The 56,875-nt window shown below is 68.5% G+C and carries 51 protein-coding genes (1 of these 51 cut by a window edge); 29 read left to right on the top strand and 22 right to left on the bottom strand.

Translation table 11 applies throughout. The annotated features are described in order from the left end of the window. The 3 genes from CA951_RS24250 to CA951_RS24240 form a co-directional block, all read left to right on the top strand. Window positions 1-2,008, top strand: the 3' portion of a protein-coding gene (locus CA951_RS24250; RefSeq protein ID WP_087559259.1) for a molybdopterin-dependent oxidoreductase. 134 nt of this gene lie to the left of the window's left edge; only the last 2,008 of its 2,142 coding nucleotides appear in the window; its start codon lies off the left edge, out of view; the stop codon is at window positions 2,006-2,008. Window positions 2,009-2,174: 166 nt separating this feature from the next. Next, on the top strand, window positions 2,175-3,698 hold the full coding sequence (locus tag CA951_RS24245) for a class I adenylate-forming enzyme family protein (protein ID WP_087559258.1): 1,524 nt from the start codon (window positions 2,175-2,177) through the stop codon (window positions 3,696-3,698). After that, the gene (locus CA951_RS24240; RefSeq protein ID WP_087559257.1) at window positions 3,699-4,448 is read left to right on the top strand and encodes an SDR family NAD(P)-dependent oxidoreductase; all 750 of its coding nucleotides are present in this window, start codon (window positions 3,699-3,701) and stop codon (window positions 4,446-4,448) included. Between the two features lie 53 nt (window positions 4,449-4,501). On the opposite strand, the gene CA951_RS24235 is transcribed toward CA951_RS24240, so the two are convergent. Further along, window positions 4,502-5,338, bottom strand: coding sequence for a glucose 1-dehydrogenase (locus CA951_RS24235; protein ID WP_087559256.1), 837 nt, complete (start codon window positions 5,336-5,338; stop codon window positions 4,502-4,504). A gap of 176 nt (window positions 5,339-5,514) precedes the next feature. Between CA951_RS24235 and CA951_RS24230 the strand changes: the two genes are divergently transcribed. From CA951_RS24230 to CA951_RS24190, 9 genes are all read left to right on the top strand, one after another. Continuing rightward, window positions 5,515-6,324, top strand: a complete 810-nt coding sequence (locus CA951_RS24230) for an enoyl-CoA hydratase/isomerase family protein (protein WP_087559255.1) — start codon at window positions 5,515-5,517, stop codon at window positions 6,322-6,324. 89 nt (window positions 6,325-6,413) lie between these two features. Next, the gene (locus tag CA951_RS24225; RefSeq protein ID WP_087559254.1) at window positions 6,414-7,451 is read left to right on the top strand and encodes an LLM class F420-dependent oxidoreductase; all 1,038 of its coding nucleotides are present in this window, start codon (window positions 6,414-6,416) and stop codon (window positions 7,449-7,451) included. Beyond that, window positions 7,448-8,935 (top strand): acetyl-CoA acetyltransferase, encoded by a 1,488-nt coding sequence (locus CA951_RS24220; protein WP_087559253.1) that lies wholly within the window; start codon window positions 7,448-7,450, stop codon window positions 8,933-8,935. Before CA951_RS24225 ends, CA951_RS24220 begins: the two co-directional genes overlap by 4 nt. 86 nt (window positions 8,936-9,021) lie before the next feature. Next, window positions 9,022-9,339 (top strand): hypothetical protein, encoded by a 318-nt coding sequence (locus CA951_RS24215; protein WP_087559252.1) that lies wholly within the window; start codon window positions 9,022-9,024, stop codon window positions 9,337-9,339. Further along, window positions 9,336-9,767, top strand: coding sequence for a Zn-ribbon domain-containing OB-fold protein (locus tag CA951_RS24210; RefSeq protein WP_087559251.1), 432 nt, complete (start codon window positions 9,336-9,338; stop codon window positions 9,765-9,767). Before CA951_RS24215 ends, CA951_RS24210 begins: the two co-directional genes overlap by 4 nt. Continuing rightward, the gene (locus CA951_RS24205) at window positions 9,764-10,948 is read left to right on the top strand and encodes a transporter (RefSeq protein ID WP_087559250.1); all 1,185 of its coding nucleotides are present in this window, start codon (window positions 9,764-9,766) and stop codon (window positions 10,946-10,948) included. Before CA951_RS24210 ends, CA951_RS24205 begins: the two co-directional genes overlap by 4 nt. 27 nt (window positions 10,949-10,975) lie before the next feature. Then, entirely contained in the window at window positions 10,976-12,427 is a 1,452-nt protein-coding gene (locus tag CA951_RS24200; protein ID WP_087559249.1) for an aldehyde dehydrogenase, read from the top strand. A gap of 49 nt (window positions 12,428-12,476) precedes the next feature. Next, window positions 12,477-14,903 (top strand): CaiB/BaiF CoA-transferase family protein, encoded by a 2,427-nt coding sequence (locus CA951_RS24195; protein WP_087559248.1) that lies wholly within the window; start codon window positions 12,477-12,479, stop codon window positions 14,901-14,903. A 191-nt stretch (window positions 14,904-15,094) separates the two neighbouring features. Then, window positions 15,095-16,468, top strand: a complete 1,374-nt coding sequence (locus tag CA951_RS24190; RefSeq protein WP_087559247.1) for an MFS transporter — start codon at window positions 15,095-15,097, stop codon at window positions 16,466-16,468. A gap of 13 nt (window positions 16,469-16,481) precedes the next feature. Here CA951_RS24190 and CA951_RS24185 read toward each other — a convergent pair whose 3' ends face one another. The 3 genes from CA951_RS24185 to CA951_RS24175 all read right to left on the bottom strand — a co-directional run bounded on the left by CA951_RS24185 (window position 16,482) and on the right by CA951_RS24175 (window position 19,908). Further along, window positions 16,482-17,399, bottom strand: coding sequence for a triacylglycerol lipase (locus CA951_RS24185; protein ID WP_256974050.1), 918 nt, complete (start codon window positions 17,397-17,399; stop codon window positions 16,482-16,484). A gap of 138 nt (window positions 17,400-17,537) precedes the next feature. Beyond that, window positions 17,538-18,689, bottom strand: coding sequence for an acyl-CoA dehydrogenase family protein (locus CA951_RS24180; protein ID WP_087559392.1), 1,152 nt, complete (start codon window positions 18,687-18,689; stop codon window positions 17,538-17,540). 49 nt (window positions 18,690-18,738) lie between these two features. Next, window positions 18,739-19,908: an aromatic ring-hydroxylating dioxygenase subunit alpha gene (locus CA951_RS24175; RefSeq protein WP_087559246.1), complete on the bottom strand. Its 1,170-nt coding sequence runs from the start codon at window positions 19,906-19,908 to the stop codon at window positions 18,739-18,741. A gap of 200 nt (window positions 19,909-20,108) precedes the next feature. Here CA951_RS24175 and CA951_RS24170 point away from each other — a divergent pair, with 200 nt between their 5' ends. From CA951_RS24170 to CA951_RS24160, 3 genes are all read left to right on the top strand, one after another. Further along, window positions 20,109-21,098 carry a GNAT family N-acetyltransferase gene (locus tag CA951_RS24170; RefSeq protein ID WP_087559245.1) on the top strand — a complete coding sequence of 330 codons (990 nt, stop codon included), beginning with the start codon at window positions 20,109-20,111 and terminating at the stop codon, window positions 21,096-21,098. A 221-nt stretch (window positions 21,099-21,319) separates the two neighbouring features. Further along, window positions 21,320-22,144, top strand: coding sequence for a mycofactocin-coupled SDR family oxidoreductase (locus tag CA951_RS24165; protein WP_087559244.1), 825 nt, complete (start codon window positions 21,320-21,322; stop codon window positions 22,142-22,144). A 19-nt stretch (window positions 22,145-22,163) separates the two neighbouring features. Next, the gene (locus CA951_RS24160; protein WP_087559243.1) at window positions 22,164-23,657 is read left to right on the top strand and encodes an aldehyde dehydrogenase; all 1,494 of its coding nucleotides are present in this window, start codon (window positions 22,164-22,166) and stop codon (window positions 23,655-23,657) included. A 41-nt stretch (window positions 23,658-23,698) separates the two neighbouring features. Here CA951_RS24160 and CA951_RS24155 read toward each other — a convergent pair whose 3' ends face one another. Genes CA951_RS24155 through CA951_RS24145 form a run of 3 tightly spaced genes read right to left on the bottom strand, consistent with a single transcriptional unit; the run spans window position 23,699 to window position 26,143 of the window. Beyond that, on the bottom strand, window positions 23,699-24,400 hold the full coding sequence (locus CA951_RS24155; RefSeq protein WP_087559242.1) for a TetR family transcriptional regulator: 702 nt from the start codon (window positions 24,398-24,400) through the stop codon (window positions 23,699-23,701). A gap of 38 nt (window positions 24,401-24,438) precedes the next feature. Continuing rightward, window positions 24,439-25,341 carry an alpha/beta fold hydrolase gene (locus CA951_RS24150; RefSeq protein WP_087559241.1) on the bottom strand — a complete coding sequence of 301 codons (903 nt, stop codon included), beginning with the start codon at window positions 25,339-25,341 and terminating at the stop codon, window positions 24,439-24,441. A 22-nt stretch (window positions 25,342-25,363) separates the two neighbouring features. Then, on the bottom strand, window positions 25,364-26,143 hold the full coding sequence (locus tag CA951_RS24145) for an SDR family NAD(P)-dependent oxidoreductase (RefSeq protein ID WP_087559240.1): 780 nt from the start codon (window positions 26,141-26,143) through the stop codon (window positions 25,364-25,366). Between the two features lie 150 nt (window positions 26,144-26,293). Here CA951_RS24145 and CA951_RS24140 point away from each other — a divergent pair, with 150 nt between their 5' ends. From CA951_RS24140 to CA951_RS24125, 3 genes are all read left to right on the top strand, one after another. Next, entirely contained in the window at window positions 26,294-27,253 is a 960-nt protein-coding gene (locus CA951_RS24140) for a PDR/VanB family oxidoreductase (RefSeq protein ID WP_087559239.1), read from the top strand. Window positions 27,254-27,619: 366 nt separating this feature from the next. After that, complete coding sequence (locus tag CA951_RS24130) at window positions 27,620-29,137, top strand: class I adenylate-forming enzyme family protein (RefSeq protein WP_087559391.1); 1,518 nt, start codon at window positions 27,620-27,622, stop codon at window positions 29,135-29,137. A 44-nt stretch (window positions 29,138-29,181) separates the two neighbouring features. After that, window positions 29,182-30,024, top strand: a complete 843-nt coding sequence (locus tag CA951_RS24125; protein WP_087559237.1) for an enoyl-CoA hydratase-related protein — start codon at window positions 29,182-29,184, stop codon at window positions 30,022-30,024. 68 nt (window positions 30,025-30,092) lie between these two features. On the opposite strand, the gene CA951_RS24120 is transcribed toward CA951_RS24125, so the two are convergent. From CA951_RS24120 to CA951_RS24110, 3 genes are read right to left on the bottom strand one after another with little or no spacing between them, the layout of a single operon-like run. After that, a complete protein-coding gene (locus CA951_RS24120) occupies window positions 30,093-30,893 on the bottom strand; it encodes a carbon-nitrogen hydrolase family protein (RefSeq protein ID WP_087559236.1) in 801 nt (266 codons plus the stop codon). Window positions 30,894-30,949: 56 nt separating this feature from the next. Further along, window positions 30,950-31,834, bottom strand: a complete 885-nt coding sequence (purU, locus tag CA951_RS24115) for a formyltetrahydrofolate deformylase (RefSeq protein ID WP_087559235.1) — start codon at window positions 31,832-31,834, stop codon at window positions 30,950-30,952. Between the two features lie 13 nt (window positions 31,835-31,847). Beyond that, a complete protein-coding gene (locus tag CA951_RS24110; RefSeq protein ID WP_087559234.1) occupies window positions 31,848-32,681 on the bottom strand; it encodes a class I SAM-dependent methyltransferase in 834 nt (277 codons plus the stop codon). Window positions 32,682-32,738: 57 nt separating this feature from the next. On the opposite strand from CA951_RS24110, the gene deoC reads away from it, so the two are divergent. Beyond that, window positions 32,739-33,404, top strand: a complete 666-nt coding sequence (gene deoC / locus CA951_RS24105; RefSeq protein WP_087559233.1) for a deoxyribose-phosphate aldolase — start codon at window positions 32,739-32,741, stop codon at window positions 33,402-33,404. A gap of 9 nt (window positions 33,405-33,413) precedes the next feature. On the opposite strand, the gene CA951_RS24100 is transcribed toward deoC, so the two are convergent. Further along, on the bottom strand, window positions 33,414-34,181 hold the full coding sequence (locus tag CA951_RS24100; protein ID WP_087559232.1) for a DUF2993 domain-containing protein: 768 nt from the start codon (window positions 34,179-34,181) through the stop codon (window positions 33,414-33,416). 113 nt (window positions 34,182-34,294) lie between these two features. Between CA951_RS24100 and CA951_RS24095 the strand changes: the two genes are divergently transcribed. After that, the gene (locus CA951_RS24095; protein WP_072939789.1) at window positions 34,295-34,912 is read left to right on the top strand and encodes a hypothetical protein; all 618 of its coding nucleotides are present in this window, start codon (window positions 34,295-34,297) and stop codon (window positions 34,910-34,912) included. 16 nt (window positions 34,913-34,928) lie between these two features. Here the strand turns inward: CA951_RS24095 and CA951_RS24090 are convergent, their stop codons facing one another. From CA951_RS24090 to CA951_RS24075, 4 genes are all read right to left on the bottom strand, one after another. Further along, window positions 34,929-36,476 carry a TROVE domain-containing protein gene (locus tag CA951_RS24090; RefSeq protein WP_087559231.1) on the bottom strand — a complete coding sequence of 516 codons (1,548 nt, stop codon included), beginning with the start codon at window positions 36,474-36,476 and terminating at the stop codon, window positions 34,929-34,931. A gap of 337 nt (window positions 36,477-36,813) precedes the next feature. Next, window positions 36,814-37,611 (bottom strand): SAM-dependent methyltransferase, encoded by a 798-nt coding sequence (locus CA951_RS24085; protein ID WP_087559230.1) that lies wholly within the window; start codon window positions 37,609-37,611, stop codon window positions 36,814-36,816. 21 nt (window positions 37,612-37,632) lie between these two features. Continuing rightward, window positions 37,633-38,133 carry a DUF2505 domain-containing protein gene (locus tag CA951_RS24080; RefSeq protein WP_087559229.1) on the bottom strand — a complete coding sequence of 167 codons (501 nt, stop codon included), beginning with the start codon at window positions 38,131-38,133 and terminating at the stop codon, window positions 37,633-37,635. A gap of 51 nt (window positions 38,134-38,184) precedes the next feature. Further along, the gene (locus CA951_RS24075; protein ID WP_087559228.1) at window positions 38,185-38,682 is read right to left on the bottom strand and encodes a DUF2505 domain-containing protein; all 498 of its coding nucleotides are present in this window, start codon (window positions 38,680-38,682) and stop codon (window positions 38,185-38,187) included. A 26-nt stretch (window positions 38,683-38,708) separates the two neighbouring features. Here CA951_RS24075 and CA951_RS24070 point away from each other — a divergent pair, with 26 nt between their 5' ends. Further along, window positions 38,709-39,800, top strand: a complete 1,092-nt coding sequence (locus CA951_RS24070; protein WP_087559227.1) for a UDP-N-acetylmuramate dehydrogenase — start codon at window positions 38,709-38,711, stop codon at window positions 39,798-39,800. A 32-nt stretch (window positions 39,801-39,832) separates the two neighbouring features. Further along, on the top strand, window positions 39,833-41,014 hold the full coding sequence (locus tag CA951_RS24065) for an Ig-like domain-containing protein (RefSeq protein ID WP_087559226.1): 1,182 nt from the start codon (window positions 39,833-39,835) through the stop codon (window positions 41,012-41,014). A 336-nt stretch (window positions 41,015-41,350) separates the two neighbouring features. Here CA951_RS24065 and CA951_RS24060 read toward each other — a convergent pair whose 3' ends face one another. The 4 genes from CA951_RS24060 to CA951_RS24045 all read right to left on the bottom strand — a co-directional run bounded on the left by CA951_RS24060 (window position 41,351) and on the right by CA951_RS24045 (window position 47,043). After that, a complete protein-coding gene (locus tag CA951_RS24060) occupies window positions 41,351-42,097 on the bottom strand; it encodes an SDR family NAD(P)-dependent oxidoreductase (RefSeq protein WP_087559225.1) in 747 nt (248 codons plus the stop codon). Window positions 42,098-42,106: 9 nt separating this feature from the next. Further along, window positions 42,107-43,054: a TauD/TfdA family dioxygenase gene (locus CA951_RS24055; protein WP_087559224.1), complete on the bottom strand. Its 948-nt coding sequence runs from the start codon at window positions 43,052-43,054 to the stop codon at window positions 42,107-42,109. A 171-nt stretch (window positions 43,055-43,225) separates the two neighbouring features. Continuing rightward, window positions 43,226-44,524, bottom strand: a complete 1,299-nt coding sequence (locus CA951_RS24050; RefSeq protein WP_087559223.1) for an MFS transporter — start codon at window positions 44,522-44,524, stop codon at window positions 43,226-43,228. Window positions 44,525-44,607: 83 nt separating this feature from the next. Next, on the bottom strand, window positions 44,608-47,043 hold the full coding sequence (locus CA951_RS24045; protein WP_087559222.1) for a penicillin acylase family protein: 2,436 nt from the start codon (window positions 47,041-47,043) through the stop codon (window positions 44,608-44,610). Window positions 47,044-47,534: 491 nt separating this feature from the next. Here CA951_RS24045 and CA951_RS24040 point away from each other — a divergent pair, with 491 nt between their 5' ends. Further along, window positions 47,535-48,809, top strand: a complete 1,275-nt coding sequence (locus CA951_RS24040; RefSeq protein ID WP_087559390.1) for an ROK family transcriptional regulator — start codon at window positions 47,535-47,537, stop codon at window positions 48,807-48,809. 83 nt (window positions 48,810-48,892) lie between these two features. On the opposite strand, the gene CA951_RS24035 is transcribed toward CA951_RS24040, so the two are convergent. Beyond that, window positions 48,893-49,477 (bottom strand): DUF742 domain-containing protein, encoded by a 585-nt coding sequence (locus tag CA951_RS24035; protein ID WP_087559221.1) that lies wholly within the window; start codon window positions 49,475-49,477, stop codon window positions 48,893-48,895. 120 nt (window positions 49,478-49,597) lie between these two features. On the opposite strand from CA951_RS24035, the gene CA951_RS24030 reads away from it, so the two are divergent. Beyond that, window positions 49,598-50,263, top strand: coding sequence for a cysteine hydrolase family protein (locus tag CA951_RS24030; protein ID WP_087559220.1), 666 nt, complete (start codon window positions 49,598-49,600; stop codon window positions 50,261-50,263). Here the strand turns inward: CA951_RS24030 and CA951_RS24025 are convergent. Next, window positions 50,256-51,287: a tocopherol cyclase family protein gene (locus CA951_RS24025; protein ID WP_087559219.1), complete on the bottom strand. Its 1,032-nt coding sequence runs from the start codon at window positions 51,285-51,287 to the stop codon at window positions 50,256-50,258. The genes CA951_RS24030 and CA951_RS24025 overlap by 8 nt on opposite strands. 132 nt (window positions 51,288-51,419) lie before the next feature. Further along, complete coding sequence (locus tag CA951_RS24020) at window positions 51,420-52,193, bottom strand: PIG-L family deacetylase (RefSeq protein ID WP_087559218.1); 774 nt, start codon at window positions 52,191-52,193, stop codon at window positions 51,420-51,422. Window positions 52,194-52,249: 56 nt separating this feature from the next. On the opposite strand from CA951_RS24020, the gene CA951_RS24015 reads away from it, so the two are divergent. From CA951_RS24015 to CA951_RS23995, 5 genes are all read left to right on the top strand, one after another. Continuing rightward, a complete protein-coding gene (locus CA951_RS24015; protein WP_087559389.1) occupies window positions 52,250-53,452 on the top strand; it encodes an MFS transporter in 1,203 nt (400 codons plus the stop codon). Beyond that, the gene (locus CA951_RS24010; protein ID WP_087559217.1) at window positions 53,398-54,225 is read left to right on the top strand and encodes an alpha/beta fold hydrolase; all 828 of its coding nucleotides are present in this window, start codon (window positions 53,398-53,400) and stop codon (window positions 54,223-54,225) included. The genes CA951_RS24015 and CA951_RS24010 overlap by 55 nt, the downstream gene beginning before the upstream one ends. Window positions 54,226-54,237: 12 nt before the next feature. Then, complete coding sequence (gene mshA, locus CA951_RS24005; protein WP_179220295.1) at window positions 54,238-55,596, top strand: D-inositol-3-phosphate glycosyltransferase; 1,359 nt, start codon at window positions 54,238-54,240, stop codon at window positions 55,594-55,596. Next, on the top strand, window positions 55,593-56,084 hold the full coding sequence (locus CA951_RS24000) for a YbjN domain-containing protein (RefSeq protein ID WP_087559216.1): 492 nt from the start codon (window positions 55,593-55,595) through the stop codon (window positions 56,082-56,084). The genes mshA and CA951_RS24000 overlap by 4 nt, the downstream gene beginning before the upstream one ends. Window positions 56,085-56,190: 106 nt before the next feature. After that, window positions 56,191-56,875, top strand: a 685-nt coding sequence (locus CA951_RS23995) for an AMP-binding protein (RefSeq protein WP_143543093.1), incomplete at its 3' end; no start/stop codon positions are given.

Below are 56,875 nucleotides of genomic sequence, written 5' to 3'. Positions count from 1 at the left end.
GTTCTCCTGCCACAAGGGTGTGCACTACCTCCAGGTGCACCAGGATCCGGATCGCCTCGACCGGCCGCTGAAGCGGAAAAATCCGCGGAGCGAGGAGCGCGGCGTCTTCGAACCCGTCGAGTGGGATGTGGCGGCGCGCGAGATCGCCGACAGGCTCGCGGAGGTGCGGCACCGATACGGCCGGGGCGCGCTCGCGGTCTATCAGGGCAACCCGTCGGCGTTCAACGGCGCCTACTACGCGAACGCCGCCACGATCGCGCGCGGCTTCGACACCCGGATGCGCTTCAGTGCGGGAACCCAGGACACCTCGGCCAAATATGCTGCGAGTGAAGCGATCTACGGGGCGTCGATGGCGCATCCGATTCCCGACCTACTGCACACCGACTACTTCCTGTGCGTCGGCAGCAACCCGCAGGTCTCGCACATGACGCTGATCCACATCTCGGATCCGATGGCCAAGATCCGTGCCGTAAAGAGTCGCGGCGGGACCGTGCTGTTCGTCAATCCGCGCCGTATCGAGTCGTCGTCGCCGGAGACCGGGGACGTGCTGCTGATCAAGCCGGACACCGACTTCTACTTCCTCGCCGGGATCCTGCACGAGATCGTCTTCCGGATCGGGTATGACAGGGCCGAGGTGGAACGTCACGCGCGCCACGTCGACGAGTTGCTCGACTTCGTCCAGCAGTACCCGGTCGACCGGATCGCCGCGGTCACCGGCATCGAGGCCGACATGATCCGGCAGGTCGCCGACGACTTCTGCGCGGCACCGAGCGCGAGCATCTACATGGCGACCGGAGTGAACCAGGGTCGCCAGGGCACCCTGGCCTACTGGATGCTCACCATGATCAGTCTGTTCTCCGGCAACCTCGGCAGGCGCGGCGGCAACATCTACTCGCGTGGCGTCGCCGATGTGGTGCAGGGCTCGAAGCGTAAACGGGAGGATCCGTTCTACGACGGTCCCTTCGGTGAGATGCGCACCGTCGGAGGGGATCTGCCCGCCGCGCTCCTGCCGGACTTCATCGAGAACCCCGAAGACCCGATTCGCGCGCTGATCGTGGTGTCGGGCAACCCGCTGCTGTCGGTCGGTGGCGACGACCGGCTGCGGCGGGCATTCGAGCAGTTGGACCTGATTGTGACGATCGATCTGTACCGCACGGTCACCGGCGAGATGGCGGACTACGTTCTGCCCGCCACGGACTGGCTGGAACGAGAGGACGTCAACTTCCTCAACACGATGGGCGTGGCGATGGAGCCGTACGTGCAGTACACGCCCGCCGTCGTCCCCGCGAAGGGGGAGCGCCGCGACGACTGGTGGATCCTGTCCCGCCTCCAGCAGGCGATGGGCGTCCCGACCCTGCTCGACGACCCCGACCCCAATCCGTTCGCCGCGGTCGACGCGATGATGCGGGACTCCGGTCTGAGCATCGATCTCCTCGCGACCATGCCCTGCCAGACCGCGGTGCTGCCGGAGGCCGAACCGTCGCACGTGTTCAGTATCGCGGTCCAGCACGACGACGGCCTGATCGACTGCTGTCCCGCGCTGTTCCAGCGCTCCTACCGGACCGCCGAACGCATCTTCGAGGAGCTGGCCGCGGAGCCCGCCGACCAACTCAAACTGATCACCCGGCGCACCCACTACATGGTCAACAGCTGGATGCACAACCTTCCGGTGCTCAAACAGGGCGTCCACCAGAGCAATCCGCTGTGGATGCACCCGGACGACGCGCGGTGCCGGGACCTCGTCGAGGGCGACGACGTCACCGTGCGCAACCGCCACGGCGAGGTCGGCGCGATGCTGGTCTACGACGACACCCTCCGGCCGGGCGTCGTGGCGATGACCCACGGCTGGGGGCAGCGCACCGCACGGGGGCTGGACGTCGCGAGGCGCAACCCGGGTGTGAACGTCAACCGTCTCGCGCCCACCGGGACGGACGGCTACGACCCGCTGAGCAACCAGTCGCAGCTCACCGGCATCAACGTCGAGGTGGTGCGCCTCCGGCACCCGTGAGTACTTATTAACCGCCGGACGTTAATAAGTACTCACGGGCGCGAAGCGCAGACCTTGCCGGATTTAACAACAACCTTTAGATTTAGCAGCTGTGACGGGCGGCACAGTCACGGAGAACTTCGGTTTCGATCCCGCCGGTCGCGGCCGGGCACACAGGAGGCAATGAATGAGCGGAACCGTGATCGACGCGCTGAATTTCTGGGCGCGGATCGTCCCCGACCAACCTGCCATCGATTTCGACGGCGACGTCGTCACGTATGCGGAATTATCGCGGTGGGCCGACGGCGTCGCCCACGACCTCGCGGCGCGCGGCGTCGTGCCGGGCGACCGGGTCAGCTTCGTGGGGACCAACACCCTCGAGTGGTGCGCTGCGGCGCTGGGGGCGATGAAGGTGGGCGCCATCGCCGCGCCGTTCAATCAGCGGATGCTCGTCGGCGAACTGACGGCGCTGGTCGAGGATTGCGAGCCGAAGATCGTCTACTGCGATCAGGCGTACCTTCCGAGGCTCGAAGAGGTCCTGAAGGCGCACGACACGTTCTCGATCGCCGTCCTCGAGCACGACGTGCGGCCCCTGCGCGACGGGAAGCATGCGCAGTTCCCGACGCCCGTGGTCGACGTCTCGACTCCGACCGCGATCGTCTTCACCAGCGGCACCACGGGCAGGCCCAAGGGCGTGGTGTTCACCCACGCCACCATCGCGGGCGAGATGCACGAGTGGTCGCTGATGGAACCCATCCTGCCCAACGGGCTGCGGCCTCTGCTCGTGCTGCCGTTGTTCACCGCGGCAGGCATCATCTGGGGCATCTCCCGCACCGTCATTCACGGCGGCACGCTCTTCCTGCAACCCGGGTTCGACCCGCAGGCGGCCCTGCGTGTTCTCGTCGAGGACAAGGCGACAACGCTGACCGGCCCACCCATCCTGTTCGAGCAGATCGCGAAGGCCCCGGGATTCGCCGACGCCGACCTCCACCACCTCACCACCGCACACGTGGGCGGTGCCCGGGTGCCTGCACACCTGCTGGGGATCTGGCAGGACCGGGGTGTGCAGTTGCGGCAGATCTACGGGCAGACCGAGATCGGCGGTTCCGCCACCGTGATGCCCCGCGACGAGTCGGCCGAGCATCCGGACAAGTGCGGGTGGGGAGGCATCTTCACCAAGATCCGAGTCGTCGATGCATCCGGAAACGACTGTGCGCCCGGTGAAACCGGTCAGATCCTCCTCCGCGGTCCGGGAATGATGCCGGGCTACTGGCGCAACGAGGACGCGACGAAAGCCGCGCTGATCGACGGCTGGTTGCACACGGGAGATCTCGGAAAGCTCGACGAGAACGGCTACCTGACGTACGTGGACCGGCTCAAGGACATGATCATCTCCGGTGGGCTCAACATCTCGCCCGCCGAAATCGAATCGGTGATCAATCAGATCCCGGAGGTCGAGGAAGTCGCGGTGATCAGCGTGCCCGACGCGAAGTTCGGTGAGACGCCGGCCGCCCTCGTGAAGGCGGCGCCGGGTCTGACCGAGGCGGATGTCGTCGAGTTCTGCAATCAGCGTCTCGCCGACTTCAAGGTCCCGCGCTACGTCGTCCTGCTGGACGAGCCGTTGCCGCGGACGGCCAGCGGCAAGATCGCCAAACGGGAACTGCGCGACACCTACGCGGACGTGCCGGACACCCACCGGAAGGTGCGCTGAATGACGAACACGGGTGAACAGAAGGTCGCCGTCGTCACCGGGGGCGGCCGGGGCATCGGCGCGGCGATCGCGCAGCGCCTCGCGTCGGACGGTTTCGCCGTGGCGGTGAACTATTCGCGCAGCGAGACGCATGCGGCCGACGTGGTCGCGAAGATCGTCGCGGGCGGTGGCCGCGCGGTGGCGATCAAGGCGGACATCGGGAACGCGGCCTCCGCCGAGGAGTTGATCTCGCGGACCGCCGACACGCTCGGGGCACCATCGGTGCTGGTCAACAACGCGGGCATGAACCTCGCAGGCTCGGTCCGCAAGCAGGAACCGGAGGACTGGGATCGCGTGATCTCGGTCAACCTCAGCGGGGCGTTCTACTGCACGCACGCCGCGTTGCCTGCGATGTACGAGAACGGCTGGGGGCGGGTCGTCTTCTTCGGAAGCCCGTCCGGCGGACGGCGGCCGTCGCCCGGGATGAGCGCCTACTCGGCGGCGAAAGCCGGCCTGACCGGGATGACCCGGACGTTGGCGCTCGAGGTCGCGCGGCGAGGCATCACCGTCAACACCGTCGTCCCCGGTTTCGTCGAGACCGACATCATCAGTTCCGGGGGCGACGCCGCCGTCGACGCCCTGGCCGCCCATTGGCCGCGGATTCCGGCGGAATCGGTGGCCGCGACCGTGTCGTTCCTCGTCAGTGACGACGCCCGGCACGTGTCGGGTGAAGAGGTGGGCGTCTGGCTCGGTGGTCCGGTCGGCGTCTGACACCTCCGGGCCGGCTTCGCTGTGGGAATGTGCAGCGAAGCCGGCCCGGTCCGTTACGCGGAGGCCGTCCGGTTCGACGCCGCCCTGGCCTCGCGGGCGTAATTCGACGGCCACGACTTTCCGAGGGTGAGTCCGCCGTCGACGACGATGTTCTGTCCGGTCACGAATGCGGAGTCGTCCGAGGCGAGGTGGGCGATGGCCTGCGCGATGTCTTCGGGCTCCCCGGCCCGCGGGATGGGTTGGAACGAGCGCAGGCCCTGCCGCACCGCGTCGACGCTGGCGTCGAGTTCCGCGTCCTCGAGTCCCGCGCCGTGGCCGACGATCCTGGTGGCAACGCCGCCGGGCGTGACCGCGTTGACGCGGACGGTGAATTCGGCGAGTTCCCTGGCGGCGCTCCGCGTCAGTTGCAGGACGGCGGCTTTGGCTGCGCCGTACGGGTGCGGACCGAAGCCGGTGCGGATCCCGGCGACGGAGGACACGTTGACGATGCTGCCGAATCCCTGCTCGCGCATCACGCGGGCAGCGTACTTCGTGCCGAGGAACGCGCTGCGCGCCAGGACCGCGAACGAGGCGTCCCATTCTTCGACCGACGTGTCCTCGAGGTAGGTCCACGCCCCGACCCGGCCTGCGTTGTTGACGATGCAGTCGAGGTGTCCGAACCGGGTGACGGCCTCGGCGACGGCGTCCGCGACGTCCGACTCCTTCGTGACGTCGGTGTGCAGATAGATGGCTCGGCCGCCGAGTGCCGCGGCGACCGCCGTTCCGCGGGTGTCGTCGATGTCGGTGACGAGGACCCGTGCCCCGCGCTCGGCGAGCAGCGCGCAGGTGGCTGCGCCGATCCCGCTCGCACCGCCGGTGACGAGGGCAGTCTTTCCGTCGAGTACGCCCATGAGGGTGCGTCCTTTCTGTCGTGAGCCTACCTAAAGGCTTGAGGTTTTAATCTAAAAGCATTAGTCTGCGGATGTCGAGGGTTCGCCGGATCGAGCCCCGGACGCGCCGGATTCGATCCCGCGCCTGCCGATCGTGGCGGCTCCCCGAGCACGCCGATTGCGAATGGAGAGACTCCATGCCCGACCTGGTCCTGACCGAGCAGCCGCGACCGGGCATCCTGCTCGTGCGACTCAACCGGCCCGAAGCCCTCAACGCGATGAACGCGGAGATGATCGGCGAACTGCACCGGGTGCTGGCCCGGGTGCGGGACGACTCGACGATCCGGGCGATCGTCCTCACCGGCGCGGGCAAGGCGTTCTGCGCCGGCCTGGACCTGCGCGGGTACGGCACCCCGGACGGCGCCGCGGACGGCGAGGGCCGCCCTCAGGCCGGGTTGCGGGTGCAGAAGCACATCGCCGACCTGGTCGAAGCGTTCCGTGGCGCGCGCCCGCCGATCATCGCCGCGATCAACGGCGCCGCGGCAGGTGGCGGGATGGCGCTGGCGCTGATGGCAGACATCCGCATCATCGCCGACTCGGCCGCACTGCACGCGTCGTTCATCAAGCGCGGCCTCTCCAACTGCGACATCGGAGTCAGTTGGCTGCTGCCACGCATGATCGGTTTCTCGCGTGCCGCGCAGATCCTGCTCACCGGCCGGACGATCGACGCCCGGGAGGCGGAACGAATCGGAATCGCTTCGTCCGTCGAATCCGGCGACGCCCTGCTCGGCGCGGCACTGGACACCGCCGAGGAGATCGCGCAGAACACCCCGTTCGGGGTGTGGATGACCAAAGAGGTGATGTGGTCGAACCTGGAGGCGCCGAGTCTCCGGGCGGCGATCGACCTCGAGAACCGCACCCAGATCCTGGCGGCCATGACCAAGGACCACCGCGAGGCGGTGAAGTCCTTCCTCGAGAAGCGCCCGCCCGAGTATCTGAATCACTGACCCGGGGTCGGACCCACGCCACGGCCGGGACGTGACACAGCACTGCAGCAGCACCACCCGCCCTCCGGGGCAGTAAGCGAGGAAGATCAGTGAAAGTCGGTATCGCCGCTGGATATTGGGGATCCGGGCCGCCGCGCAACGTCGACCGGATGCTCGCCGAGGCCGAGGCGCTCGGCGTGGACAGCTTCTGGACGGCGGAGACCTACGGCTCGGACGCGCTGACCCCCCTCGCCTGGTGGGGATCGCGCACGTCCACGATCAAACTCGGCACCGCGGTCTGCCAGATGTCGGCCCGGACGCCGACCGCCCTGGCGATGGCGGCGCAGACGGTCGACCACCTCAGCGGGGGCCGGGTGATCGTCGGCATCGGCGCGTCGGGACCGCAGGTGGTCGAGGGCTGGTACGGGCAACCGTATCCCCGGCCGCTCGAGCGGACCCGTGAGTACGTCGAGATCATGCGTGCGGTGTGGGCCCGGGAGAAGCCGGTGACCTACGAAGGCAGGCACTATCAGCTCCCGCTGGACGGTGGCAGCGGTCTCGGAAAGCCGTTGAAGTCGATCGTTCACCCACTGCGCGAGGACATTCCGGTCTATCTCGGGGCGGAGGGGCCGAAGAACGTCGCGCTCGCCGCGGAGATCGCGGACGGCTGGACGCCGCTGTGGTTCTCGCCCAAGAGCGACGAGTTCTACCGCGCCGCGCTGGCCGAGGGGTTCGGCCGGGACGGGGCCCGCCGGTCGCCGTCGGATTTCGAGATCGCCAACGTGTGCTGGCTGGTCGAGAACGACGACGTGGAAAAGGCGGCGGCCAAGATCAAGCCTGTCGTCGCGCTGTACGCCGGCGGCATGGGCGCGAAGGGCGCCAATTTCCACAACGACGTCTTCGCCCGCATGGGCTGGAGCGAGGTCTGCGCCGAGATCCAGGAGTTGTACCTGCGGGGTCGGCCTGATCTCGCCGCGCAGGCCGTTCCGACCGAGATGGTCGAGGACGTCGCGCTGATCGGGCCTGCCGACAAGATCTGTGAGGACATCGTGAACCGCTGGAAACCCACGTGCTTGACGACGCTGATCCTCGGCGGCTGGCCGAGGCCGGAGAACCGGGAACGCATCCTCGAGGCGGTGATGTCGTGACGCTCGATCCGCGCACCCCGATCCTCGTCGGCGGCGGACAGGTCAACGAGCGGACCGGGGGAGTGGAACCCGTCGACCTGATCGTCGCAGCGGCCCGCGCCGCTGCCGCCGAGGCGGGATCGCCGCGTCTGCTCGAACTCGTCGACTCGGTCCGGTTGATCGGGATGCTGTCGTGGCGGTACCGCGACCCCGGGGCGCTGGTCGGCGAACGCATCGGCGCCGCCGTCCGGCACACCGGGTACACCGGCAGCGGGGGCAGCGGCCCGCAGGTCCTCGTCAACCAGGCGGCCGAGGACATCTCGGCGGGCCGGACCGACGTCGTCCTGGTGGGCGGTGCCGAGTCCTGGCGGACCCGGATGAAGCTGCGGTCCCAGGGTGTTCGCCCGGAGTGGACCGTGCAGGACGACTCGGTTGCGCCCGCAGAGGTCCTCGTCCCCGAGGTGCCGATGGTCTTCGACGGTCAGTCCAGGATCGGACTCGACCGGCCCGCATACGTGTACCCCCTGTTCGAGCAGGCGCTGCGGATCTCGTCGGGGCGATCGGAGGACGAGCACCGCGGCGCGATCGGCGCACTCTGGTCGGGATTCAGCAAGGTGGCGGCGACGAACCCGCACGCGTGGACCGGCCGCAAGTACACGGCCGACGAGATCGTCACGCCGTCCGAGGACAATCGGTGGATCAGCAGGCCGTACACCAAGCTGATGAACTCGAACAACATGGTGGAGCAGGGTGCGGCGCTGCTGCTCTGCTCCGTCGGCGTCGCCGCCCGCCTCGGGATCCCCCGCGACAACTGGGTCTTTCCGCACGCAGGCACCGAGGCGCACGACACGTACGACATCGCCGAACGGGAGGCGCTCGATCGGTCACCCGCCATCCGGCTGGCGGGGGCGCGCGCCCTGGAACTCTCGGGAATCGGGCGGGACGACCTGGCGCACGTGGACGTGTATTCGTGCTTCCCGTCGGCCGTCCAGGTCGCCGCGGCCGAGTTGGGTCTGCCCCTCGACGATCCCGGCCGTCCGCTGACGCTCACCGGCGGCCTCACGTTCGCGGGCGGTCCGTGGAACAACTACAGCACCCACGCGATCGCCACCCTGGCGACCCGGCTGCGCGAGGCGCCGGGAACGTACGGGCTGATCACGGCGAACGGCGGCTACCTCACCAAGCACGCGTTCGGCGTCTACCGGACGGAGCCGCCGCGCAGCGGTTTCCGGCGTCAGGACGTTCAGGCCGACGTCGATGCGCAACCGACCACGCGAGCGCTCACGAGCTATGAGGGGTCCGGCTCGATCGAGTGCTGGACGGTGGTGCACGGTCGCGACGGCGCCCCGGAGCGCGGCTTCGTGGCGGTGCGGACCGGCACCGGCGAACGCACGCTGGCCACCACGACGGAAGCGGGCGCGCTGGCCCGTCTGGTCGGCGTCGACGTCGCGCGGGACCCAGCGGTCGTCGCCGCCGACGGCACGTTCCGATTCGCGGACGATTGACTCCAGTTTACCTAACGACATAAGGTATAGGAATCGAGGGCATCCGCCGTGAGGCGTGAGGTTCTCACGGAGAAAAGGAGTTTCGAATGTCTGTCGAAGACTTCCGCGAACTGTACGAGCGGCACGTCGGATACGTGGTGTCCGGAGACATGAAGTCCGCGCTCGCCGACATGGTTCAGGCGAATCTGCCCGCCGTGTTCGACGGTGTCACCGTTCCCCGCGGCGACGTCGACGGGTTCGAGATCAAGGACGTCCGGGCCGACGGCGACCGCCGAATCGGCGAGACGGTGTACACGACCCCGGGCGGCACGATCGGCCTGCGGTCGATCTGGGAGCGTCACGACGGCCGCTGGCTGGCCGCGGCGCTCGAGAACTTCCCCGCCGAAGGAGGGAGTCCGGCATGACGGGAGAACCGTGGGGACCGTCCGCCGACGGCCTCGACCAACCGTACTGGGACGGGCTCACCCGAGGTGAGCTGCGGCTCCAGCGTTGCGGCAACTGCAAGACCTGGATCTGGGGACCGCAATGGGTCTGCGGATCCTGCCACACCCTCGACCCGAACTGGGAGTCCGTGACGCCCACCGGAACCGTGTACAGCTGGTCGCGCAGTTGGTACCCATTCATCACCGAACTGGCCGACCGCGTCCCGTACGTGACGGTCCTGGTGGAACTTCCCGAGGCCGGGCACCGCCGGGTACTCGGAATCCTGACCGGCGACGACACCGACGCCATCCGCATCGGCGACCCGGTCGTCGGGCACATCGAGCACGACGAAGGCGCGACCTGGCCGCTGCTGCGCTGGCGTCGATCCACCGAAGGAGCGGAGGCATGAGTGCACTCACCATGCGCGGGGCGGCCGCCGTCGTCGGCGTGTCCGAACTGCACTACCGCCGCGGCGAGGCCCCGGCGGGTGAACTGAGGATGACGCTCGAGGCGATCCTCGCCGCATGCTCGGACGCCGGCATCTCGCCGCGCGAACTCGACGGATTCGTGTCGTATGCGGGCGGCGGGCACGACGGTGCGGTCATCGGCGGCGCACTGGGCGTCGACGACGTCCGGTGGTCGAACATGATGTGGGGCGGTGGCGGCGGGACGGTCGCTGCCGCGATCAACAATGCCGCCGTCGCGATCGCTGCCGGGCAGGCCGAGTGCGTCGTCGTCTACCGCTCGATGGCACAGGCGGATACCGGGCGGCTCGGATACGCGAAGTACCACTACGGCCCGCACTTCCTCGCGCACGGCGTCGGATCGCCTGCGCAGGTGTGCGCGCTGCGGACGCAGCGCCTGCTCGAGCACGACGGGGTGCCGCGCGAGACCATGCGCGCCCTGGTGCTCGCCGCGTACCGGCACGCCCAGAACAATCCGACCGCGCAGGGCTACGGCAAGCCGCTCGACGAGGCGACGTACGAATCCTCCCGCCTGATCACCGAACCGTTCCACCTGTACGACTGCTCGCGGGAGAGCGACGGCGCCGTCGCGCTGGTGCTGGTCTCCGCCGACCGCGCGAAGTCGCTGCGACCCGATCCCGCATACGTTCTCGCGGGAGCGCAGGGCGCACCGGGCGGCTACTCCTCGATCATCGACAACGACGACCAGTACGCCACCGCGGGTTTCGCGGGCACTGCGGGTCGGCCCGGGGTCGCGGACCGCCTCTGGGCCGCCGCCGGTCTCGGCCCCGACGACGTGGACGTCGTCCAGGTGTACGAGAACTTCAGCGGGCCCGCCGTCGCCGCGCTCATCGACCACGGCCTGGCGCCGTCCGGCCCCGCCGCAGGCGAGGTTCTCACCGTGGACAACCTCACCGCGGGCGTGGGCAAGCTCCCCGTGAACACCAGTGGCGGCAACATCGCCGACTCGTTCGTCAACGGAATGGGGCTCGCCGTCGAAGCGGTGCGGCAGATCCGGGGCACGTCGACCAATCCCGTGGCGCACGCCAAGACGTCGCTGTTCATCGGCGGCCCGATGGCACCGCTCGTCAGTTCGACGCTGTTCGCCCACGAAGACGTGCTGTAGCACCCCGACTCTGTGAGAAGGATCGACATGGACAACATGACCGTGGACCGCGACGCTCTGTTCATCGGTGGCCGGTGGGTCGCCCCGCAAGAGGGTGCCGCGGCCGACGTCGTAGAGGCTGCCACGGAGAAGGTGCTCGGGCGTTCGGCGCTCGCTTCGGCGGCCGACATCGATGCCGCCGTCGCCGCCGCACGCGACGCACTCCGCGGACCGTGGGGGCAGCTCGACAACCGCGCTCGTGCAGACCTTCTCGACGTGTTCGCGTCCGCGCTGAAGAAGCGTGGTCGCGACACCGCGACGTTGGTGACGCGCGAGAACGGGATGCCGATCTCACTCTCCGCCGGGGTCAACGGTTTCGGGCCCGCCGCCATGATCCGCTACTACGCCGCGCTCGCCCGCGACGCGGCGTCCGAGGACGTCCGTCCCAGCGCGTTCGGCGGCCGCACGGTGGTCCGGCGTGAGCCGGTGGGTGTCGTCGCCGCGATCACGCCCTGGAACTACCCGCAACCCCTCGCCGCGATGAAGATCGCGCCCGCGCTCGCGGCCGGGTGCACCGTGGTGCTCAAGGCCGCCCCCGAAACCGCGCTCGACGCATTCGCGTTCGCGGACGCCGCCGAGGAGGCGGGTCTGCCTCCCGGCGTCCTGAACATCGTGCCCGCCGGCCGCGAGGCGAGCGCGTACCTGGTGCAGCACCCGGGGGTCGACAAGGTCGCGTTCACCGGTTCGACCGCGGCGGGACGAGCGATCGGCGAGGTGTGCGGCAGACTGCTGCGCCCCGTCACGCTCGAACTCGGCGGCAAATCGGCTGCGATCGTGGCGGCCGACGCCGACCTGTCCGTCTTCGCCGCGAACCTCGCCGAGGTCTCCCTGGTGAACAACGGCCAGACGTGCCATGCGAGTACCCGGATCCTCGCCCCCCGTGCCCGATACGACGAGGTCGTCGAGGCGGTCACCGAGACGGTCCGGGGTCTCGTCGTCGGGGATCCCCTCGACAAGACCACCGCGATCGGGCCGCTGGTCAGCGCCGCCCAGCGTGAGCGCGTGCTCGGCTACATCGAGGACGGGCGCAGCGCGGGCTACCGCATCACGACCGGCGGGGGCGTACCGGATTCGCAGCCGCTCGGCTGGTTCGTCGAGCCGACGGTGTTCGTGGACGTGGACAACTCCGCCCGCATCGCCCAGGAGGAGATCTTCGGACCCGTTCTGACGATCACCCCCTACGCGGACGAGGACGAGGCCGTGGCGATCGCCAACGACTCCGAATACGGCCTGGGCGGCACGGTCTGGACCGCCGACGAGGAGCACGGCCTCGCGCTGGCCTCGCGGATCCACAGCGGGACCGTCGGCGTCAACCATTACGCCCTCGACCTCGACGCGCCGTTCGGGGGCGTCAAGTCCTCCGGTCTCGGACGCGAACTCGGTCCGGAAGGCCTGAACCCGTATTTCGCGACGAAGTCCGTCTACTTCGGAACACGCTGAGCCGAAGCGCTTTTCATTCACCATCAGAACTGATCGAACGGAGCAGGCGATGACGCTACCGCTGACCGGTGTCCGCGTACTGGATCTCACCGACGGCCTCGGTGAGTCGTGTGGCCGGTACCTCGCCGACCTCGGCGCGCAGGTGACGAAGGTGGAAGGCCCGGGAGGCGCGCGTTCACGCCGCGCCGAGCCCGTGGTGGACGGGGTCAGCATCCCGTTCGCGCTGCGCAACGCGAACAAGCGGGGGATCGTCGTGGACCTCGACGACCCCGCAGGCCGGGACCGGCTCCGGGAACTCGCCGCGGAATCCGACATCCTGGTGGAATCGCATGCGCCCGGACTGCTGAGTGAGTACGGAGTGAGCGCGGCCGAACTCTCCGCTCTCGCAACGTCACTGGTGTGCGTGTCGGTCACACCGTTCGGGCAGACCGGGCCCTACCGGGACTGGGCGGCCACGGAACAGGTGCTGTACGCACTGAGCGGTGTGCTGTCCCGCTCCGGTGCTCCCGGAGCCGAACCCCTGCTTCCTCCCGCCGGCCTGGTGGAGGAGACGGTGGGGATGCACGCCGCCTGGTCGGCGCTGCTCGCCTACTACGACCGCATCCACACCGGACACGGGCAGGTCGTGGACCTGTCCGCCTTCGAAGCGCTCGTGCACGGCTTCGATCCCGGATTCGGGACGCAGGGTTCCGCGGCCGCGGGGCGCTCCGACGACTTCCCCCGGAACCGGCCGGACGCGTCGAACTTCTATCCGGTGTTCCCCTGCGCCGACGGCTACGTGCGGATCTGCCTGCTGGCCAAACGGCAGTGGCGGGGAATGTTCGAATGGCTCGGCGAGCCGGAAGAATTCGCCGACCCGAAGTACGACACGATTCCGGCCCGGTTCGCTGCCGCCGACACCCTGCACCCCCTCATCGAGGCGCTCTTCGCGACCCGCACCCGCGACCAACTTGTCGCCGAGGGTGCGGCCAGGGGAGTGCCGGTCGGCGGTGTGCTCTCGCTCGGGGAAGTACTGACCACCGAGCACTTCGACGTGGCCGGTGCCCTCGCGGACATGGAGATCGCCACCGGGGTGCACGCCCGGGTTCCGACGGGATACGTGTCGATCGACGGCGCACGCGTCGGAATCAGGACCCCGGCGCCCGAGATCGGGGAGCACGACGCCCAGCCCCAGACGAAGCGGCAGGCGCCGGCCGCCGAGGTGTCCGGGACCCGGCAGCGGGGCACCCGCCCCCTCGACGGTCTTCGCGTCCTCGACCTGGGCGTGATCGTCTTCGGCGCCGAACTCAGCCGCCAGTTCGCCGATTACGGCGCCGATGTCATCAAGGTCGAGAATGCCAAGTTCCCCGACGGTCTCCGCCAGTCGAAACGGGGTGCGGCGCTGGCCGCGTCCGTCGCCTGGGGGCACCGCAACAAGCGCAGCCTCGGTCTGGACCTGCGCAGCCCGGAGGGCGGGGAGTTGTTTCGCCGCCTCGTCGCCGAGGCCGACGTGGTCCTGGCCAATTTCAAGCCCGGCACCCTCGCGTCGATGGGCCTGTCGTACGACGAACTCGCCGCCCTCAACCCGGGCATCATCGTGTCCGAGAGCAGCGCGTTCGGCAGCACCGGGCCGTGGAACAACCGACTCGGCTACGGCCCGCTGGTGCGTGCCGCGTGCGGTGTGTCCGCCCTGTGGCGGTACCCCGGGAACGAGGACCTGCTCTGTGACGGCTCGACCGTCTATCCCGATCACATCGCGGCGCACGTGACGGCGATCGCGGTACTCGCCGCCCTGATCCAGCGAACCCACACGGGTAGGGGCGCGGCGCTGGAGGTGGCGCAGGCCGACACCGCGCTCGTCCAGCTCGGTTCTCAACTCGTCACCGAATCGCTCCGACCGGGCACCGTCTCCGCGCCCGGCAACTCCGACCCGTTCGCCGCACCTGCCGGGGTGTTCGCCTGTGCGGGTGATGACGAATGGTGCGTCGTGTCGGTCCGGGACGACGACGACTGGGTGCGCCTGTGCGCCGCGATCGGCACGCCCGAACTGGCGGACGCTCCAGCGTTCCGCACCCGGGCCGAGCGGATCCGCAACCGTGTGGACGTCGACGCCGTGCTGGGTGAGTGGCTGCAGACGCGTTCTCCCGCAGCGGCGGTCGCGCAGTTGCAGGCGGCAGGAGTGCCCGCCGGAATGATGCTGCGGCTTCCCGAACTGCTCACCGATCCGCACCTGGCGGCCCGCGACGCCTACACGGTCACGCATCACGCGTTGCTCCCGAAGGCGCTGCCCACGGCGGCCCGCGTCGCGCGCTTTTCGGCCATTGCCGATCCGCCGCTGCGGCAGGCCCCGATTGCCGGGCAGCACAGTCGGGAGATCTGCGCGGACGTGCTGAACATGACGACCGCAGAAGTGGATCGACTCGTGGCGGAGGGAATCCTGCAACTGCCCGTCACGGATCCGTCGCCAATCGGGGTGGCCGCCTCCGCCGCGAGGTGACACACGAGTTGATTCGACAGCGGCCCGGGTTACCCTGGGCCGCTGTCGAATCATGCCCATGTCAAGGGTGCTCCGGCGAGGTCGAAAGACCCGAAGGTAATGCGTAGACAAAACTAATGGTTGTTGGTTAACGTGGCATCCGTCACAATCATTCTCGAACTCTTCGAGACCGCACGACACGGAGTGTGTGCATGACAACCAGCTCATCAACCGCCGCAGACGGCGCCACGACGGTGTCCGGTTCCGGGTCCGCCGGCGACTCGAAACGAGCCAGCCGAGCCGCGTTCGTCGGAACCCTGCTCGAGTACTACGATTTCAGCCTCTACGCCTCCGCCGCGTCGGTGGTGTTCGGGAGCGTGTTCTTCTCCGGGGCGAGCCCGTTCCTGGCCACGCTGCAAGCGGTCGGGACGTTCGCAGTCGGTTTCCTCGTCCGGCCGATCGGCGGCGTCGTTCTCGGCAGCCTCGGCGACCGGATCGGACGGAAGAAGATCCTCGTCTTCACCCTCGTGATGATGGGGGCCGCGACGATGCTCGTGGGACTGCTACCCGGCTACTCGCAGATCGGCTGGCTTGCCCCGGCCCTCCTCGTCCTCCTCCGGATCCTCCAGGGGATCGGGGCCAGCGCCGAATACGGCGGCGCCACCCTGGTCGCGGTGGAGTTCGCGCCGCAGCGCCGACGGGGACTGCTCGGATCGCTGCCCGGGGCGGGGGCGTCCATCGGCGGCGTTCTCGGCACCAGCGCCCTGCTGATCGTCTCGGCCGCGCTCCCCGAGGAAGCCTTCATGTCCTGGGGGTGGCGCCTGCCGTTCCTGCTCAGCGGACTGATTCTCCTGTACGGCCTGTCGTTGCGGGCCCGGTTGCCCGAGACTCCGGCGTTCCGCCACATCGAGGAATCGAACGACAAGACCACGTCCCCGGTTCTCGACGTCATCCGCCGGCAGCCACGCGCGATCCTGTCCGTGCTCGTGATGGTGTTCGGGCAGGCCGGTCTCGGCTATTTCTATCTCGTCTTCATGCTGACCTACGGCCGCAACCAGCTGGGCATGGGGCAGACCGACATCCTGATCGGCCTGGTTCTCGCGCAATTGAGTTGTGCGGCATTCATTCCCCTGTTCGGGATGCTGTCGGACCGGGTCGGCCGACGGCCGGTCATCATCTCCGGCTTCTTGTTCTCCGCGCTGCTCGCCTTCCCGGCGTTCTGGCTCGTCGGGCACGGAGGCGGTACCGCCGCGTTCTGGTTGGTCCTGGTCCTCGGGAACGGGGTCGGTGTCGCTGCGATCTTCGGCCCGATGGGGGCGTACGTCACCGAGCTCTTCGAGACCCGGCACGCCTTCAGCGGTCTGGGGCTCGGCCGTGAACTCGGGAACGCGCTCGGTGCCGCGCTCGTACCGGTCCTCGCCGTGCAACTCGCGTTCAACGACGGCGGCAGCACCGCGGCCCTGAGCATCCTGCTGGTGGCGATCTCGGTGGCGGGCGTCGCCGCCGCATGGGTCTCGGTGTCGCGAACACAGCGCGCGCGGGACGGTGCGGAGCGGGCCGCGGCGTCGTCCGAGGCCGCCGTCTAGCGGAGGTCGTGGTTCAGGGCAGCGGCGCCACGGGATGGCAGGCGGGAGCAACGGCCGACGCCGGATCGAGGAGGTTGCGCACGATCCGGAGCGTGATGTCGTCGTACACCATGGTTCCGTGATTGGTCAGATCCTCGGGGCAGAAGTCCTGAACCACGACGTTGGACACGTTCGGCCCAGGCGGCAGTTGCGACTCGCTCAGTTGCACGACGAGGTCGTGCCGCGAACTGACGGTCGCATACTCGACTCCCGGGCGGGTCATGCCGCTCTCCCCGGTCTCTGTGACGAACGCGGAACCCGCCGTCCCGTCGTCGACCGCCGGAATTACATCCCCGACGGCGTCTTTCGCCTGGGAATGCTCGGCGAGAAGATTCAGCATTCCATAGGCGCTGATGCCGTTGGTGGCGGGCGCGACCCCGATCATCGTGCCGACCTTCGACTCTCCCCCGAGGTGGTTGATGTAGTAGAGGGGCACGAGTCCGCCCTGGGAGTGCCCGACGAGGTCGACCCGATCGGCGCCGGTAGCCGCGAGGACCGTCTCCACGAAATCGCCGACCTGCCGGGCGGACACGCGCATGTCGCCGGTCTGATGGAACGGGCCGGTGTCCGGGCCGCCGTAGTCGAGGCCGAAGACGCAGTAGCCGTCGGCTTTCAGTCGCGGTGAGTACATCGCCCAGTTGGCGTAGCTGTTCTCGAACGTTCCGTTGACGAGGACGACGGGCCGCGGATGCGCGGCGTCCGGCTTGCACGAGAAATCGTTCATTCCCTGCGGAATCGCGGCGGGGTGCTCGATGGAATAGGCCCACGCGGCAGGCCACCCCGTTTGTGGCGGCCCCACGGGGGCCGTGTCCGGGGCGGCGTCGGCCACCGCCGGAGTGCCCAGGACTGCCAGGGCTCCGAGAACTGCCACCGTGCGTGCGCGTGCACCCATCGCGTCCGACTCCTCTCCCGCAGAGCGACCGTTTTACCTAAATAGTGTAGTTTCTGACCGGGTATGCGTGGGTGGGAACGGCGCAAAGAAGGGGTGCGGCGAATACATTTTCGCCGCACCCCTTCTTCCCGGAATCGTTCAGGCCTTCATCAGGTCTCGATGGATGATTTCCTTCATGATCTCGTTGGTGCCGCCGTAGATCCGCTGGATCCGGGCGTCGATGTACGCCTTGGCGACGGGATACTCCATCATGTAGCCGTAGCCACCGTGGAACTGCACTCCGGCATCGATGACGCGGCCCTGCAGTTCCGTGGCCCAGAGCTTCGCCTTCGCCGCATCCACGGCGGTGAGGGTGCCCGCATTGTGCTCACGCACGCACCGGTCGATGTACGCGCGGGACACCTCGACGGCCGTCTGCAGTTCGGCGAGGGTGAACCCGAGGCCCTGAAATTCCCCGACCCGCTTGCCGAAGGCCGTCCGCTCCTTGACGTAGTCGAGAGTCCAGCCGAGGACCGCCTCGGCGGACACCTGCGCGGCGATACCGATGCCGAGTCGTTCGAGGGGGAGGCTCTGCATCAGATACGCGAACCCCGAACCGATCTCACCGAGCAGATTCTCCTTGGGGACGCGGACGTCCTCGAAGAACAATTCGGCGGTGTCCTGGGCGTGCAGACCGAGCTTGTCGAGTTTGCGGCCCCGGGCGAATCCCGGCGTCCCGTCCTCGACGACGAAGAGGCTGAAGCCGCGCGAGCCGGCCGAGGGATCGGTCTTCGCGAACACGATCACGAGGTCGGCGAGGATTCCGCTGGTGATGAACGTCTTGGACCCGTTGATCACCCAGCTGTCGCCGTCGGCGACCGCAGTGGTCTGGATGGCGCGCAGGTCACTGCCCGCGGCAGGCTCACTCATGGCGATCGCGCCGATGGTCTCACCGGTGACGAACCCGGACAGCCAGCGCCGGCGCTGCTCGTCGTCGGCGTGACGGAGCAGGTAGTTCAGGACGATGTCGTCGTTCGTGGAGAACCCGGACTGCAGGGCCGACGCGCCGACCCGGGCAATCTCCTGCTGGATCACGAAGCGGAAGCGGTAGTCCAGTTCACCGGGCCCGCCGTACTCCTCGGGGACGGACAGTCCGAGCAGCCCCTGGCGCCCGGCCGCCAGCCAGGTCTCGCGATCGATCAGGCGATCCGCATCCCACTTCTCGAGTTGGGGCACCACGTGCTTGTCGACGAATCCCCGCACGGATTCGCGGAACAACTCGTGGTCCCGGTCGAACAGATCGCTCTGCATGTCTTCCTCCTGATGCGGGACGCCCGTGGGCGCCCCGCACATCATGTTGTCAGTTCGTTGCCAGTAGTTTCTGCGTCTCACGCCGGAACACCTGGTTGGCGACCTCGTTCTGGCCCAATACCATCCGGCCGGCGTTGGCGCTGGTCATGCCGTGCTGCGAGTCCCGCAGGAGGGGGAAGTCCTCCGCGTGGAGAACGGCGAGGAGGATCTCCCAGTTCTTGGTCCACAGGCGGTTCCACCGCTCCTCGGTCATCTCGGTCTCCGCGACCGGCGGCACGATCAGGCGCATCTCCATGCGGCAGCGCTGCGGATCGGTGGGGTGTGGCCGGAAGGTGAGGAGCTGGAAGTGATCCGGCTGCCGCAGCAGGGTGCTGTTGGGGAGCAGGAAATGGGTTTCGGTGATGTCCTTGGCCAGGCTCCGGTCGCCGGGATCCTCTTCGATCCACCGGTCGATCGACTTGCGCGGCGCGATGAATCGGCAGTGCCTGCCGAAGTCCTCGAACGCCAGCACGTTGGTGTGGATGTGCTTGGCCGCGGTGTTCGGGTGGGCGTACTGGATGTGGTATCCGTCGAGAAAGGCGTCCTGCATGATCTTCCAGTTCACCGGCTCGTCGAATCCCTCGGACCGGAAGGCGATCTTGGAACCGAGGTCGTAGCCGGCGACGATCGTATCCATCTCTTCGCCGAGCCAGCTCGCCACGTCGATCTCGGCGTTCGCGTCGTCGACGACCCAGATGAAACCGTGCCGTTCCTCGGTCGGCAATTCGACGAGCCCCATGTTCGTGGTGTCGGTCTCGCCGAACGTGTTGTCGCGGGTGATCGTCCGGAGGCTGCCGTCTGTGTCGTACGACCACCGGTGGTAGGGGCAGGAGAAGAGCCGGCAACGGCCCTTCTCCTGCTTTTCGAGGAGGGCACCGCGGTGCCTGCAGAGGTTGACGAACGTCTTGACACCGCCGTCGCGCTGACGGACCACGATGATGTTGTTCCGCGGCATCTGCAGGGTGAAGAAGTCGCCGGCGCGGGGGATCTCGGAGCCGTGCGCGACGATCGAGGGGACACGTCCGAAGATGAGGTCGCGTTCCCGCTTGGCGACGGCCGGATCGGTGAACTCCTCCGGCTGGAACCAGGTGATGTGCTCGAATTCGTCCGTCGTGTCGTTGCGCAGGTGATCCAGGGCGCGGCGAATGCGTTCCTCGCGGGGGGCTCCGACCTCGGTCATTGCGTTTCCTCCAGTGTCGTGCGGAGTCGATGGGCCGGCGTGGTCGCCGCTACCCGTCACCGGCTCCGAATGCGGTGTGGATCGACGCCTTAAATCTAACTCACATAGATTTATGTGTAAACCCTCGCAGGTCCGGCCGTTGCGGGTGTTATCAATGAACATTAGGTTTAGGTGACACCGTCCGATGAGGAGTGATACGGATGATTTCCTGTCAGTGGTGCGAGGAACTCGCAGACGACGACCGCGACGAAGTTCTCGCCCTGGTGGGCGCGGCCGCGGAATACGACGACGAAGCGGGGTTCTCGCGCATCGAACCGCGTGATGTCACGGCACGTTCGCGGCCGGGGGTGCGGGTATCGCAACTTGCCGTCAAGGCGCGCCGCGGTCTGAGCGCTCTCGACGACGTTCCGCTCGTCGTGGTGGCGTACCTCAACATCGCCGTGGACGACGACGGTCTCGGGACCGTTCAGTTCGTCGTGCACCCCGACTATCGATCGCGGGGGATCGCGACCCTGCTCGTCGAGGAACTGGGCCTCGACGTGGACCGGCCGGACGGCTGGATGGGCACCGGTGCGCGCGCGCTGCGCGTCTGGGCCTTCGGCACGCATCCCGCCGCCGAGCGCCTGACTCGACGGTTCGGGATCTCGTCGGTGAGCCGGCTGTGGACCCTGTTCCGCAGCCTGACCGGGCCGTTCGCGGTTCCGCTCGATCCGGTGCAGCTCCCGGACGGGTCCGTGCTGGAGGCGCCGCGCGCCCTGGACGCCCCTGGGTCGGTGGAGGCTCTCGATGACGTGCTGGGCCGTTCGGGAATTCCGGCCGCTCAGCTCGAGAAACTGTCGGAGAGCCGTGCCCACGGAACCGGGTCCGTCGTTCTCGCGTCCGGCGACGCCGGCAGGGCCCAGGGTTTCGTCTGGCTGGACCCGTCACTGCACACGCACCTCGAACTGCGGGCGTCGTGGATCCGTGCGCTGGTGCTCGAGAAGGAGGCGCGGGGAGGCGGCCTGGGTGCGGCGCTGCTCGTCCGGGCGCTCGAGGTGCTGCGCGACGCGGGGGCCCAGATCGCCTTGATGAGAATCGATCCCGACGACGACGGTGCGGTCCGGCTCTGCCGGTTGCTGTCGTTCGAGCAGGAGGATGCGCATACGTGCTACCAGGTCGGTGAGTGGAACGAGGCTCCCGGCTACCTCTGAGGCATAAGACGGAGAACGATATTTGTTCCACTGTTGACGAGTGGCGAACGTCGCGCTACTGTCCTGTGACACGGCTCACAAACAATGTCCGTTTCGAGGACGTCCGGCCGACGGTCCTCGAACGCAAGGCTCACATCCAGTGCTCACCTCGCGCGCACGCCGCGCGACATTCCGGCGCACATCACCGACATCTCAGACTCGGTTCAACGAGAGGACACGTCATGGCACGACTCGAGGGGAAGGTCGCGTTCGTCACCGGTGCGGCTCGCGGACAGGGGCGTTCGCACGCGGTGCGACTGGCGGAGGAGGGCGCCTCGGTCATCGCGATGGACATCTGCGAGCAGATCGACACCGTGTTCTATCCGATGGCGACCACGGACGACCTCGCCGAGACCGAACGCCTGGTCAAGGAGGCCGGCGGTTCCATCGTGACGTCGGTGGGCGACGTCCGGAACCGCGCCGACGTCCAGCGCGCGTACGACGCCGGGATCGAACAGTTCGGGCACGTAGACATCGTCCTGCCCAACGCCGGCATCATGCCCGTCATCGGACCCGGCGATCAGCCGCAGGCGTGGCACGACGCCATCGACGTGATGCTCACCGGCGTGTGGCACGTACTCGAGGTGACGGTGCCCGGGCTGATCGAGCGGGGCGAGGGCGGGTCGATCGTCATCACCAGTTCCGCCGCGGGCCTCACCAGCATCGGACTCAACACGTTTCCCGGCCAGGCCGGTTACTCCGCGGCCAAGCACGGCGTCGTCGGTCTCATGCGCCTGTACTCGAAGCAGCTTGCCAAGCACAGCATTCGGGTCAACACCGTGCATCCCACCGGGGTGAACACCCCGATGGTGGCCAACGCCGAATACGGCGAGTTCGTGAACTCGCACCCCGAGGTCGCGAACGACGAATCGTACAAGAATCCGATGCCGGTCGAGCTGATCGAGGCCGTCGACATCAGCAACGCCATCGTGTTCCTCGCCTCCGACGAGGCGCGGTACGTCACGGGCGTGACCCTGCCGGTCGATGCCGGCTACAACAACCGCTGAGCGAAGGGAATTTTCGACCATGACGACAACAGAATCGGCGGCCGCAGCGCCTCCGAAGATCGCCGATCGCGAGCAGGTGTTCGTGGGCGGCCGGTGGGTGGAGTCGACGGGAGACGAGTGGATCGACCTCGTCGACCCGTTCACCGAGAAGAAGGCGGCACGAATCCGCAGCGCCACAACCGAAGACGTCGCGCGCGCCGTGCAGGCGGCCCGCACGTCGTTCGATTCCGGTGAGTGGGCGTCACGCACGATGGCCGAGCGCGCCGACGTCCTCGACGAGATCGCGTCGCGAATCGAGAGCCGCGTGGAGGAGTTGACCCCGCTCGGCGTGATCGAGGTCGGCATCCCCGTCGCGGTCAGCGGCCCGACCCAGCAGATGACCGCCGGGTTGTTCCGCGCCGTGGCGGCCGTGGCCCGCGACTACTCGACCCGCGACGACCGGACCCGGGCCGACGGCGGGGTCTCGCGAATCCTGAAGGAACCGACCGGGGTCGTCGCCGCCATCATCCCCTGGAACGGGCCCATCGGGACGATCGCATTCAAGGTGGCCCCCGCACTCGCCGCAGGGTGCTCGGTGATCCTCAAGACGGCACCGGAAGCCCCGCTGTCGCCGTCCGTGTTCGCCGACGTCATCGGGGAACTGACGGCCGAAGGCAAGATTCCGGACGGTGTCGTCAGCGTTCTCTGCGCCGACCGGGAGGTGTCCGAAACCCTCGTCACCAACCCCGACGTCGATCACATCACGTTCACCGGAAGCACTCTCGCCGGGCGGCGCATCATGTCGCTCGCCGGTGAGCGCATCGCCCGGGTGTCGCTCGAACTCGGTGGAAAGTCGGCGGCGATCATCCTCGACGACGCCGACCTGGGGCACGTCATGCAGTCGCTCCCGATGGGTGGCTGCATGCAGAGCGGCCAGGCGTGTATCGCGCTGACGCGGGTGCTCGTGTCACGCAAGCGCCACGACGAGGTGGTCGAGGCGCTGAAGGGTGCGCTGGGCTTCCTCACCATGGGAAACCCGTGGGAGCAGACGACCTTCCTCGGCCCGCTCGCCATGGAGCGGCAGCGTGACCGGGTCGAGAGCTACATCGCCTCGGCCAAGGAGGAGGGCGCGACCATCGTGCTCGGCGGTGGCCGTCCCACCGGCGTCGAGCACGGCTTCTTCGTCGAACCGACCCTGATCGACGGCGTGCGCAACGACATGCGCGTCGCGCAGGAGGAGATCTTCGGTCCCGTCGTCTCCGTCATCACCTACGAGGACGAGGACGAGGCGATCGCCATCGCCAACGACTCGATCTACGGACTGTCCGGCGCGGTGTACACCGCCGACCTCGAGCACGGTTTCGAGGTGGCGCAGCGCATCCGGACCGGAACGGTCAGCGTGAACGCCACCATCATCGACTTCACCGTGCCTTTCGGCGGCTACAAGCAGTCCGGTGTCGGACGCGAAGGCGGCGTCGAGGGCCTCGAGGAGTTCTTCGAGACCAAGACGGTGCACCTGCCCGCCACCGCGTAACAGGTCGCCGGCATCGAGATGACGAAGGGCCCCTGGAACATTTAGTTCCAGGGGCCCTTCGGCTCTTCGGGCGCCGGCGTGTCAGGCGGAGCGTTCCTCCGCTCCGCTCCGTTCCCGGCGGCCGCGTCGTTTCGCATCACGCCGTACAGGAAGCTGCGGATCATTTCCTCGAACAACCGCTTCGACGAGAGTTCGTTGGCGGCAAGCGCTTCGGCGAGGAGCGGCTGAGACTCCGGATCTACGTTCGGGAAGATCGTCGCGCGGGTGCTCGGCTTGCGCATCGCCTCCGTCAGGACCGCGCCGATCGACAACGTCTCCATCCCGTCCAGGATCTGGACGTGGAGATGCGTCGGCACACCGGAGTCCAGCAGGAACCGGGCCGTGTCCTCGTACGTGCCGATCAGGAGGTCCCGCGGCAGATACTGCAGGAGGATCGGCGCCGCGTTCCGGTGCCGCAGGATGGCCTGGCGGAAATTCATGCTCAACGCCACGAAGAACTCGGGCCAGTCGGGGCCGGGTTTGCGGCGGGGACGGACCACGGACGCGCCGGCGATGTGGCGTGCCACCGCGGACAGGATCTCGCTCTTGTCCGCGAAGTGGTGGTACAGCGACGGCGCCTGCACTCCGAGGTGCTTGGCCAGTCGCGGCAGACTGAAAGCCTCGAGTCCTTGGGAATCGATGATCTCGATGGACGCCTGCACCGCGGCCGCGCGGCTGATCAGGGGCTTCGATGGTCGGGGCATGTCAGGCTTTCCGGTCAGGGTGTTCGCTCGGGTGGTTGTCAGTCATGGTGAGGTGAATCGTAGTCGGTCGTGGTCACCTCATGGGTGTAGGCGACGCCGCTGTCGAGGAAGTCGAGCAGGCCGCCGCTGAGCAGGTCGTTGTCGTCGCCGCTGACCATGTGGCCGGCACCTCCGACATCGATGTGGCGGGCCGACGGGATCAGTTCCAGCAGGTCACGGGCACCGTCAGCGCTGACGACGTCGGACTGGGCGCCCCGGATGAGGAGGGTCGGGACGCGCACCGCCCGCGCCGCGGCACGGGCCCGCGCTTCCCGGACCGCGGCGTGGTCGTCGGTGTTCTCCCGGTACGTGATCATCCGCGGATCCCAGTGCCAGTACCAGCGCCCGTCGCGGAGGCGAAGGTTCTTGCGGAGTCCCTCGACGCGCGGGGGACGACGGCGGTGCGGGTTGTAGGCGACGACGTCGTCGAGTGCGTCGTCGAGGGTGTCGAAACCGGCGAGGCCGCTCTCCATGAACGACGTGATCTTGGCGAGGCCGCCGGGCTCGGCGCGGGGGGTGATGTCCACCAGGACCAGCGCGCGGCCGATGCCGTGGTCGCCCTGCGCGAGCAACGACGCCATTCCGCCCATGGACGCGCCCACCAGCACCGGTGGCTCGTCGAGTCCGGCGGCGACGGCCGCGAGGTCCCGCGCGTGGGCATTGCTGCCGTAGTCGCCGTCCTCGGCCCACTCGCTCTCGCCGTGACCGCGAGCGTCGATCGCGAGTGCGCACCAGCCGTTGTCGGCGAGGCGAATTCCGGTGCGCTGCCACGAATGGCGGGTCTGCCCACCGCCGTGCAGCAGCAGGACGATTCCCTTCCGCGCGGACGCCGGCTCCCACCGGTCCGCGACGAGTGTGACTCCGTCGCCGCGCAGTTCGGTGCGAATCGTGGTGATCGGCATGGTCGTTGTCGCCTTTCGTCGGTCAGTGACCGGAGGTTCCGCCGTCGACGGCGAGCGTCGAACCGGTGATGTAGCCCGAGGCCCGGCTGGCGAGGAAGACCACCGCCGCGTCGAGTTCGCGCTGGGTGGCGGTCCGTCCGAGTGAACAGTCGTGGAGGAAGGCCGCGAGTGTCTCCGCCGACATCTCGCCGATCATGTCGGTGTCGACAAATCCCGGTGCGATCGCATTGACCCGGATGCCCTTGCGCCCCGACCACTGGTTCGACAGATCCCTGGTCAAGCCGATGAGCCCTGCCTTGCTCGACGAGTACGCGGCCTGCGGAAGCACGGACTTCACCAGGCCGAGCATGCTGGTGATGTTGACGATGCTGGAACCGGGACCCATCACGCGGGCACAGGCCTGTGCGGCCCAGTAGGCCCCGAAGAGGTTCACGTCGAGCACCGCCCGGTAGTCCTCGGGCCGCTCGCGGGTGGCGGGTGCGGCGTGGGTGACCCCGGCGTTGTTCACCAGGATGTCGAGCTTGCCGAACCGGTCGATCGCCGCCTGTGCGAGCGCGTCGCACTGTTGCGGATCGGTCACGTCGGTGGGGACCACCAGGCAGTCGCGACCGCGTTCGGTGACCGAGCGGGCGACCGCGTCGAGTCGGTCGCGCCGTCGTGCGGCGATCACGACATCCGCGCCCGCCTCGGCGAGCGCGCACGCGAAACCGGCGCCGAGGCCGCTGCCCGCGCCGGTGACGACGGCCACGGAGTCGGTCAGGCGGAACAGGTCGAGCACCGATTCGGTTGCCTGCGGGTTCATGAGCGAGGTCTCCCATCCAAAATTCTAATGAACATAGGTTTATCGCAGGTGTCGCCGCGGGGCAACATCTCCGGCGTGCGTCTTGCGTGACTTTAACCTAATGGCATAAGATTTACGAGCAAGTGGAGTCGAGTGGAACGAGACGGGTACATGACCAGCACCGCGAACCAGGAACGGCTGCAGATGCAGGTGGCCGGTAAGGAAACGCTTGCCGACGGCGTCGTGCGACTCACGCTGGTCGACGAATCCGGAGCCGCGGCCCCGGCCTGGACGCCGGGTTCGCACATCGATCTGGTGCTCGACGACACGACCACCCGTCAGTACTCGCTGTGCGGGGATCCCGGCGACACGACGTCGCTGACCGTGGCCGTGCTCCGTGAGGCCGACGGTCGGGGCGGTTCGATCCGCGTCCACGACAAGCTCGAATCCGGCGACCTCGTCACCGTGGCCGGTCCCCGGAACCACTTCGCACTCGTCGACGCCGACTCGTACCTGTTCGTGGCGGGCGGGATCGGCATCACACCCCTCCTCCCCATGTCGCGGGAAGTGGACTCGAAGGGCACGCCGTGGCGCCTGCTCTACGGCGGGCGGACCCGCGCGAGCATGGCGTTCGCCGACGAACTCGCGGCGGCACACCCGGATCGGGTGCTCCTCCGCCCGCAGGACGAGCACGGACACCTCGATCTCGCCACGGCCCTCGACGAGGCCGAGCCCGGAACCGTCGTGTACTGCTGCGGGCCGGAACCGCTGTTGCAGGCCATCGAATCGGCCTGCCGGGAACGTCCGCACGTCACCCTGCACGTCGAGCGCTTCGCGCCGAAGGCGCTGCCGGAAGGCGACGACGGCGCGTTCGAGGTCGAACTCGGCCGGTCGGGGCGGACGGTGCAGGTCGCCGCGGACGAGACGGTTCTCGACGCCGTTCTCCGGGAGGGCGTCGACGCGGACTTCTCCTGCCGGGAAGGCACCTGCGGAACGTGCGAGGTCGCGGTCCTCGGCGGCACTCCCGATCACCGGGACTCCGTTCTCAGCGAGGACGAGCAGGCGGAGAACGACGCCATGATGATCTGCGTGTCCCGGAGTTGCACACCCAAGCTGATCCTGGATCTCTGACGGATGGTGACGACGGGCGCCGGGTCGGACACGGTCACGGTCCCGGCTCGACGGGTCGCGGTCCGCGCCCGGTGCTGCTGGGGATGCTCGCCCTGGTGTTCGTCGGTTCGGTGCTGTGCGCCGTCACCGCGGATCTGGCGTCCGAGCGGGCGTTCGTGATCGCGTTCTGGGTGGGCGGAGCGGCGGCGGGATCCGCCGGATTGGCAATAGCTCGAGCGGAACGCATTTCGAGAAAACGCGCCGATCGGGGTGTCCGATTCGGTGCCGTATCAGTTAATCTATAGATTATAGGTTTGGAGCGGCGGCGCGAGGCGTCTGCCGTGACATCGATGTCGCCCGGCGGCGACGGCGGAAGGTTGAGTGGAGATGGCTGCGACAATCGGGTCGGCATTGCACTGGTGGGCGGCGACGAAGGGCGACCAGCGGGCGATCGTCGTCGACGACGACGCGCTCACGTACCGGGAACTGCAGGACTGGTCGAGCCGCGTGGCTCGCCGGGTCGTCGAGGCCGGGATCGAGCCGGGTGACCGAGTCGGCGTCCTCGGCCCGAACTCGCTCGAGTGGCCGGCCGTCGCGCTCGGAGTGCTCAAGGCGGGCGCGGTCCTCGTACCGCTGAACCCCCGGCTCAAGCCCGCGGAACTCCGCAAGGTCGTCGACGACGCGGGAGCCCGGCTGGTGCTGGCGCCCGCCGAATTCGGCGACGCGGTCGAGAAGACCCGCGCCCTGGGCGCGACGTTCGATTCGCTGCCCTTCGACGAATTCGCGGCGCTGCGCAGTGGCGGTGTGGACGACTTCCGGATCGACGTCGGACCCGAAGATCCGACGGCGCTGCTGTTCACCAGCGGGTCGACCGGACTCTCCAAGGGCGTGATCTGCACCAATCGCACCCTGCTCAACATCGTCTTCGAGGCGTCGCTGACCGAAGAGGGGCTGCGGCCCGGGGCGACGACGCTGCTGGTCCTGCCGCTCGTCTTCACCCCGGGCCTCGTGTGGGGTCTGCTCATGACCACCGTGCTCGGCGGCACCATCATCATCGAACGCGAGTTGAAGCCGGGACGCGCCGCGGCACTGCTGAGCGAACACAAGGTCCAGGCCCTCTTCGGTGTCCCGTTGATCTTCGAGGCCATCTCCCGTGCCCCGGAATTCGACAACGCGGATCTCGGTTCCCTGCGCACGGCGATCGTCGGCGGCGCCGCCGTCGCACCCGCCCTGCTGCAGCGGTGGGCGGACAAGGGGGTCGCGCTGCGGCAGATCTACGGAATGACCGAGGCCGGGGGAGTCGCGACCGCCACGCTGGTGAGCGAGGCGTTCGACCACCCCGGGACGTGCGGAAACGGCTCCATCTTCACCGAGATGAAAGTAGTCCGCCCGGACGGGACCGAGGCCGACCCCGGCGAGGAAGGCGAAATCCTCCTCAGCGGGCCCGGCGTCACGCCCGGCTACTGGAACGACGAGGAATCCACCGCGGCCGCGCTGCGCGACGGCTGGCTGCACAGCGGCGATCTGGGAACCCGCGACGCCGAAGGGCGCCTGCAGTTCGTCGACCGCCTCAAGGACCTCATCATCACCGGAGGAATCAACATCTCTCCGGTGGAACTCGAACGCGTGATCGGTGAGATCGAGGGAGTCGAGGAAGTGGCGGTGATCGCCGCGAAGGACCCACGCTTCGGTGAGACCCCCGCCGCGATCGTGACGGTGACCGGCGACGTCGACGAGGTCGCCATCGTCGAGCACTGCGACCGGCTCGTCGCGGACTACAAGGTGCCCCGGTACGTCGTGATCCGCAACGAACCCCTGCCGCGTCTGCCCAGCGGAAAGCTGTCGAAGACCGCGATCAGATCCGAGTACCGGGACGTCTCCGAACGGTTCTCGAAGGTGCGCTGACACACCGGGACACGGGACCACACACGACGAAAAGAGAACAGTTCATGACGAGTATCGCCACCGAGAGCGTCGTCCAGCTCGAGCGGGACGGTGAGGTCGCGATCGTGCGGCTGAATCGCCCGGATCGCCTCAACGCCTTCACCCTCGAGGTACGGGACCGCATCATCGAGGTCTTCGACGAGTGCGATGCGGACGACACCATCCGCGCGATCGTCCTCACGGGAACCGGCCGCGCCTTCTGCGCCGGGGCCGATCTCGCGAAGGGCGGCGACACGTTCGTCACGGAGGACGACCCGGACAGCGGCGAGGCACCACCCGATTCGGGCGGTCAGGCGTCGCTGCGGATCTACCGGTCGACAAAGCCGGTGATCGCCGCGATCAATGGTCCCGCAGTGGGGGTCGGTGTGACGATGACACTGCCCGCCGACGTCCGGATCGCCTCCGACACAGCCAAGTTCGGTTTCGTGTTCACCCGTCGCGGGCTGGTGCCCGAGGCCTGTTCCACCTGGTTCCTGCCCCGGATCGTCGGGATCTCGACCGCCGTCGAGTGGACCGTGGGCGGGAAGATGGTGTCGGCGGCGGAGGCGCTCGAACGCGGCCTCGTCCGCGAGGTCGTCCCCGCCGACGATGTGCTGCCGCGAGCGATCGAGGTGGCGCGCGAACTGGCGGCGGGCACCTCGCCGGTCTCCGTCGCGCTGACCCGGCAGTTGATGTGGAGGATGCTCGGCGCCGACAGCCCGGAGGTCGCGCACCGGGCCGAGTCGATCGCCATCCACGTCCGCGGAACGTCGGCGGACGTCCGCGAAGGGGTCGCGGCGTTCCTCGACAAGCGGCAGCCCGACTTCCCGCAGTCGGTGTCCGACGGCCTGCCCGACGTCTTCCGCTGAACGCCGTTGCCCGGGAATTGGTCAGGTTCACACGCTATTGCGTGTGCGCCTGACCAATTCGCCGGAATCTATGGCTTGGCGATCACGCCGAATCGGCGCAGCGACAGCGCCGGGTTCTTCGCGCGGACCTCGGCGATGCGCTCGGCGGAGACGCTCCCGATCGCGGTCCCGGTCCGTTCGCCGAGGGACGCGATCACCACGCCCATCGGATCCACGATCATGGACGCACCCGAACCCACCGGGGCGCACTGATCGGCCGCGGCGACGTAGAGGGTGTTCTCGATGGCCCGGGCGCGGACCAGCGTCCTCCAGTGGTCCTCCTTGAGCGGGCCGGGCATCCATGCGGCAGGCAGGACCAGGACGTCGGCACCCGCATCGACGATGCGCCGGGTCACCTCCGGGAACCGCAGGTCGTAACACGTCTGCATGCCGAACGTGATGCCGTCGACCGTGAACGTCTCGGGATCGCCGATCGTCCCCGCCTGCACGAACTCCGACTCCCGGTAGCCGAATGCGTCGAACAGGTGAAGCTTCCGGTACGTGGCGGCGATGCCGCCGTCGGGGGCGAGCGCGACGAGGGTGTTGAAGATCTGGCGCTCGCCCGGGATCGCCTCGTTGATCCCGGTGACGAGGGTCAGCCCGTGCCGGACGGCGATCTCGCGCAGACCGGTGACGAATTCACCGTCGAGGGATTCGGCGGAGTCCACGAACCGCTCGTCGATCACCGGGAGCGCGAACATCGCGTATTCGGTGGTCGCCAGTACCCGGGCGCCGCCCGCGGCCGCATCCCCGGCGAACTTCGCGATCTGCCCGAGATTGACGTGCTTGTCCGAACCCGATGCGAACTGTGCGATGGCGACGTCGATCATGTCGGTACCTTTCCGCGGTGACGGGTCCGGACGGCTTGCCCGCCTCGGCGACGAAACTAGCTGAACACCACCGTCTTACGGCCGTGCACGAGCACGCGGTCCTCGAGGTGCCAGCGCAGCCCGCGGGACAGCACGAGCTTCTCGATGTCGCGACCCTGCCGGACCATGTCGGCGACCTCGTCGGCGTGGTCGACGCGGATCACGTCCTGCTCGATGATGGGGCCCGCGTCGAGTTCGGCCGTCACGTAGTGGCAGGTCGCGCCGATCAGCTTCACACCGCGGGCGAATGCCTGGTGGTACGGGCGGGCGCCGACGAACGACGGCAGGAAGCTGTGGTGGATGTTGATCGCCCGGCCGGCCCAGTGCTCGCACAGTTCCGACGGCAGCACCTGCATGAACCGCGCCAGCACCACGGCATGGGGGTCGTGGGCGTCGACGAGTTCACGCACTTGCTCGAACGCGGGCCCGCGCTCGGCGGGATCCTTCGCGAACGGCACGTGATGGAAGTCGATGCCGTGCTGGCGCGTGACGGTCTCGAGGTCGCGGTGGTTGCCGATCACCGCGCAGATGTCCGCGGGCAACTCGCCGCCGGCCGCTCGGCCCAGCAGGTCGTGGAGGCAGTGCGCCTCCTTGCTCACCAGCAGCACCACCCGCTTGCGCTCGCCCGTGTCGGACACGGTCCACTCGGTCTCCGGTCCGAGTTCGGCGGCGACGGCGGCGAACCGCTCCCGGAGTTCCCCGATCGACATCCCGACCGACGACGCGCGCACGGCCTGACGGGTGAAGAACCAGCCGGTGTCGGCGTCGGCGTGGTACGCCGCCTCGACGATCCAGCCGCCGACCTCGGCGAGGAACGTCGAGATCCGGGCGACGATGCCGGTGCGGTCGGGGCAGCCGAGAGACAGAACGTACCGGTGGTCCTCGGTCGAAGCAGCGCTCATGGGCAACAGTCTTTCAGGTCGTGCTGCGGCCGTTCACCACGGCGGTGCCGACGAGGGTGCCGGCGTCGACGTCGTGGATCGCGCGTTCGGTGAGCACCTCCAGGAAATCGAGATGGATCTGCTCGACCGTCCGGTCGTCGAACGGGGACAGCGCGCGCCGCAGGTTCCCGCCCATCACGAGATCCCAGGCGAACTCGGGTGTCGCGGGAATGATGTTGGACAGCTCCCGGACCTCGGTCGAGTGCGCGCCCAGCTCGCCCAGCCACTGGTGCAGCCCGTCCGGGGTGTCGATGTGTTCGAGCGCGTCGAACGGCGACCCGCCGGAGTTCGCTTCCGGTTCCCGGTGCCGGGCGACGGCGTCGTGGAGCGCCTCCGCGAAATCCCGTAACGCGCCCCGCCGCCACACCGTGATCCCGACCTTCCCGCCCGGCCGGACGAGGCCCGTGAGCCGGGTGAACGCGGCGTCCATGTGCGGCAGGAAGAACACGCCGTACGAACAGGCGAGCGCGTCGTAGCCTGCCGCCGGGACGGTGCTCGGCGGTTCCCACGTGGTGGCGTCCGCGCGGACGAATTCGATGTTCTGCAGCCCGCGGTCCGACGCCTTCAGCCGCCCCACCTCGAGGAGTTCATCGGACAGGTCGACACCGTGGACGAGACCCGACGGTCCCACCGCGGTGGCCGCGGGAAGCGCCGAAGACCCTGCGCCGCAGCACACGTCGAGGACGGCGTCCCCGGGACGCAACCCGAGCTGGAAGGTGAGGGACTGCCCGGCCGGTCCCCATACGGCCGTCGTCAGCCGGTCGAACTCGAGCCGTGCCTCGTCGAAGACCGATCCCGGATCACTCATACGGCGATGCTAGGCCGTGCAGCGGGCCCGGGAAGGCATTGTGCGAAGCTCACAGGTATGTCCGACGTTGCACTGACCCGCTCCCAGGTGGCCGACCTCGTCGACCACACGCTCCTCAAACCCGAAGCCACCACCGCCGACGTGAAGGCGCTGATCGACGAGGCGCGGTCGCTCGGTGTGCTCGCAGTCTGTGTGTCGCCGTCGATGCTGCCGGTCAAGGCGCCCGGACTGGTGACCGCCGCGGTGGTGGGGTTCCCGTCGGGAAAGCACCACTCACTGGTCAAGGGGGCCGAGGCCAGGCTCGCCGTGGATCAGGGCGCCCAGGAGATCGACATGGTGATCGACATCGGTGCCGCCGTGGCAGGCGACTTCAACGCGGTGCTCGCCGACGTCCTCACCGTCCGCGAGGCCGTCGGCGACCGCACCGTCCTCAAGGTGATCCTCGAGACCGCCGCGCTGAGCGACGAGGCGATCGTGGAAGCGTGCCGGGCCGCCGAGCGGGCAGGCGCGAACTTCGTGAAGACGTCGACCGGGTTCCACCCGGCCGGGGGAGCAACCGTGGAGGCGGTGCGGTTGATGGCGCAGACCGTCGGCGGGCGGATCGGGGTCAAGGCGAGCGGCGGGATCCGCACCGCAGCGGCCGCGCTCGACATGATCGCGGCCGGTGCGACGCGGCTGGGCCTGTCGGGCACCCGTGCCGTTCTGGACGGGCTGCCCGACTGACCCGGCCGATCAGACGAGGAGGCCGCAGCTGCTCTGCTGTTCCTGCTGCTGTTGCTGGGTGGCGGCGGCAGGCATCGTGTAGGCGCCGCCTTCGAGGGTGATCTCGATGGCGTCGTCGGTGACCTTCAGCGACGTCGGCTGCATGCCCAGCGGGTAGGTCTGCAGGCTCGAGGTCAGGATCTGGACCACCCCGTCGACGAGGTCGGTGGGGAGCCCGAAGCCGAGGATCTCGGCGCCCACCGTGTTCACTTTCACGGTCCCGTTCACGATCTCCGGTTTGACGGTCAGATCCGCGAGCCCGGCCGGGCCGACGGAGAACCTCAGGGTTCCCGCGCTCGAATCGGCGGTGACACCGCTGATCAGCGAGCCGAACGCCTGCTGCTGCAGCGTCGCGAGGATGCCGGCGGTCGACCAGGTGACGTCCGCGTCGGAACTGCCGATGGTGCCGCTGCTGTCGGCGGTGTTCTCGATCCGGATGTCGTTGACCTGGGCGTGCACCTGCATTCCCTGCGCGGGGCCGAACTTGGTGTCGTCGCTGTCGATGGTGATGTAGGGGACGTTCTTGTCGATCGACTGCAGTAGGACCGGCTTCCAGCTCAGTCCCACGTCGACCTGTGAGCCGAGTTGGCTCTCGAACTGGTCGGCCATGCAGGTCTTCACTCTGTGGCGGACGAAGAGTTCGCCGCCGACGAGTACCGCCACGAGCGCGGCGATGACGACCAGAGAGATGACGAGCACACGGTTACTTCGGGGTGCGGAGTTCGTTCGGGCTGCCATTACACGGATTCTTCCCGACAACTCTGAACAAATTCTGTGAATGCGTCGGCGGCGCGTCGTCGAGATCCGCAGAAATTGTGATACGTGCCACAATTGCCCAGTAATGTAGGGGAATGTCCGGATGGTTGGCTCCACGTCCCGGTGACCCGGAGCGCGAAGGTGTCGGTGAAGAGCTGACACGCGTCGCGACGGCTCAGGCGGGTTTCTTCACCACTGCGCAGGTGCTGCGCCTCGGTTTCGCTGCCGACGAGATCGGCGAGCGACTCGCCGACGGCTCGTGGGTCAAGATAGAGCGAGACCTGTTCCGCTTGAAGGATTGTCCGCATTCCGATCTCGAGGAGTTCGCGAAGTGGTGCACCTGGTTCGGTGCCGCCGCCGCGGTTTCCCACCAGAGCGCCGCCGAACTTCACGGTCTCGGACACCTGTACCCGCGGTTCATCCACCTCTCGACGGTGCTGTCGCCGCCCTCGCCGACTCAGCAGTTGGCGCTGCACCGGCGGTCACTCCGCCCGGAGGACTGCGAGCAGGTCGGCCCGCTGCGGATCACCACGCCGCTGTGCACGGCACTCGACCTCGCCGCCAGCGGAATCTCGCAGGAACTGCTCGACGAGGTGGTCGCCGACGGCGTCGCGATCGGGCGACTGAACGCGCGCGCTCTGCACGGCGAATGCGGATCCCTGCCGGCGCAGGTGGCGCAGCGCGTCGAACACGCACTGGCCACCTGCACCTGACGGACCGCGCCGGCAGTCAGAACGGCCACTCGCCGTCCAGGCTGCCCTCCAGCAGCGGGATCATCGAGAACCCCGCGTCCGACAGTCCGCCGAACGTGTGACGATTCGCGGACCCCGCCGGTCCGTGACCATGCCGGTAGCCCGCCACGTTCCACGTGTACACGGGGACGTCGGCCGGGACGTGCCGGGTCGGATCACCCCACGCGGCCTGCTCGTCGGTGACGATGACGACGCGATCGTGGCCCCGGTAGTGCTTCTGCACCGCCGCCGCCGTGTCGGTGCCGCCGAGGTCGCCGAAGCTGTCGACCACGCGCAGCACCGCCTGATGCTCGAACGGAACGATCCGGCTGTCCGTGCCGAACTCGACGAGGTCCGCGCGCGCGGCGCGTGCCGCCAGCACGGTGCCGAACACGGCGGCCGCGTCCGCCCTCGTTAGTTCCGACCGCGCCGAGACGCGGCTGTAGAACATCGATCCGGACCGGTCGACGAGAACCAGGGTGCGCCCGGGCAGCGACGGGACCGCGGACAGCGACGCTCCGAGCGCACGCTCGAGCGCATGTCCCCACCGCAGGCTCGGCGCGTTCCGGTACGCCGCGAGAAATCGCATCGGCAGCTGCCGCGACTGCGCGACCTCCGCCGGATCGGCGATCCGGGCCGCCACCTGCTCCGCGACGTGGTCGGGGATCCCGGCCTCGTCGAAGTTCCGCAGGTTACGGAGAAGCCCCATGAATCCCATGGACGGGATCACCGCCTGCCAGGCCGCGGCATCCATCGGTCCCTGCAGCCAGCCGGCGAGCGACTCCCACGTCATGCCGGCCGCCGACAGCCGCTCCGGGGTCCGGAAGACGGCACGCCGGTCCTCCGGCGGGAGTGCCGACAGCGCCGCCCGTTCCGTGAGCATGCGCAGACCGGCAGGCACGGCGTTCCCGCGTCCCTGCCGCCGGTCGATCGCGTGCCGGAACAGCTCGCCCTGCCACGCCGCCGACGGCGACGCGTGGGTGAGCTCGAGAACGTCACCGAAGCGGATGTCCCGGGCCTCGGAATCCCACTTCAGCAGAGAGCGTTCCGAATACAGCCGGGCGGCGGCGTCGGCGACACCGCGCTTGACCGGCTTCGGGACCGAACGACCGTGCCGGGACATCCAGTACGCGAGGATCTCGCCCGGCTCGTCGGCCCGCTCCAGCGCCGAGGAGATGACGGCACGGTTGCCGCCGTGCAGTCCGGCACCCAGCCGGGCCCGGACGAACTCGGCTGCGGCCATCACCGACGCCGAACGCAGATGCGCATCGCGGCGCAGCCACCCGATCAGGCGGGCGGTCCACTCCGGATCCGACAGCGTGACCTCGTGGATCAGCGCGACGAACCGTCCGTCGCGGTCCGACGCCGACTCGTAGAAGGTGTGCTCACCGACCATGCTCGTGACCGCGAGGAGGAACAGCTCGCTCTTCGCGTCGCGGGCATAGCCGCTGCCGCCCTCGAAGGTGCGGCCCGACGGTTGCGTCTCCGACGTGATCGGACTCCGTACCTTGTTGCGGCGCAGCATCGTCGGGTTGAACTTGCTCATGGTTGTTCCTCCTTCCGGGGAGGTGTCGGTGCTCGTGGGTGCGCGCCACCCGAGGTCGAGGCGACGACGGGGTGCGGAGTCGAACCGCGTGCTTACGCACTTCGCCAGAGAAGTATCCGTCGTCTGCGCACCGGGTGGCGCGCACACATGTCGTGCCGAGTTCGGAGTCGGCGGAGGCACGGACGCGCTCTACCGCTGAGCTACAGGGACCTGCGTCCCTGACCGGATTCGAACCGGCGACCACGCGATTAACAGTCGAAGTAGCCCTCGCCTGCGCACCGGCACAACATGTTTCGTGAACAGACTCTACGGGGCGCTTCGGGAGATGTCGCGTGAATTAATTCGTGCCGGAACCGGGCGCGACCAGATTCCACGGAACGGTGAGAATGTTGTCGCGGATCCGGCGGCGCTGCGGCTGCACGGGAAGTCCCTGCGCGCGCAGCAGTTCGAGCGCGGCCCGCCACCGCACCCGCGGTCCGAACGAGCCGTGGGGCGCCGCGGTGGCCCACGCGCGATCCGCCGCGGCGAGGAGGGCGTGGACCGGCTCACCCGGGACGTTGCGATGGATCAGCGCCTTGGGCAGTCGTTCGGCGATGTCCGACGGCTTCTCCACGGCGAACGGATCCCACGCCAGCGTCAGCGACAGCGGGCGGGTGGCGTCGAGCAGCACCCACGCGCAACGGCGGCCCAGCTCGTCACACGTGCCGTCGAGGATCAACCCGCCCGGTGCGAGCCCGGACTGCATCCGCGCCCACGCCGGCCCGACCGCATCCTCCGGGTACTGCCGCAACACGTTGAACGCACGGACCAGGACGGGACGCAGTCCGGAGAGCTCGAACCCGCCGCGGGCGAAACTCACTCCGTTCCTGCTCTCGACCACACGCTCGGGGTCGATCTCCAGCCCGACCACGCGGCGGTCGCCGCGCACGGCGGTCAGCCGGTCGGCGAGCTCGAACGTGGTGTGCGGCCGGGCTCCGTACCCGAGGTCGACGACGAGCGGGTCAGCGGACGCGTGCAGCGTCCGGCGCACCAGCGCGTCGTGGACGAGCCAGCGGTCGCTGCGGCGCAGCCTGTTGATGCCTGTCGTACCCCGGGTGATGACACCGTGGGGCCGCCTCAGCGTCGCTGAAGTCATGGGAATTCCGTGCGGTGGGTGCTAGTGCTGCGACAACCACGTTTCGGTGATCTCCGCCTCGGCGCGGAACAGATCGATCAGATTGACGAGCATCAGCTGCTCGAGCTTCCCGCCGATGAACGGCAGGTACACCTTCGCCTCGGACGAGGTGCGGAACGTGCATCCCGTCTCGGTGGCGAACAGCTTCATGGTGCCCGTGAGACTGCCGGGACCCGCCGGGATCGACGCCTCGTACGTGCCCGTGGTCGGCTCACCGAAGGGCGTGTACGACTCCTTGCGCGTGATGACCATGTCCTTCTTCATCACCGTCTGCGCGACCTCGGGGAGTTCCGACCGCGGCAGGATGTGGTGCAGGACGATGTCGATTCCGTCGTCGTTCACGTCGAAGTGCTCGATGTGGTTCTCGGAGTACTTCCGCATCTCCTCGATGCGCGCATCCCAGTAGTCACGGCTGGTGAACGCGTTGTACACCTCTTTGGGGGTGTGCTTGTAACGGGCTGAGTAGTCGATGCGGCGAGCCATGATCGCCTAGGTTACCGGCTGGGACCTGACACAATGGACACCCGCCCCAGGTCAGCCCCCGAGCCACTGCTCGGTGAACTCCTGCTCCTTCACGATCAGGCGGAGGACCTCGTCCGCGATCGCGTTCTCGATCTTGCCGCCGATCAGCGGGATCCGGACCTCGGCCTTGCCTTCGACCTGCACGTTCGCCCGGGAACCGTCGGCCTTCAGCGTCTGGGTTCCGGAGATCGTCGCGGGCGCACCCACCACCTCGGCCGTGAACGTGCCCTCGGCGTGATCGCCGTCGAGCGTGCCCCACGTCTCCGTGCGCTTGATCACGAGGTCACCCGGACGGACCTTCGAGACGATGCTGGGCAGGTGCTCGGCGGGAATCGACTGCGACATGGCCACGGAGATGGTGCTCGGCCCGGTCGTGACCTGGTCCAGGGTGGCCCCCGGTCCTCCGACCCTGTCCAGACGGTCGCGCCAGTACTGCTCGGTGATCAGGCCCGCATGGACCTGGGTGACGGGAAACGCATAGGACGACGAATGCTCGATGCGGCGGCTCACGATCGGCCACGCTACCGTTTGCGGTTGTGTGGGATGTGAGCATTGTCAGTCAACTCGTCGAGTCGGGCGCGTTCGTGTCGGAAAACCTCGAACTGTCGGGGATGACCACGCTGCGGGTCGGCGGGCCGGCGCGGATCGTGGCGGAGTGCCCGACGACGCAGGTCCTCGTCGACGTGGTGCGTCTTCTCGACGCCGCGCACATCCCGACGCTCGTCCTCGCCGGCGGTTCCAATCTCGTCGTCGGGGACGACGGATTCGACGGTGTGGTGGTGCGTGTGTGCAACACCACTGTCGGACTGGAAGAGGGATTCGTCACTGCGGAGGCGGGCGCCGAGTGGGATCAGGTGGTCGCGCAGACCGTCGCCGCCGAACTGGGTGGGCTCGAATGCCTGTCGGGGATCCCCGGGTCGACCGGGGCCACTCCGGTGCAGAACGTCGGTGCGTACGGCGTCGAGATCGGGTCGATGCTGCGGCGGGTGCACCTTCTCGACCGGCGCACCGGTAAGGCGCGCTGGGTCGAACCCGACGCGCTCGGCCTCGGGTATCGCACGAGCGTCCTCAAGCACTCCGACGCGGCACTCGTGCTGGCGGTCGAACTGACCGTGCATCCCGACGGACTGTCCGAGCCGCTGCGCTACCGCGAACTCGCCTCGGCGCTCGACGGTTCCGAGGGTGGCCGGTTGCCGTCGGCGCAGGTCCGGGACGCCGTGCTGGATCTCCGCCGGGGCAAGGGAATGGTGCTGGACCCCGACGACCACGACACCTGGAGCGCGGGCTCGTTCTTCACCAACCCCGTCGTCTCCGACCGGGAGTTGGCGGGCGTCCTCGCCGCGATCGAGACCCGGCTCGGCGACGTCCCCGTTCCGCAGTACCCGGCGGACGGCGGAACGAAGTTGTCTGCCGGTTGGCTGATCGAGCGGTCCGGCTTCTCGAAGGGGTACCCCGGCGACAGCGCCGTCGCGCGGCTGTCGACCAAGCACACGCTCGCGTTGACCAACCGGGGCGCCGCGAAGACCGAAGACCTGCTGGCACTGGCCCGTGACGTGCGGGACGGCGTCCAGTCGGCGTTCGGTGTCCGGCTCGAACCCGAACCCGTGACGGTCGGCTGCGCGATCTGAGACAGGTCCGTAGCGCAGGTAACCTGTTAGCTGTGCATGAACTGGGTTCTCGGACAAGTCGGTCGCGCGTCGCGCTGATCGCGACGGCGCTGATCGCGTTTCTCCTTTTGCTGACCGGATGCACGGTCTCCGAGTCGGGAACCGCCACCGCGCCCCCCGAACCGGCGGTCGAGGTCACCCAGAATCCGGCGTCGGGCACCGAGGACGTCAGCCCGGTGGCGCCGATCTCCGCGACCGCGTCGCAGGGCACGTTCACCGACATCTCCCTCGTCAACGCCGACGGGCGCGCCGTGCAGGGTGTGCTGTCACCCGACCGGACCAGGTTCACTGTCGGGGAAGCGCTGGGCTACGGCGCCACCTACACGTGGAAGGGCACGGCACTCGGCACGGACGGCAAGTCCGTCACCGTCGACGGCAGCTTCACCACGCTCGAACCCGACGAGACGATCGGCGCCACCCTCAACATCGGCGACGGCCAGGAAGTCGGGATCGCCGCCCCGATCATCGTGCAGTTCCACGAGTCCGTCGAGGACAAGGCGGCGGTCGAGAAGGCGATGACCGTCACGACCACCCCGCCCACCCCCGGATCCTGGGCGTGGCTGCCCGACGACAACGGGTCGCGCGCGCACTGGCGTCCCCAGAACTACTGGGCGCCCGGCACCACCGTCGCCCTGGACGCGAAGCTGTACGGCGTGGACTTCGGCGGGGGAGCCTACGGCGAGCAGGACCTGTCGCTGAACTTCACCGTCGGGCGCAGTCAGATCGTGATCGCGAACGCCCCCAGCCACCGCATGCAGGTGGTGCGCGGCGGTGAAACCATCATGGACATCCCCGTCAGCTACGGCGAGGGCAACGAGGCGCGCAACGTCACCCGCAGCGGCATCCACATGGTGACCGAGAAGCACGAGGACTTCCTCATGTCCAACCCGCCGTTCTACGAGAACGTCCGCGAACGGTGGGCGGTCCGCATCTCCAACAACGGCGAGTTCATCCACGCCAACCCGGAGACCATCGGCGTCCAGGGTTCGTCGAACGTCACCAACGGCTGCATCAACCTGTCCCTCGGGGACGCCCAGGAGTACTTCGGCACCGCGCTGTACGGCGACCCCGTCGAGGTGACCGGGACGTCCATCGACCTGTCGGCCGCCGACGGCGACATCTACGACTGGGCCGTCAGCTGGCCCGACTGGCAGTCCCTCTCGGCCCTCGCATAGGTGAGCGGCAAAGCGTGCTCGCGCACACTTTGCCGCTCACCTACGGGTCGGCGAACTTTCTCCACATTCGGTGGAACCGAAAGCGGATCCGGTGCGTCTACCTGAATGAGGACGCGTCAACGACGCCGCGTTCTCGGGTGACACAACTGTGGGGAGTCGTCCGCTGTCGAGGGGTCGACGGACGACCCCGACAGTCCGTTTCGGTCGAAAGTCGTTGATCGGCAGGGGGCTGTGGGATGGGATGGATGTTGCTGGGTTTGGCGTTGATCGTCGCGGGACTGTGGGCGGTGGTCCTGTTCCTCGAACACCAGGACAGGAGGATCGCCGCGAAGTTGCCTACGTCGTACGGTGAAAACGCCCGGACGAAGCCTGATCTCGTGGCTTGACGACGATCTGGTCGATGTTCACGTGGGACGGCCGGGAGGCGACGAACCCGATGACGTCCGCGACGTCTGCGGCCACCAGGGGCGTGATGCCCTGGTAGACCTTGTCGGCGCGATCCTGGTCGCCTTCGAAGCGCACCAGGGAGAACTCGGTTTCCACTGCGCCGGGGGCGATCTCGGTGAGACGGACGGGCTTGCCGAGCAGTTCCCCGCGCAGCGTGCGGTGCAGGACGCCCTCCGCGTGCTTGGCCGTCGTGTACCCGGCGCCGTTGTCGTACGCCTCGAGCGCGGCCACGGACGTGACGGTGACGACCAGACCGTCGCCCGATTCGATCAACTTCGGCAGCAGCGCCTTGGTGATCCGAAGGGTGCCCAGGACATTGGTCTCCCACATCCAGCGCCAGTCGTCGAGGTCGGCCTCGGCGACGGTGGCCAGTCCCTTGGCGCCGCCCGCGTTGTTCACGAGCACGTCGACCCTCGGCAGTACCGCGGCGAACGCGTCCACGGAATCCTGGTCCGTGACGTCGAGTTCGAGCGCGGTACCGCCGATGTCTTCGGCGATCTTCTCCAGACGATCCAGCCGCCGAGCCCCGATCACCACATGAAATCCCTGCTCGGCCAGGGTGCGGGCGGTGGCTTCGCCGATTCCGGAGCTCGCTCCGGTGACGACGGCGATGCGGGTGTCAGGTGAAAAGGTCATGCCGACATGTTAGGGCTCGTCGATGACGGAGTAGTCACTCGCGTCGCCTGCGACGCTGCGGCTGCGCTCGCCCCGGACGTCGACGGGGATGTCGCCGGCCAGGGTGATGCGGTGGAGCCGCCGGTACTGGTCGTCGTAGTCGGCGACGGCGTAATGCTGAGTGGCACGGTTGTCCCAGATCGCGACATCACCCGACTGCCAGTTCCACCGCGTGGTGAACTCGAGCGAGATGGCGTGATCCTGCAGAACCTTGAAGAGCGCCTGCGACTGCGTGCCGCCCAGGCCGACCAGCTTCTTGACGAAGTGGCCGAGCAGCAGTGTGCGCTCGCCGGTCTCGGGATGGACCCGCACCACCGGGTGTTCCGTCTCGAAGTAGGTGGACTGGAACTCGGCGCGATGCTCCTGAGTCTTCTCGTTCTGCGCGCGCTCGGCGCTGGTCGCCGCGTAGTCGTAGACGTTGGTGTGCGTCGCCCACAGGTTGTCGGCGAGGACCTTCAGCGGCTCGGGCAGCGCGTTGTAGGCGGCGACACCCGACGCCCAGGTGGTGGTTCCGCCGTACGTGGGAAGTTCCACGGCGCGCAGGATCGACGCCTTCGGGATGCGGTCGACGAACGTGACGTCGGTGTGCCAGCTGTTGGCCTTGCCGTAGTCGGAGTCGATGGGCAGCACCTTGGTGCCGCGCGAGGTGACGGTCGGGTGCGCCGTGGTGGGGGAGCCGAGAAGCTCCGCGAACTCGTACTGCGAGTCGTCGGTGAGATGTTCCTGGCCGCGGAAGAAGATCACCTTGTGCTCGAGCAGGGCCTGACGGATGAGCGACACGGTGGCGGGATCGAGCTGGCCGCCGAGCCGGACGCCGTCGATCCGGGCGCCGATGTGGGCACCGAGCTTGACGACGCTCGCCGCGTTCGGGGAACCCTCGGCGTCGGTCACGTGCTCGGGTGCGAAATCGATGGACATGGTGGGCCTTTCGGATACCGGAGACGGTGTGGAGTCCTGTAACCGAACCATCGGGGCGTGTGTCGCCGGAAGGATTTGCGTCACCCTGATCGCAACGGGTGGGTGCGCGACGACGTCTCCGCCGCACCGGCGGGCGGTGCGGCGGAGACGGGTGGATGCGTCGTGCCGGCGCTACGCGGCGGCGCGGACCTTCCGGGTGATCGCGACGACGCAGAGCAGGCTGAGCAGCGTGACGGCGGTGAGGTACAGGGAGATCGGTGCCGACGAACCCCAACTCGCGTACAGCGCGGCGGCCACCGTGGGGGCGAGACCACCGCCGAGAACCGAACCGATCTGATAGCCGAGCGACGCACCGCTGTACCGGACCTCGGCGCTGAACAATTCGGTGAACAGTGCGGCGATCGGCCCGTAGACGATGCCCATGAACACGGCCGTGCCGAGAAGGGCGATCATCATCACCGCGGGGTTCCCGAGATCGATCAGCGGGAACAGTGCCGCCGCCCAGACCGTCAGCCCGACCGAGCCGGTGACGAGCAGTCGCCGCCTGCCGTACCGGTCCGACAGCATCGACGCGACGGGGATGACGATCAGCCACACGAACGAGGCGACCAGCGTGAAGACGAGTACGAGCGTCTTGCTCATGCCCAGGACCTTCGTCGAATAGGACAGCAGGTACGCCATGAAGATGTATCCGACGGTGTTGATGCCGATGAACGCGCCCGCGGACAGCATCACCTCGCGGAGGTTCTCCCGCAGGACGGTGACGATCGGCAGTCGCTGATCGCGGTGCGTGTCCTTGACCTTCTCGAAGTCGGGGCTCTCGGTGATGGTGAATCGGATGACGAGCCCCATCAGCACCATCACCGCGCTGGCCAGGAACGGAATCCGCCAGCCCCAGGCCAGGAACGCTTCCTCGGTGAGGCTCGTCGACACCCCGAGGAACACGAGATTCGCCAGGATCAGACCGCCGGGCACACCCATCTGCGGGAAGCTCCCGTAGAAGCCCTTCCGGTTGGCGGGTGCGTGCTCCACCGCCATCAGCACGGCGCCGCCCCACTCTCCGCCGACGCCGATTCCCTGAACGAAACGCAGGGTGACCAGCAGGATCGGCGCCCAGACGCCGATGGTGGCGTAGGTGGGCAGTAGTCCGATGCTGACGGTCGCGCCGCCCATCAGCATCAGCGACAGGACGAGCATGGACTTGCGTCCGATGCGGTCACCGAAGTGGCCCATCACGACGCCGCCGATCGGCCGCGCGACGAAGCCGACGGAGAACGTCGCGAACGCGGCCAGCGTGCCCGCGATCGAGGAGAAGGACGGGAAGAACAGCGGGCCGAACACGATCGCGGCGGCCATGCCGTAGATGAAGTAGTCGTACCACTCGATGGCGGTCCCGATGAGGCTGGCGCCGGCCACCTTCAGCGGCCGGACGGGCGCCTGCGGTGTCACGGAGATCTGCGTGGAGGTCATGTCGATGTCCTTCGAGGGTGCCGGGGCAGCGGAAGTGCCGCCCCGGCAGGGGATGAGGAATGCCTACCGAACTGCCGAACCCGCTAGTTCGACGTCACCTCGCCGGTCGTGTTCGCATCAACCGACTGTTCGGTCAGCGGGTCGGTCTTGCACTGAAAGTTCCGGTACATGTCCATCTGGTCGCTGTAATGCCGTGACCGCGTCCCGTCCGGTGCGATGAAACCGCTCTGGCCGGGCGGCCCGACGGTGCAGAGGTCGGCGATGCCGTCGCCGAGCACGATGCGGTCGTTCTGGGTTCCGCGGTTCATGTACGGCGACAGCGACAGCACCTCGTCGGCACCGGCCTGGGGAACGCCGAGGTAGTTCTTGTAGTCGAACCGGTTCGCGCCGACCGGCAACTTCCAGCCGGCGGGGTCGGGGCCCTGCTCGGCGCGCAGCCGGTCCATCGCCTGGCCGAACGTCGTACGCAGGACGGACATGCGGTCCGCTCCGTTGAAGAAGTCGGTGGTCTGCGGAACGCCGGCCTCGTCGCCGCGCAGGGCGTTGTAGACGAGTTTCGTCGCCTCGGCGGGACGTGCGGTGCCCGCGGCGGGGTACACCTTCGCCGCGTACGACGCGTACACGTCTTCCGGAAGATCGTCCCGGATCACCGCATCGAACAGGATCGGCAGCCACGTGCGCATGATCACCGGTTCCGGTCCGTCGTACACGCCGTCCGCGTTGTCGTCGGTGGCCTGCCCGTCCCAGTCGCGGAGCAGGTTCACGCCTGCGGCGAGAGGGTCGCTGCCCGGCAGTTGCCCGGTGGCCTGCTCCAGGTACGGCAGCAGATAGTCGACGTTGAGGTCCGCGAACGACGTCTGCCGGTTGATGTCCCAGATCTCTCCGGGCGTGAGCTTGTCCTTGGCCTCGAGGCGGGTGGTGATGGCCCGCACGCGGTCGACGGGGGACCAGTTGTAGCCGTCGGCGAGCGCACCTGCCGCGGACTGGTTGTTCCAATTGGCCAGGTAGCCCTGCTCGGGATTGTACGACTGCGGGTTGTCCTCGAACGGCCGGATGCCCTCCCACTCCATGCTGCCGTCACCGATCGCGGGAAGCCGAAGGTCCTGGCCGGCCGGGCGGACGGGCAGTCGGCCGGGGGAGACGTAGCCGATGTTTCCCTTGTTGTCGGCGTAGTACCAGTTGATGGTGATGGCGACCTTCTTCGCCTGCTCGAGAAACTCGTCCCAGGTCGTGGCCTTCATGATGTCGATCCAGGCGACCAGCGACTGGATCTCGTACCCCGCCCAGCTCTCCTTCAGCGAGTACGCGCTTGCATTCGGGGTGTCGAAGCTGGTGACCCGGCCGTGCACCGTCGAGTAGACCGGATACGCGACGTCTGCCCCGCCCCGGACCTTGATCGTCTCGTTCCGGACCTCCATCGGGCGGTACTCGCCGTCGAATCGGTAGGCGTGCTCGTTCGAGGGGTCGAGGACTTCCTGATAGACGTCGTTGACGTCGAGCGGACCGGCGGTCGCACCCCACGAGATCGTCTTGTTGGTGCCGAACAGAACGGTCGGGACGGCATAGGGTGTGTTGCCCGCGACGTCGAGACCGGCTCCGTGCAAACCCACGCCGTACACATAGGACGGGTTGAACCAGCCGAATTGCGGTCCGTTCATGAGGACGGATGTGCCGTCGGTGGTCTTGTCGGCGCCGACCATCCACAGGTTGCTGGCCTCGGGTTTCATGTGCGGCCATTCGCCCCCGCCCGCGTTTTTCATGCGGGTCAGATTCGCGTCGGGGAGCGCCTGCGTCACATCGGAGAGCCCGGCTTCCTGGGACATCGCGTGCGGTTCGTCGTCGGGTGAAGTCGACTGGTCGCGGGGGACGGTGGTCGGGGCGGCGGGGTCTTCCTCGGCCCAGATCAGCTGGTCGAAGAGTTGCCGGCCCCTCTCGTCGCCGTTCTTCGCCTGCAGGCTCTTCAGGACCTGGAGATTCGCGAGTTCACTGCTCGACTGGGAGAACCTGTTGGCCATCGTCTGCACCCAGACCATCGCCACGTCGTACCCGGTCCAGTGCTCCGGCCGGAAATCGCCGTCCAGGAACTGCTTCGGCATCAGGTGTTCCGGGTCTGCGCCGACCTCGTCGATCCGCTTGTTGAACCCCTCGGCGTAGCCGTCGAAGATGTCGCGTTCGTCCTGCGGCAGTCGGGCGAGTTGATCCTTGATCGACTGTGGATCGATGCTGTTGCGTGCCGTCTTGTCGATCTCGACGTAGTCGGGTCCGAGCACCTCGGCGGCCGTGCCGATCGACGACCGCTTGGCCATCTCCATCTGGAACAGGCGATCCTCGGCGACGGAGTAGCCGTAGCCGGAGTACAGCGCGCGCGTGGTGTCGGCGTACACGTGTGGGATTCCGTAGCCGTCCCGTTTGACGGTGATTCCGGCTGCGGTGGAGTCCTGCGTTCCGGCGGCGGTGCAGGCCGTCAGCAGCACGGTGAGTCCCACTCCGAGGGCGAGTGCCGCCCTCGTGGTCTTCATCGACAACTCCGGGCCCGGTCTGCCGACCTGTGACGATCGCATCGATACATTTCGCTCCTATAACCGTACGTTCGGTTGGTATCCCGGCGTATTGTGTCGTGGAACACGGTCGCCCGTCAAGAGTGGCGTCGGTCTCCCGCTGCTGCCGGTCCCGCCTCCCCGCAGCAGCGGGAACTGGGGAAGAGGGATGGCACTCCGGTACACGCAGTCGCGCCTTCGGATTGGTGAAACCGACCGAAGCTGCTAGTTTCGTGACATGTCCTCAGGCCAGTCGACCGCTCCGCGGGTCACCTACGTGACCTCCGCGCTGGGTTCGCGGCTGCCCTTGGCGCGGGAACTGTGTTGTCGCTGTCTCAGCATCTGCAGCTAATTCGCGTAAATCGCGCAATCTTCTCCTGATCGATCGTCCTCGGTCGCCCCCCATCTACACCCGGGGCCGATGCAGCGTTCGGACGAAGGTGCGCACCGCCTCCGCATGCAAGGACTGCCACGTGTCTACCCCCACCCTTTCCAGCCCCACCCGGACCGGATCCGCGCCTCGCTTCCAGCGGCCCGTGTCCCGACCCCGTCTCCACATCGTTCCCCCCGAACTGCGGATCAGCGACGGTCCCGCCGCCGGTGTTCTGCGGGTGGCCCGGTCGCGCGGGCCGCTGTCCCGGGACGTCGCCGCGAAGGCGACCGGACTGAGCATCGCCACCGTCAACCGTCAGGTGTCGGCGCTCCTCGACCTCGGGTTGCTGCGTGAGCGCGGCGATCTCACGCCGTCCGGCGCGATCGGCCGCCCGCGGGTTCCGTTCGAGGTCAACCACGAGCCGTACCTGACCGTGGGCATCCACATCGGCGCGGTCGTGACCAGCATCATCGCGAGCGACCTCCGCGGGAAGGTCCTCGGCGCGGTCGAGGTGCCCACCCCGCAGGGGGCATCCGCCGACGCGCTGACCGGCATCGCCCGCAGCGCAAGGGCTTTCGCGTCCCGCTGGCACCGGCGCCGCCCGCTGTGGGCGGGTGTCGCGCTCGGCGGGCGCGTCGATGCGCAGACCGGTGTCGTCGACCACCCCCGCCTGGGGTGGAAGTCCGCTCAGGTCGGCGCCATCATCGCGACCGGGCTCGGGTTGCCCGTCTCCGTCGCGGCGCACGTCGAGGCGATGGCCGCGTCCGAGCTGCTGCTGAGCCCGGACAGCGAAGACGGTGTCGCGCAAGGCGAAACGGGCCTGTACTTCTACGCCCGGGAGACGGCCGGAATCGCGATCACCATCGACGGCCGCGTCCACACTCCCTCGAGCGGTCCCGGTTCCATTGCGCACCTGCCCACCGGTTCGTCGGCGCAGTGCTCGTGCGGTTCACGCGGATGCCTCGAGGCGACGATCAGCGATCGCGCGGTCATCTCCGCCGCGCTCGACGCCGGCATCCTCCCCGAGTCGAACCAGCGTCCGACGATGAGCGCGCTCTACAAGGCGGCGTCCTCGGGTTCCGCTCCCGCGCACGAGATTCTGGTGGAACGCGCCCAGGTACTCGGGAAGACGGTCGCCATGCTGCGGGACCTGTTCAACCCGGACCGCGTGATCCTCGGCGGTCAGGCGTTCACGGAGTACCCGGCCGGTATCCCGCACGTCGCGGAGGCATTCGCGCAGGCATCGTCGCTGGAGCGCAGGGACATTCGCATCTCCGGATTCGGCAACCGGGTGCAGGAGTACGCGTCGACGGTGGTGTCGCTGAGCACCATCTACTCCGACCCGGTCGGAGCGATGCGCCGCACTTCGCCGTAGGTTCACAGCAATTCGTCAGCCGCACAGGCAATTGCCTGTGCGGCCGACGAATTCGTGTGCATCTGTCGCGGCGGCCGGGTCTTTCAGAGTTTGCGCAGCCCGTCGAGGACGCGTTCCATCAGCTTCCGATCCGGGCCGGTGGATCCGGCCGTCTCGTTCACGGTGACCGCCCCGGCCGCCGCGAGGTCGCCGACGAGCACCCGCGCGACCCCGAGCGGGATCGACGCGAGCGACGCGATCTCGGCTACCGACCGCGGTTCGGAGCACAGCGCGAACACGCGGCGCGGTTCGTCAGGCGCCGGCATCGCGTCCACGACGGCGTCCCCGTCGGCGCGGGCGACGATGACCGCCTCCAACGGCAGATCGACCCCGGATTCGGTACGGCCGCCCGTGAGAATGAACGGCCGGACGATGGAGACCGTCTCCTCGGATTCCGCCCACTCGGAAGACTCTGCAATCTCGGGCGCTCGACCGGCGGGTTCGGACACGGCCTCTACCTGCTCGGGAACGGCCTCGGCGCGCCCGGGCTCCACCCACTCGACCGACTGCGACGGGCTCGGCTCGGCCGTCGGCGACTCGTCTTTCCTGCCGCTCCGGCGCCGGCCGGCCGATCCGAAGCGCGCCCCTGTCGCGCCGATCATCGGCCAGTTCTCATCGCTCACAGTCATCGGTCGGGACCCTTCTCGAACTACCCCACCCGTTCCATGGTCCCAAACCCGCGTGTCATGCCCGTGGTCCGGTCCCTGTGATTCCCGCTACAGGGTCCGCGTGAGCGTTAGATTTGCTGAGTGACGCACTGGCGGCAGAACTCGGATCCGTTCCTCGCTCCCGATCTCGGCCGGTCCGCGCTGCTCGTCGTCGACATGCAGGTGGACTTCGTGGACGGCGGGACGGCCCCGATCCCGGGCACGTCGGCGGTGCTGCCCGCGATCGCGCGTCTCGTGGACGCCTACCGGGAGTCCTCGGCCCCGATCGTGCACGTCGTCCGGTTGTACGAGGGCGACGACGTGGACCTGTGCCGGCGCCGCGTGATCGCCGCCGGGCTCGACCTGGCCAGGCCGGGGACCGCCGGATCGCAGGTGGCGCCCGAGTTGGGTGTGCCGGCCCTCGACCCCGGATCGCTCCTCGCCGGTGACCTCCAGGCCGTCTCGCCCACCGAGCACGTCCTGTTCAAGCCGCGGTGGAGTGCGTTCTACCGCACCGGGCTCGACGAGCACCTGCGTCGGTGGCGGGTCGATACCGTGGTGATCGCGGGCTGCAACTACCCCAACTGTCCGCGCGCCACGATCGTCGACGCCGGCGAACGGGACTACAAGGTACTCGTCGCCGCCGATGCGATCTCCGGCGTCGACGCGCGTCACCTGGAGGAGGCCGGACGGATCGGGGTTCTGCACGCGGAGACCGACGAGATCGTCGAGGCGTTGCAGCCACCCGAACTCGAGGTGATCAGCTGAGGGGCGGCGCCGACGTCGCGTCCGGCGGCGCACCCCGTCTGCGCAGTTCCGCGCGCGCCCGCTCGATCCCGCCGTGCTCCAACGCGGCGAGCGGTGATTCGTCCGCCCAGACGAGTTCACCGCGGCGGCGGACCGTGACACTCATCGAACCGGCGAGGTGCTCGAGGGCGCCGGGAATGTTGCGACGCTCGGCGGGGAGCGGAACCGGCAGTACGTGGGCCGAGCCCAGCGGGGAGCCGCCCTCGATCTCGACGCTCCACGTGCGGCCGCGGCCGTGCAGCGACCACCGCTCGTCCGTCACGTGCGCCCGGACGGGGGAGGTGACCGGGTTGCCGAGGCGGAACACCGTGCCGTCGGGCAGCGCGACGACGACGGCCGTGACCTCGGTGCGCAGCCCGCCCGCGGTGACCTCGCCGCCCGCGAACGCGACGCACGCCTGCCGGTCGGCGAACCCCTGGGCCTGGCCCCACCACCAGGAGTCGGGGAATCCGCCCTTGCCCCAGTTCTTCTCGGCGTAGACCTGGGCGCCGTCGAGGTCGATCTCGGTGTCGCCGAGCACCGCGGTTCCCTCGGCCTGTCCGCCGAGCAACCACGGATGCCAGTACTGGTTCAGCGCGGGCACGGTCTGGAACACGCTCGACCCGCCGAGCCTGCGCCGCGGCCACGGGACCTGGCCGGCGATCCGGACGTCGAGCCGGGCGTCCGGTCCGAGATCCACCCGGACGCGGTCGACGGACCCGCGGAACGCGTCGCCGGCGAACGCGCCGAGTCCGGCCGGGTTGGCGTAACCCTCCGGATGCGCGGTGGTCCGCAGGAACCGGGTGGGGTGACCGGCCAGACCGAGCGTCGCCCAGTGGCCGTCCGCGGCCCGGTTGATTCCGGCGAGCGCGATGACGACGTGTCCCGTCGCAGGCTGGGTGAACCGCCAGAAATAGCCTTCCATCGCGACGTCGTGCGCGGCGAGGACGTTGCCGAACGGCAGATCCGCGCCCGTGGAGCGGTACGCGCGCAGCAGTCTCGACACGGGGTCAGCTCCCCGGCTGGGGGTGCAGACGTGCCGTCGCGGTAGGGGCGAACGGCATGGTCGCAGCGAGATCAGCGGGATCCATACCCGTGGATGCTAGGCGCGGACCCGAGCCCACGGAGGCAGTTCCGGTCAGAGCGGTAGCGACGACTCCGCGAGCCCCGCAGGCGCCCCGCGACGGCGGAACCATTCCTGACCGAACGCCGCCTGCAACTGCTCCTCGGGCATCTGCAGGAACGGGCCGAAGTCCCCGATCTGGGTGGCGTGCGCGTGCATCGCGGCGCGTTTGGCGCCCATCGCCGAGGTGACGTCCACGACCGTGGTGATCTCGGAGTCCGGCAGCCCGAACGTGTCGAGGTCCGGTGGCTGGGCGTTCTCGGACCACTCCGGATTCGCGGCCATCAGTCGCCGGATGTGGTCGCGGCTGACGGCGGCCTCGTAGACGTGCGGCACCCCGGCCAGTTCGGCGGCCCGGAGGCCCACGTGATGCACCTGGACGTGATCGGGGTGCCCGTAGCCCCCGTTGGGGTCGTAGATGGTGACCACGTCGGCGGATTCCTCGACGAGGATCGCGGCCAGCCGGGCGGCGGCCTCCTCGACGTCGACGTTGCAGAACGCCGCCGGGTTCTCGTTCTCCGGCGTACCCGCCATCCCGGAATCCGCGTAGTGCAGCAACACCACACGCTGGGCGCCGAGCAGCGACGTCGACTCCTCGAGTTCGCGGCGACGATGCTCGGCGAGCGACTCGCCGTCGATCAGGAGCCCCTCGGGCGCCTCGCCGAGCGCCCCGTCCGTCGCGGTGACCACGACGACGCGGTGACCGGCGTCGGCGGCCTGACGCATCACGCCGCCGGTGGTGAACACTTCGTCGTCGGGATGGGCGTGGAAACACACCAGGACACTCATGAGCGCAATACTTGCACGTGCTGGAAGTCGCGGCCACGATCTGTGAGGCTCGACGCGTGCTCGGTACCTATCGTCAGATCTTCGCCGCCCCCGGCTCCGCAGCGTTCTCGGCAGCAGGATTCGTCGCGCGCGTACCGATCGCCATGGTCGGCATCGGCATCGTCACCATGCTGTCCGAACTGCGCGGCGACTACGCGCTCGCCGGCGCCCTGGCCGCGGTGTTCGCGTTGACCTACGCATTCATCACGCCGGTCGTGTCCCGGGCGGTCGACCGCTACGGGCAGTCCCGCGTCCTGCCCGTCGCGTCGGGGATCAGCGCGACGTCCCTCGCCGCGATGCTGCTGTGCGTCCGGTTCGGGACCCCCGACTGGGTGCTGTTCGTGTGGGCGGTCCCGGCCGGCTGCATGCCCACGATCGGCGCGATGGTGCGCGCCCGCTGGACCGAGTTGTACCGCGGGACGCCGCTGCTGCGGACGGCGTTCGCGTTCGAGGCGGTGGTGGACGAACTGTGCTTCATCGCGGGACCGGTGGTCTCCGTCGGGCTCTCCGTCGCGGTGTTCCCCGAGGCGGGGCCGCTCGCGGGACTCGTGCTGCTGGTGGTCGGCACCCTCGCGCTCGTCGCGCAGCGTGGCACCGAGCCGCCCGTGTACTCGTCGTCGGACGACGGCCGCCCGTCTGTCGTCCGGACGCCCGCGCTGTGGATCCTGGTGGCGGTGATGGTGTCGATGGGCACGATCTTCGGCGTCATCGACGTCGGTGCCATCGCCTTCACCCGGAGCCACGATGCACCCGCCTCCGCCACCGTGGTGCTGGCCCTGTTCGCGGCCGGGTCTGCTGCGGCGGGCCTCGTGTTCGGCGCGGTCCGGGTGTCGGCGTCGCTTCGGAAACAACTGATGGTCGCGGTCCTCGCGGTGGTGGTGCTGATGGTGCCGCTGCTGCTGGCAGGCAGTATCCCCGCGCTCGCCGTCGCCTACACGGTGGCGGGGATGACGGTGGCGCCGATCATGATCGTCACCACCGGTCTGGTCGAGCAGATCGTGCCCGCGGCCGCGCTCACCGAGGGCATCACCTGGATCGTCACCGGACTCGGCGTCGGCGTCGCCGTGGGATCGGCACTCGCGGGCCGGATGATCGACGAATTCGGCACCACCGCCGGGTACGCGGTGGCGGCGGTCGCCGCGCTGCTGGCCTCTATGGTGACCCCATGGCTATTCGTGAAGCAGTCGGCGTCGACGGAACGCCCCTCGTCTACTCGGTGACCGGTGATCCCGACGCGCGGGCCCTGGTTCTCCTGCACGGTTGGGCGCAGTCGTCGAAGTGCTGGGGCCCTGCCGTGCTCGACGAACTCGCCGCCCGCTGCCGCGTCATCGCCGTCGACCTGCGCGGACACGGCTACTCGGGAGCCCCCGCCGCCGGCTACGACGACTCCGCGATCTGGGCCGGCGACGTCGACGCGGTGCTCACGGCCGAAGGCGTCACCTCCGGTGCGGTGCTCCTCGGCTGGTCCTACGGCGGCCTCGTGATCTGCGACTACCTGGCGTCCCACGGTACGTCCGCCGTCGACGGCGTGGTCCTCGTCGGAGCCATCACCAGCATCGGTCGTGGGGAGGCCGGCGGCAAGGTCGGTGCGGCGATGCGCGCCGCGATCCCCGGCGCGATGTCCGAGGAGCCGCGCGAGGCGATCGGCGCGCTGGGCGCGTTCGGCAACGCGCTCACCGGACCGCCGGAAGGCAAGGGCGCGCAGTCGCAGGCGCTGTTCGGCGCCAGCCTCGCGACCCCGCCGCACGTGCGGGCCGCCCTGTTCAACCGCTCCGCGAGCCACGACGACCTGCTCCGGTCGCTCGACGTCCCGGCGCTCGTCCTGCACGGCACCGAGGACTCCGTTGTCGACGTCTCGGCTGGTAGGCACGCCGCAGACCTGATCCCGCAGGCGCGAGCATCGTTCTGGGAAGGCTGCGACCACGGACCGTTCGTCGAGGATCCCGACCGGTTCGTGAAAGAGGTCGGCGCGTTCGTCGACAACCTCGGTTAAAGGAGCCGATCGGTGGGGGAGCACTATGGAGTGGTGACGCCCTTGCACAACTCGCGCCCCCGCAGGGTGGCCGTCCTCTCGGTCCACACCTCACCCCTGGCGCAGCCCGGTACCGGAGACGCGGGCGGCATGAACGTCTACGTGCTGCAGTCCGCCATCCAGATGGCCCGTCGTGGCGTGGAGGTGGAGATCTTCACTCGGGCCACGTCGTCCGCCGACGCCCCGGTCCAGGAAGCGGCGCCGGGCGTCCTCGTCCGCAACGTCGTGGCCGGCCCGTTCGAGGGGCTCGACAAGCAGGATCTGCCCACGCAGCTCTGCGCGTTCGTGGCCGGGGTGCTCCGCGAGGAGGCCCGGCACGAACCGGGCTACTACAACCTGGTGCACTCGCACTACTGGCTGTCGGGGCAGGTCGGCTGGCTCGCCCGCGACCGGTGGGGTGTGCCGCTCGTGCACACCGCGCACACGCTCGCCGCGGTCAAGAATCTGTCGCTGGCCGAGGGAGACACCCCCGAACCGGCCGCCCGTCAGATCGGCGAACAGCAGGTGGTGGCCGAATCCGACCGGCTCGTGGCCAACACCACCGACGAATCCGATCAGCTGGTCCGCCACTACGGCGCCGACCCGAACCGGATCGACGTGGTGGCGCCGGGCGCCGACCTGACGCGGTACCGCCCGGGCGACCGGGACGCCGCCCGGGCGAAGCTGGGGCTCGACCCCCGCGAGACCGTCGTGACGTTCGTCGGGCGCATCCAGCCGCTCAAGGCTCCCGACGTCCTGCTCCGGGCCGCCGCCGAACTGATCGCCCGGGATCCCGAGTCGACGCTGCGGGTGCTCGTGGTCGGGGGTCCGTCCGGATCCGGACTGGCCCGGCCGGACGCGTTGATCGAACTCGCGTCCTCGCTCGGCATCGCCGCGCGGGTCACGTTCCTCCCGCCGCAGGCGCCCGATCGGCTCGCCGACGTGTATCGGGCCTCGGATCTCGTTGCGGTGCCGAGCTATTCGGAATCGTTCGGTCTGGTCGCCATCGAGGCGCAGGCCTGCGGAACACCGGTGATCGCCGCGAACGTGGGCGGACTCGGCGTCGCGGTCCGCAACGGCGAGACCGGACTCCTCGTGGACGGGCACTGCACCGAGGACTGGGCGACGGCGTTGCAGTCGCTGGTCTCCGAGCCTGCCCGCCTCGCCGCGCTGGCCGCCGAGGCTCCGCGGCACGCCGAGAATTTCTCCTGGGAACACACCGCCGACGGACTCCTCGAGAGTTATCGGATGGCGACCGTCAACTACAACTACGGACACGGTCCGAGCGAGTTCTCCCCGCGTCGCGGACGCGGACTGTGGAAGTTGCGCCGGGCCGGGGGAGTGCGCGCATGAGCGATCTGACCGACGTGATCGAGTCCGCCCTGACCGAACGGGAATTGGACTTCACGAAGAAGGACTCGACGCACTTCGTCGTCGAGTTGCCCGGCGAACGCAAGCTCAAGACCACCACACTCCTGACCGTCGGCAAGCACGGCCTGCGCGTCGAGGCATTCGTCTGCCGCAAGCCCGACGAGGACTTCGAAGGTGTCTACAAGTACCTGCTGCGGCGCAACCGCCGGCTGTATTCGGTGGCGTACACCATCGACAAGATCGGCGACATCTACCTGGTCGGTCAGATCGCCGAGCACGCGGTGACCGCGGACGAACTGGACCGCATTCTCGGGCAGGTGCTCGAGGCGGCCGACGGCGACTTCAACACCCTTCTCGAACTCGGATTCGCCGGTTCCATCAAGCGGGAGTGGGAATGGCGCGTCTCGCGCGGCGAGTCGCTGGCGAACCTGAAACCGTTCGAACATCTCATCGAGGACTCGCAGCCCTGAGTGTGGGTTGACCTCCCGCGGACGGGAATTGCGCGCGGGTAGAGTTGCGGCGAACCTGTGACTGGTGTCACAACTGCTGCTGCAACACTTCGAGGGAGTGACCCACGTGAGCTTCAAGAGCCCGTTTCCGGACGTCGAGATCCCGAACCTCAGTGTCTACGAGTTCCTGTTCGGTCAGCTCGACCCGGCGGATGCGGAGCGGCCCGCACTGGTCGACGGCGCCTCGGGTGCGGTCACCACCTACCAGGCCCTGGTGACGCAGATCGACGGGGTCGCCGGGGCCCTGGCGGCCCGCGGCCTCGCGGTCGGTGAGGTGGTGGCCCTGCACTCACCGAACGTGCCCGCGTTCGCCGCGGTGTTCCACGGCATCCTGCGCGCCGGCGGCGTCGCCACCACCATCAACGCCCTCTACACCGCCGAGGACATCGCCAAACAGCTCACCGACTCGCACGCGAAGTTCCTGTTCACCGTCTCCCCACTGCTGCCGCAGGCCCGGGCCGCCGCCGCCACGGTCGGAATCCCTACCGAGCATGTGATCGTCCTCGACGGCGCCGACGGCCACCCCTCGCTGCGGGATCTGCTCACCGAGGCCCACCCCGCCCCGGAGGTGTCGTTCGACCCGGCCACCCACCTCGCCGTGCTGCCGTACTCCTCGGGGACCACCGGCCGCCCCAAGGGGGTGATGCTCACCCACCGCAACCTGGTCGCCAACGTCTGTCAGATCAACCCGCGGATGGGCATCGGCGCCGACGACAAACTCCTCGCCGTGTTGCCGTTCTTCCACATCTACG

Origin of the sequence: Rhodococcus sp. NCIMB 12038, from assembly GCF_002165735.1 — a bacterium.
Taxonomy (GTDB): Bacteria; Actinomycetota; Actinomycetes; order Mycobacteriales; family Mycobacteriaceae; genus Rhodococcus_F.
This window is presented reverse-complemented; position numbering and strand designations above follow the sequence as displayed.

What these genes read in the sequence shown, in the direction of transcription:
- CA951_RS24010 (WP_087559217.1), top strand. Translation starts at nt 53,398, where the DNA reads ATGGCTATTCGTGAAGCAGTCGGCGTCGACGGAACGCCCCTCGTCTAC.
- purU (WP_087559235.1), bottom strand. Translation starts at nt 31,834, where the DNA reads ATGAGCGCTGCTTCGACCGAGGACCACCGGTACGTTCTGTCTCTCGGC.
- CA951_RS24185 (WP_256974050.1), bottom strand. Translation starts at nt 17,399, where the DNA reads ATGGGTGCACGCGCACGCACGGTGGCAGTTCTCGGAGCCCTGGCAGTC.
- CA951_RS24215 (WP_087559252.1), top strand. Translation starts at nt 9,022, where the DNA reads ATGTCTGTCGAAGACTTCCGCGAACTGTACGAGCGGCACGTCGGATAC.
- CA951_RS24060 (WP_087559225.1), bottom strand. Translation starts at nt 42,097, where the DNA reads ATGACCTTTTCACCTGACACCCGCATCGCCGTCGTCACCGGAGCGAGC.
- CA951_RS24120 (WP_087559236.1), bottom strand. Translation starts at nt 30,893, where the DNA reads ATGATCGACGTCGCCATCGCACAGTTCGCATCGGGTTCGGACAAGCAC.
- CA951_RS24035 (WP_087559221.1), bottom strand. Translation starts at nt 49,477, where the DNA reads ATGACTGTGAGCGATGAGAACTGGCCGATGATCGGCGCGACAGGGGCG.
- CA951_RS24230 (WP_087559255.1), top strand. Translation starts at nt 5,515, where the DNA reads ATGCCCGACCTGGTCCTGACCGAGCAGCCGCGACCGGGCATCCTGCTC.
- CA951_RS24180 (WP_087559392.1), bottom strand. Translation starts at nt 18,689, where the DNA reads ATGCAGAGCGATCTGTTCGACCGGGACCACGAGTTGTTCCGCGAATCC.
- CA951_RS24235 (WP_087559256.1), bottom strand. Translation starts at nt 5,338, where the DNA reads ATGGGCGTACTCGACGGAAAGACTGCCCTCGTCACCGGCGGTGCGAGC.
- CA951_RS24045 (WP_087559222.1), bottom strand. Translation starts at nt 47,043, where the DNA reads ATGAAGACCACGAGGGCGGCACTCGCCCTCGGAGTGGGACTCACCGTG.
- CA951_RS24110 (WP_087559234.1), bottom strand. Translation starts at nt 32,681, where the DNA reads ATGAGTGATCCGGGATCGGTCTTCGACGAGGCACGGCTCGAGTTCGAC.
- CA951_RS24165 (WP_087559244.1), top strand. Translation starts at nt 21,320, where the DNA reads ATGGCACGACTCGAGGGGAAGGTCGCGTTCGTCACCGGTGCGGCTCGC.
- CA951_RS24245 (WP_087559258.1), top strand. Translation starts at nt 2,175, where the DNA reads ATGAGCGGAACCGTGATCGACGCGCTGAATTTCTGGGCGCGGATCGTC.
- CA951_RS24055 (WP_087559224.1), bottom strand. Translation starts at nt 43,054, where the DNA reads ATGTCCATCGATTTCGCACCCGAGCACGTGACCGACGCCGAGGGTTCC.
- deoC (WP_087559233.1), top strand. Translation starts at nt 32,739, where the DNA reads ATGTCCGACGTTGCACTGACCCGCTCCCAGGTGGCCGACCTCGTCGAC.
- CA951_RS24125 (WP_087559237.1), top strand. Translation starts at nt 29,182, where the DNA reads ATGACGAGTATCGCCACCGAGAGCGTCGTCCAGCTCGAGCGGGACGGT.
- CA951_RS24155 (WP_087559242.1), bottom strand. Translation starts at nt 24,400, where the DNA reads ATGCCCCGACCATCGAAGCCCCTGATCAGCCGCGCGGCCGCGGTGCAG.
- CA951_RS24090 (WP_087559231.1), bottom strand. Translation starts at nt 36,476, where the DNA reads ATGAGCAAGTTCAACCCGACGATGCTGCGCCGCAACAAGGTACGGAGT.
- CA951_RS24240 (WP_087559257.1), top strand. Translation starts at nt 3,699, where the DNA reads ATGACGAACACGGGTGAACAGAAGGTCGCCGTCGTCACCGGGGGCGGC.
- CA951_RS24130 (WP_087559391.1), top strand. Translation starts at nt 27,620, where the DNA reads ATGGCTGCGACAATCGGGTCGGCATTGCACTGGTGGGCGGCGACGAAG.
- CA951_RS24050 (WP_087559223.1), bottom strand. Translation starts at nt 44,524, where the DNA reads ATGACCTCCACGCAGATCTCCGTGACACCGCAGGCGCCCGTCCGGCCG.
- CA951_RS24150 (WP_087559241.1), bottom strand. Translation starts at nt 25,341, where the DNA reads ATGCCGATCACCACGATTCGCACCGAACTGCGCGGCGACGGAGTCACA.
- CA951_RS24170 (WP_087559245.1), top strand. Translation starts at nt 20,109, where the DNA reads ATGATTTCCTGTCAGTGGTGCGAGGAACTCGCAGACGACGACCGCGAC.
- CA951_RS24205 (WP_087559250.1), top strand. Translation starts at nt 9,764, where the DNA reads ATGAGTGCACTCACCATGCGCGGGGCGGCCGCCGTCGTCGGCGTGTCC.
- CA951_RS24000 (WP_087559216.1), top strand. Translation starts at nt 55,593, where the DNA reads ATGAGCGATCTGACCGACGTGATCGAGTCCGCCCTGACCGAACGGGAA.
- CA951_RS24085 (WP_087559230.1), bottom strand. Translation starts at nt 37,611, where the DNA reads ATGACTTCAGCGACGCTGAGGCGGCCCCACGGTGTCATCACCCGGGGT.
- CA951_RS24160 (WP_087559243.1), top strand. Translation starts at nt 22,164, where the DNA reads ATGACGACAACAGAATCGGCGGCCGCAGCGCCTCCGAAGATCGCCGAT.
- CA951_RS24100 (WP_087559232.1), bottom strand. Translation starts at nt 34,181, where the DNA reads ATGGCAGCCCGAACGAACTCCGCACCCCGAAGTAACCGTGTGCTCGTC.
- CA951_RS24145 (WP_087559240.1), bottom strand. Translation starts at nt 26,143, where the DNA reads ATGAACCCGCAGGCAACCGAATCGGTGCTCGACCTGTTCCGCCTGACC.
- CA951_RS24080 (WP_087559229.1), bottom strand. Translation starts at nt 38,133, where the DNA reads ATGGCTCGCCGCATCGACTACTCAGCCCGTTACAAGCACACCCCCAAA.
- CA951_RS24210 (WP_087559251.1), top strand. Translation starts at nt 9,336, where the DNA reads ATGACGGGAGAACCGTGGGGACCGTCCGCCGACGGCCTCGACCAACCG.
- CA951_RS24200 (WP_087559249.1), top strand. Translation starts at nt 10,976, where the DNA reads ATGGACAACATGACCGTGGACCGCGACGCTCTGTTCATCGGTGGCCGG.
- CA951_RS24195 (WP_087559248.1), top strand. Translation starts at nt 12,477, where the DNA reads ATGACGCTACCGCTGACCGGTGTCCGCGTACTGGATCTCACCGACGGC.
- CA951_RS24095 (WP_072939789.1), top strand. Translation starts at nt 34,295, where the DNA reads ATGTCCGGATGGTTGGCTCCACGTCCCGGTGACCCGGAGCGCGAAGGT.
- CA951_RS24190 (WP_087559247.1), top strand. Translation starts at nt 15,095, where the DNA reads ATGACAACCAGCTCATCAACCGCCGCAGACGGCGCCACGACGGTGTCC.
- CA951_RS24020 (WP_087559218.1), bottom strand. Translation starts at nt 52,193, where the DNA reads ATGAGTGTCCTGGTGTGTTTCCACGCCCATCCCGACGACGAAGTGTTC.
- CA951_RS24140 (WP_087559239.1), top strand. Translation starts at nt 26,294, where the DNA reads ATGACCAGCACCGCGAACCAGGAACGGCTGCAGATGCAGGTGGCCGGT.
- CA951_RS24175 (WP_087559246.1), bottom strand. Translation starts at nt 19,908, where the DNA reads ATGACCGAGGTCGGAGCCCCCCGCGAGGAACGCATTCGCCGCGCCCTG.